This is a genomic window from Sneathiella glossodoripedis JCM 23214, from assembly GCF_000616095.1.
Lineage (GTDB): Bacteria > Pseudomonadota > Alphaproteobacteria > Sneathiellales > Sneathiellaceae > Sneathiella > Sneathiella glossodoripedis.
In genome coordinates this window covers 1-57,671 of the sequence record NZ_BAMS01000008.1, presented here as the reverse complement: position 1 = coordinate 57,671, position 57,671 = coordinate 1, and the positions used below count along the sequence as shown (strand labels likewise).

The following is a 57,671-nucleotide window of genomic DNA, read 5'->3' as shown; positions in this document are numbered from 1 at the left end:
AAAGTGGCTACCCAAAGCAGAAGCTGGAGATCCAAACGCTCAACTGGCTGTTTCTCAAGTGTTAGTGAGCAAAGAGCTAACATCAAGGGACGATGTTGAAGCACTGAAATGGTTGTTGCTTGCTGAAGCAGGAACAAAAAACTCCACAACATACAAACGCATCATCCGATTAAAGGAAAAACTTATTAGCATGCTTGATACTCAGCAGGTTTCAGATGCGAAGGATAGAGTTGAAAACTGGAAAAAACTACGAGAAACGATCCGGTGACCTAGACGCAGCAGAAAAATTGGCACGGTAACTGCATTACGTTTCACGAGTAAAATTCTATCTTAATGTTGGAGGTTGCCGTGCTTCACACACCACACCTAAATCAGTCCGTCCCCAATCGATTTGAACAAAGAGATTCTTTTCGAATTTCAAACCCTGCTCTTCAGGTTGAAATAGATGGCACCTATTTTTTAACTGAAAATTGGTCGCTCAATGGATTGCTGATTAAAGGACTGAAAGAAGATATCGAACTGGACCAGCAAATTCAGGGCACATTTGGACCTGATAAGTCCGCCGAATTATGCAAATTCAGCGGACGCATTGTCCGAATTGACCTGAAAAACAAGCAGTTTGCTATCGAACTGGATGGAACCAGCAAAGAAGTAGCAGCGTTACTGCCTTTTTGGGTTCTTAAATACGGCACCAGATAGAAGTCTTCGCACGATTTAAACGGAGCGGTTTTTATCCATCAACTGCTCCGCATGCTCGGTAATCGTATCAAGTGCATTTTTCCAACTTCCTTTAGCGAGTTGTTGCGCCACTTTGGTTGCGTTTGATTTCAACCTGGATTCATTGATAACTTTCTTTAGCAGTTTCACAAGTGGTTCCAGTTCAATCTGATTTGATACGGGCACAGCACAGCCATGCTCCTTCATCAGCTTGCTGTTAAGCCCGGTTTCGGAATGGGTAGGGAATGTGATTTGAGGCCTTCCAGTCATTAAGCATGCGGTTGAAGTTCCCCCGCCGCCGGAATGGATCACAAGAGAAGCCTTTGGAATAATTTCACTGAAATCCGCAGGCTGCGTCAGCATTTCAATATTCCCCTGATTAAATGCCTTTATCGTATTATTGTGAGCATCCCTTACGAAAGCAGTGGTTTTAACGCCTACTTCCTGTAAAGCTTTCAAGATGATGTTGTCCGGCCCAGCTTCATAAGCCATATACAAGAACACATGGTTTTCAGCTGGCACAGGTGCAAATTCAAGCTGTCTTCGATAGGCCCGATCTGCTGTTCCTTTCGATAACTTGCATAAGGATCCAATTGCGGAACCGTACAGACATACTGCCCTTCAGTGTCAAATATCTGTGGCAAAAATTCCAACGGCATGGCACCAATACCCGATAGGGCTTCGTTAAAGATGTCGAGCAGCTTAGACTGTGGAGCCAAAGGCTTTCCCGTCGCAATAACTGGCGGATATTCCTCTAAATGCGAGGGAGGGAGCGTAAAGCCATTTCCAAAATTAATCATCGGGTACCGGCGCCGAATAGCTGCACTCAAACCCGGACTATGATCTGCGATCACGACATCTGGCTTTACAAGTTCAGTTAAATCAGCCCAAGCCCCAAAAAATCCACTGAGATTTTCCTTAAAACCAAAGCCCTGCCGCGTCATTACATCTGCATAACTTGGCGTAGGCATGCGATTGATATCCTTACCCGGCAAATTCAGCCAAAAAGGAGCCTGTACAAGTTTGTAGTCTGTGCCTTTGAAGGCGCGCTTGGTCTGGATCAAGTTGCGTACAGCAAACACAATTTCATGCCCATTGGCATGTAATCTATCCGCGATACGTTTCATCGGGTAAATATGCCCCAAATTGGCACCAAATTCAGACCCGAACAGAACCCTGCCCATATCCCCTCCTCTCAACGTGAACCCTTTACCAAATGAATACAATCATCAATGATGGTAAAGAACAAGTTACACAAACACAGATCACTTGATGCGAAAGCCTGTTTTGATGACCAATATTTCGGCCTTGATGACCCCAGCACTCATACTCGACCCTGTCCGCATGGAATCAAATATTGCAAAAATGGCTCGAAAATTATCCACCCACAACGTCCAGATAAGACCCCACCTGAAAACCAGTAAGTCGTCTGAGATCGCAAATAAAATCGTTTCACCAAATCCCGATGCCAAAATCACAGTTTCTACGTTGTTGGAGGCCGAGTATTTCTTCAATTCAGGTTATCGCGATATTCTCTATGCCGTGTCGATTACTCCGGAAAAACTGACGCCGGTTTACGATTTAAATCAGGCTGGAGCCAAAGTGACCATATTGCTGGACAGCCCGGAAATGGCAAATACAGTGGCCGAAGAAGGGGGCAGACTAAACACAACCTTTTCTTGCCTGATTGAAATTGACTGTGATGGCAAACGAGCTGGATTAAAAGCATCTGATCCAGAAATTCTGACAATTGCGTCCATGCTTGAAAAGGCAAAGGGGGCAGAATTTGCTGGCGTCATGACACATGCGGGCGGGTCCTACTACTGCCAAACAGTTGAGGAAATTGAAGCATTTGCCGAAAAAGAACGTTTAGCGGTCTGTGACGCAGCGAGCCGTCTTCGCGAAGCTGGCTTTGAATGCAAAACAGTCAGTGTTGGCTCCACACCAACGGCAACATATGCGCACTCTTTCGAAGGGGTTACAGAAGTTCGCGCAGGAGTTTATGTCTTTCACGATATGGTCATGCAATCCCTTGGAGTGTGTGAGCATTCAGACATTGCACTCTCTGTGCTGGCGAGTGTGATCAGCCACAACAAGCCCAATAACCGAATTTTGATTGACGCTGGCAGCCTCGCCCTTTCCGCCGATCCAGGTAAGCCTAACAAAAATGGGCAACATCACTTTGGTCAGGTTTGCACCGCAAAGACATGTGAATTGTTGCCAGACCTCTTTGTAAACAGTTGCAATCAGGAACACGGACTGATCAGCCTGTCAGACACTCAATACAGTTTTGACGACTTTCCCATTGGATCCAAAGTGCGTATCCTACCAAATCATGCCTGTATAACCAGCGCAGCCTATAGCGGATACCATGTAACCGATCCTTCAGGAAAGGTTTTGGATTTTTGGCGTCGCTGCAACGGATGGTCGTCGCAAATCTGATAGTTCTTGACTGATACGAAGCAGACCCCTAGCCTGAGTTTGAAAATATTATTACTCCTGAATATTCCTGTTGGGAGAGATTGACTCATGTCAGCGCCGAAGGAGCAACCGCCCCGGAAACTCTCAGGCAAAAGTACCGACAGGAAGTGACGGCTCTGGAGAGCGAGTTTAATTGACTCCACCGAAGAGGTACCCGGGCAACCCGGTAATCTTTCAGGTTCATGGACAGAGGGGGCACTGAACAATTGCCAGCGCATCGCGCAGTGCATTAGGGAGTGCCAAGATGACAAAAACTGACAAACCGGGTTTAGGTAATGTGAGGCCAGTTGTGGCCAGTATAGTACGCGACCCTGCGCCGGTTCCAACGTCACAGCTTGATGTCAATATCAGTGTTACTGACCTATATACTATAGGGATTGGCCCTTCTTCATCGCACACAGTTGGACCAATGCGCGCCGCCCGACGATTTTGCGATCTGCTTGCTTCCAATGAACTACTGCGCCGCTGCAAGCGGGTTATTGTCGAGTTGTATGGCTCCCTTGCCCTTACGGGTCATGGCCACGCTACCGATATAGCCATTTTGATGGGACTGTCGGGAGAGTCTCCATCCAAAATCGATCCGGATACCATTGACCAAAAAGTAGAAGATATTCGCACGAATAATAGGCTTAACCTGGCAGGAAAACATAGGATCATCTTCTATGAGGACGATCATCTGCTGTTTTTAAAAGATAAAATCCTCGAAGAGCATTCAAATGGAATGCGTTTTTTTGCCTACTCTGAAGACGGAGAATTACTGGCAGAGAAGGACTATTTCTCTGTTGGTGGCGGATATGTGGTTTCACATGATGAAGGTGATCGTGCTGAAAGCAGAGGTCACAATATTCAACTTCCCTATCCATTTACATCGGCCGCAGAACTTCTGAAGATCGGCAAAGAAACCGGCCTTACAATTGCCGAAATAATGCGTGCGAATGAAAGCGCCTGGCGAGACAACCAAGAGACGGATACATTTCTTGATCAAGTCTCGAACGCTATGATTGAGTGCATTCAACGTGGCTGCGAGACGCAAGGAGTGCTTCCCGGTGGTTTAGACGTAAAAAGACGGGCTTCATCGCTATACAAAGAACTTATGGCAAACCCCGAACGGGCATCTCGTGATCCTTTGACTGTATTGGATTGGGTTAATTTATATGCTCTTGCAGTGAATGAAGAGAATGCAGCAGGTGGGCGGGTGGTCACAGCCCCAACAAATGGAGCAGCTGGGGTGATACCTGCTGTATTAAAATACTATCAGCGTTTTTGCCCCGGGGTTACAACCGAGGGGACAAGAAACTTTTTGCTTACGGCGGCTGCCATTGGTTCAATTTATAAAAAGAGGGCGTCAATTTCTGCAGCAGAGGTTGGTTGTCAAGGTGAAGTTGGCGTCGCCTGCTCAATGGCCGCAGGAGCCTTGACCGCTGTTTTGGGAGGCTCAAACGAGCAAGTGGAAAATGCCGCGGAAATCGGAATGGAACATAATTTGGGACTGACCTGCGATCCTATAGGCGGCCTTGTCCAAATCCCCTGCATCGAGCGGAACACCATGGGAGCTATGAAAGCAATCAATGCAGCGCGACTTGCACTTGCCGGAGATGGGACACATGTCGTGTCCCTTGATGAAGTCATTGAAACCATGCGCCAAACGGGAATGGATATGCTCAGCAAATACAAAGAGACATCACAAGGCGGGTTGGCAGTAAATGTTGTGGAATGTTAAGGGTCAGACTTCCTCAGTAAGGATTTTCTGGACGAAATAAGGTAATGCAAACGCAGCCTTGTGAACTTCAGGATTGTAATAGTCCGTAGAAATCCCGGATGACAGATATCTTTCGGCCAAGAGCCCCAGATCCTGACTGCGAAGGGATTTATTATCGGTTGCCCACCCAAAAGCAAGAGAGCCGCCAACGTAACTGGGAATTGCCGCCATGTAGAAAGACACATCCGTAAATAATGAGCCTAACCGATCAAAGCTATTACGTAATTCTTCAGGTTGCACAAACGGGACACCATTTTGTGTCACGATTATCCCCCCTCATTCAAACAGGATTTGCAGTCTGTGTAAAATTCCTGACTATATAACACTTCCCCAGGGCCATACGGATCAGTTGAGTCAATTATAATCACATCCCATTTCTTACCTGTCGCTTTCACAAAACTGCAGCCGTCTGCCACTACAATTTCGAGCCGAGGGTCCTCAAACGCACCTCCGCTGACGGTTGGCATATATTTCGCTGAAAGATCAATAACAGTGCGGTCTATATCTACCAATGTGGCCGAAATGCCTGCATGCTTCAACACCTGCCGGGCGGCACCACCGTCACCACCACCAATAATTAAAACGGATTGAACATTGCCATGCGCGAGGATCGGTACATGAGCAAACATTTCATGATAAATGAATTCGTCTTTTTCAGTGGTTTGGACAGCCCCATCCAATGACATAACCCTGCCAAAGCGGTTATTTTCGAAGATCATCAGATCTTGGTGTTCGGTTTTATCACGGTAGAGTATTTCACCAACTTCCAGTGCCAGATTAACTCCCGCATGTAAGCCTTCATCGAATACTTCAATCATGCGATCACACCTCTTTTGATGTCATTGACCTGTATGGTTTGTGGTTTAAAGGCTTCCTTTAAAATCGGAATACATTTGTGCGGCTCTGCTTTACCACACATAAAAATATCCAGCGCCATGTAATTCTGATCTGGCCAACTGTGAAATGTAATATGACTCTCAGCCAGTACAACAACACCGGAAAGGCCGTTAGGCTCAAAAGCGTGAATATGAAAATGAAGCAGTGTCGCTCCTGCCGCCTGAACACATTGCCTTAATGACTTCTCAATAAGGTCAGCGTCATTCAGATTGCTGGCGTCCCAAAGATCAATAATTAAATGAGTTCCGGCAAAGACCAGCCCATCCCGTTCGACAAAATAATCAGGTTTGGCGGTTTCATTTAGAATTTTTCCACCGTCCATATCCGTAATTTTCGACACTTTGGCCATAATTCATGCCTTCATCTATAGATGGATGTAATTTTGATGGCGCGTTATCGCGAAAATCCGGCGGGAATACAAGGAAAAACTCTCTCACTTCCAACCAAGGCGCACATCAAATATTCCTTTGAACACTTGACCAATTTCACACCTCACCTCACATTAAGGTATCGGGCGCGCAACAAGAAAGTGAGATATATGATCAAAGGCCTCCATCACAACGCTTATCGTTGCAGAAACTCTGAAGAAACGCGGGCATTTTATGAAGACTTTCTTGGGCTACCGCTCGTTCGGGCCTTTGGCATCGAAGAAAGCAAAACCGGCCGTGAGACTGAGGCACTCCATACATTTTATCAGCTTGATGATGGTTCCGCCCTCGCGTTCTTTGAAGTCCCTGATATGCCTTTCGAATTCAAAACCCAGCACGACTATGATTTGCATATCGCCTTGGAAGTCACGATGGATGATTTGCTGGCAATGTTCGAAAAAGGAAAACAGTCCTGCATTGAGACACGAGGGATAGCTGATCACGGATTTATTAAATCCATTTATTTCAGAGATCCGAATGGATACGTTATCGAGCTTACAGCCCCTGTAGAAGAAAGTGATAGCATAAATCCGAAAAAATCGGCACATGACGTATTGAAGAAGTGGTCTGATAAACACGGGTGATTAACACCTTATATCCAGCGGCTTGATCTGATAGATATAGTCATCACCCCTTTGCTGGATAAAAAACTATGTATCTAAAACTGTTTCAAATTATTTCACTATTCATGCTGTTCAGTGGAATTTCATCACTGGCCCATGCGACGCTAAACGATAGATACATTGGTTATTATTATCCAGCTCCAAACCAGACTGAGCTGTATTGCTCACGCGTTCCCAACCTTAAAGATGCTAATAAAAGACGCCGTGTCGGTTTTATCATTGGCATCAAAGAAGGTATGAACAAACAACCTTATGAAAGCCCATATGCAGTATTTGCTAAAGGTAACGAGAGCACGAAATTAATTATTATTTCAAAGCAGGATGGTTATTTGGGAACCGTATATCGAGCTAGAGCATTACTCGCTGATCTGTCGACAAGTGCGCGAACCACGCCCATTTTTGCGCAATCTAACGCGCCGGAAGAGCTCACTTTTCTCGACCTTATAGGCTTGCTCGGTTTTAAGTCGGTAACCCTCAGTGACGGCGATGCATTTGCACATCAGATACTAATTCTACCCAATCAGCACCCAAAATGCCCGGGAAATTCTACAAACTAATCGCAGAACAGAAGCTCAGCTCTGCGCGGTAATATTTCTGTTAAAAGGACAATTAAGTGCAAGACTAAAGTTTCTGCTTATCTGTGCGGGTTCTATCCAATGTTGCGAATGAGCGGGCATCCAGCGCCTCGGCCACCTCTGTCGCCATTTTCAATGTACGGATAATTGTTGGGAGTAATACAGCAATTATATTCCGGTCCATGCCACGAACCTTTTGGGCGTCCCTGACCTCGTGAACAATCTCCCCAAGCACTGGTATAAATCGAATAGCCAAGGTTATTGCGAGGCTGACCTTTTCAATTGCAACCCACTTGGCAAGTGGTCTTAACCCCGCCTCAATTGCCTCCACCATCTCAGACACGCGTGTGGTGACAGTTACCAGCCCAGCGGCCAAGATCAAAATCGAAAACCGAACAACAACAAATACGGCAATCTCAAACCCGACCATGAAATACTGGGCAATAAAAATTAAAAGTAAAAGAAACAGGGCCGGTTTTAATTGTCGATACGCCACCCGCAGCGGGATTTGAGCAATGCAAAAAAATGCTACAAGGAACACGCCACAGAAACCGAGCCCTGCCAAATCCTCAACTGTGAATATTAAGGTGCCAAAAATAATAAGCGCTGCAAGTTTGACACCTGCAGACAAACGATGAACAATCGACCCTGATGGATAATAAAAGTTGGTCATTTTTGACACAAATTGCGATATGCAGATATCACTTCTTTCGGATTTCCATCCGCATATACCTTGCCATTATGGATACAAATAACTCTATCAAAATGTGTTATCTGCTCTAGGTCATGGGTTGCCATAATGACTCTTTGAGATAGTTCATTGATATGCTCCATTAACACACGTTTTTTGCGTAAATCGAGTAAAGTCGTTGGCTCATCCATAACAACATAATTGGGTCGCATAATCAGTACGCCCAGCAATGCAACCATCTGTTTTTCACCACCGCTCAGCTGATGAGTGAGACGATCCCCTAAATACTCCAGATCATATTCAAGCAGAGTCTCTTCAATCTTCTGCTCTATCTCAGTCTTTGAGTAGCCAATATTTTTAAGGCCAAAAGCCAGATCCTCGCGCACATTTGGGTACACTATTTGATTGTCAGGGTTTTGAAAAACAAACCCTACCCTTGCCCGCACTTTTCGTCCATCAGCCTTAGTATCATAATTATCAACAACTACTGTGCCGGATGATGGCAGTTGCAACCCATTCAGCAGTCGCGCAAATGTACTTTTTCCTGAACCATTTTGCCCGATAATTCCAATTCTATTCTCCTCCAAATTCAATGAAATTGAGGACAGAATGCTACGACTGTCGAGCGTAACACTCACGTTGTCTATTGAAATCATTTAAAGGCTTCACCCTATTTCGTGATTATCGGTTAATAAGCGGGTATGATTTTTTCACCTGAATTACGACAAATGCCGAAACAACGGCTTTAATGATGTCACCAGGAACAAATGCCATTGACGCCGTGAACGCTTTGAGAAATGGCATTTGTGCAGCAATTGCGAGCCAAGGAATTCCGATGAGGTACACAATAAAAATTCCGCCTACAATTGTCGCTGCCATGGCCCAAACAAAATTCAGCCTTTCCCAATTCTGCTCAACAATTAATCCTACTATATAGGCCCCAATCACCCAGCTAAAAAGAAAACCAGCACTGACACCCGCAAATACACCCATGCCGCCACGGCCACCCGATAACAACGGCAATCCAACCGCTACCAACACAAGGAACAATACAACTGAAAGTGCACCTCGCTTAGCACCGAGAATACCACCGGCCAACATAACACCCATTGTCTGGGCAGTTATGGGCACACCAATATTGGGAAGCGTTAGAGGGGGCACGGCCCCTAAACCCGCCAGTAAAGCAGCGAAGAGGGCAATATAGACGACGTCTTTCGTATTCATGGAACTTCCCTTACTTTCCGAACCGCTGGATTGCCCCCCCTCAAGACGTTCCGAGCGATCACTTAATCAATATGCTCTGCAGAGAGTTTTAGCCCTCGCTCTCAAGCGATGTCCAGTATTATCTGCCTCGTTATATACACATACTTATGAGATTCATAAGCAGGACCCTACGTGATTAACCAAAACGTAGGGAACCATTGGTTACAGAAAATCCTTGAGCAGTAATTCCTTTTAAGGAGACTAAGACTTTCCCCGTATACTTGTGAGTGTCAAAGCTGGAGTGCTTGCCTCAGGATCGGTCTTAATATGGATGAGAGCTGTTTTTTCACTCTCAACAGCACGCTCATATGCCGCATCAAATTCTGACGTCTCATTTACTGTCTCTGCATGCGCCCCATACGCGCGAGCAATTGCAGCGAAATCAGGATTTCTCAAAGCTGTCCCACTAATTCGATCTGGATAATCCCGTTCCTGATGCATGCGAATAGTTCCGTAAACTCCGTTATCAATTAGCAAAACAATTATTTTCGCCCCTGCCTGCACTGCGGTTCCAAACTCCTGCATGGTCATCTGAAAACAGCCATCACCTGCAAAGCAAATAACTTCCTTTTCAGGACACCTGAGTTTCCCTGCTATTGCTGCAGGCAAGCCATACCCCATCGAGCCAGAAGTCGGTGCGAGCTGACTACCGAACTCCCGAAAACGCCAAAAACGATGCACCCAAATTGCATAATTTCCAGCGCCATTTGCAACAATGGCGTTTGGCGCACCCTCGGAGTGTGCTGACAATCGGCCCCATTTGAGCTTGGCCGGGTGTTTCAGGCAAGTCATCTGACCAGTTCAAATAGTCGATATGCGCATTTTCAAAATCAATGAATTTTTTCGACACCGGTAATTCCAGTGCGGCAGAAACAAAATTTTCAGGTGTTGCAACAATGGGCAAATCCGGAACATAAATACGCCCAAGTTCCTCGGCACCGACATGAACATGCACAAGCCTTTGCTTCGGATTCGGAATGTCGAATAGGCTAAACCCCTGACTGGGGTTTTCCGAGAACCTTGCACCCAGCAAAATCACGAGATCGCTATTCTCGATGCGTTGCTTGAGTTTTGGGTTAATACCAAGTCCGACATCTCCCGCATAATTTTGATGAAGGTGGTCAAACAAGTGCTGTCTGCGAAAAGAACACCCAACCGGTAGCCCCCAATTTTCAGCGAACTGATGGACCGCCTTCATTGCGCTTTCGTTCCAACGGCTCCCGCCAAGTAATAGAAATGGCTTCTCAGCAGATTTTAAAAGATACTCAAATTGCCGCATCGCGTCTTTATCTGGCGCGGGAGCTGCAACCTCTACTCGTGGTCCACAAACCTTGTCACAGGTTTCTCGCAACATATCTTCGGGTAACGCTAGAACGACTGGACCGGGACGGCCGCTCATCGCAACATGATAAGCGTGCGATATCACTTCCGGAATACGATCAACATGGTCGATTTCCTCCACCCATTTGGCGAGGTCGCCGAAGGTCTGCCTATAATCTACTTCCTGAAAAGCCTCACGGCCTCTCATGCGACGGCCGATCTGCCCCACGAACATGATCATGGGAGTGCTGTCTTGTTTTGCAACATGAATACCAGAAGCAGCGTTGGTTGCTCCGGGTCCACGGGTGACCATGCAAATACCCGGCCGGCCTGTCAGTTTTCCATCGGCTTCGGCCATCATGCTGCGCCGCCTTCCTGCCGGGCAACAACGGTTTCAATTGGACTGTCATATAACGCGTCGAGTACCGCTAGGTAACTCTCTCCCGGCACACAAAAAACCCGATCTACGCCTTGTGCTTCTAAACATTCTACGATTAACTGTCCGCCGGTTTTCATTATATTCGTCCTTGTTTTGAGCAATGCTAATCACGCCATTCTGTGGTTTATATCATGCCTTTCGCTTCAGAAAAGTTCGTAATACAGGACAATTCAGAATTATCTGCTTCGAAGTTACCTCGCTACCAACCATTAGTTCATTTTATCAGATTGCACGCTGTCAAAAATTTGTAATATAGCCGCTTTATGTAGTCGATATAATCAGTAGAGGCAGGAGTGATCAAATGACGATCAAAGTAGGAATTAACGGGTTCGGTCGTATGGGCCGCCTTACGTTACGCGCCGCGTGGGATAATCCGGAGCTTTCGATCGTACATGTTAACGACCCCGCAGGTGAAGCATTCACATTCGCGCACTTACTGGAGTTTGATTCCGTCCATGGCCGCTGGCCCAAACAGATCGTAACTGACAAAAATTCTATCTTCATCGATGAGCAGAAAGTCAGTTTCACCCAAAATACAGAAATATCGGAAACTGACTGGAGCAACTGCGATATCGTTATCGAAGCGTCAGGTAAATTTAAAACCAAAGCGGCACTACAGGACTATCTTGACATTGGGGTCAAACGCATAGTTGTTACAGCTCCTGTCAAGGATGAGGGGATCTTAAACATCGTAAGAGGCGTCAACGAACATTTATTCGATCCTGGAAAACATCCAATTGTCACTGCCGCATCCTGCACCACAAATTGTCTGGCACCCGTTGTAAAAGTCATTCATGAGACGCTTGGAATAGAACATGGTCCATAACAACCATTCACGACTTAACCAATACGCAATCCATAATGGACACAGCCCACAAGGACTTGCGAAGAGCCCGCTCTTCTCACATGAGCCTCATACCAACCACCACGGGCTCAGCAACCGCAATCACTCAAATCTTCCCGGAGCTGAAAGGCCGTCTGAATGGGCATGCAATTCGTGTCCCCCTTACAAACGCTTCACTTACCGACTGCGTATTTGAGGTGAAGCAGAAAACAACGGTAAGTGAAGTTAATGCGCTGCTCAAATCAGCGAGCGAAACAAAGCTTGCCGGAATTTTGGGCTACGAGGAAAGACCTCTTGTCTCTGTCGATTATCAAACCGACCCACGCTCCAGTGTTGTAGATGCACTTTCCACCATGGTAGTCAATGAAACGCAGGTCAAAATCTACGCCTGGTATGATAATGAATGGGGTTATTCGAACAGAGTAGCCGAGATCGCCAAACTAACTAGTGAAGCCTTATAAGATCGACATGCCATCTGTCTCGCTAAATAGTGCCGTCGGGCAATATACAATCATAACTGCCAATTACTGGGCCTTTACCCTGACGGATGGCGCCTTGCGTATGTTGATCATCCTGTATTTCCACCAACTTGGATACACAGCCTTGGAACTGGCGCTGTTATTTGTTTTCTACGAAGTTTTTGGCGTGGTTACAAACCTACTCGGTGGTTGGTTAGGCGCCAGGCTCGGGCTTAACAAAACAATGAATTTTGGGCTTCTCCTTCAGATTGGCGCGCTAGCCATGTTGTTGGTTCCAAATGAATTCCTGACTGTAATGTGGGTGATGGCAGCACAAGCGATTTCAGGAATCGCAAAAGATCTCAATAAAATGAGCGCCAAAAGTGCGATTAAATCACTGGTTCCGAACAACACAGACAGTACCCTGTTCAAATGGGTTGCCTTACTCACTGGATCAAAGAATGCGCTAAAAGGTGTCGGTTTTTTTATGGGCGGCATTTTACTCGCAACCATCGATTTTCAAGGAGCCATATTCAGTATGGCTGTAGCGTTAAGTGCGATTTTTCTTATCAGCATTTTGTTACTCCGCGGTGATCTTGGCAAAGCCAGAAACAAACCGAAATTTACAGAGATATTTTCAAAAAGCATTCCGGTAAATATTCTATCCGCAGCTCGCCTTTTTTTGTTTGGAGCGCGTGATATCTGGTTTGTTATTGCACTACCAGTGTATTTTACCAGCCAACTGGGTTGGTCGCACAGTTCAATTGGCAGTTTTTTTGCCATTTGGATCATCGGCTATGGGATCATTCAATCGAGCGCGCCTGCTCTTGTTACGCAGGGGAATGCCACAAAACCTGACGGCCACACAGCCTTTAAACTTGTAGTACCGTTAGCAGCTCTCCCAATATCTCTTGCGGCATTAATATACTATCAGTTGCAGATAGAACTCGTACTCGTCATCGGATTATTACTCTTTGGTGTTATCTTTGCTCTCAATTCCGCGGTGCACAGTTTCTTGATTGTTGATTACGCAAAAGAGGATGGCGTATCCATGGATGTGGGGTTTTATTACATGGCCAACGCGATTGGCCGTTTAACTGGCACGGTCCTTTCAGGCCTTCTGTTTCAAGTTTACGGTCTTGAAGTGTGCCTGATTGGCTCCAGCGTTTTTCTAATTTTAGCGGCGGCAATTTCTTTAAAACTGCCGCGCCTGGAAACGCAAAATTCGTAGCTTTGACTACCCTTGCCTTACCTCCACTCAGGCTCCCAATTCCAATCCAGACCTGCAGGCGCACCACCTGAGACAGGATCATTAAACTCTGCTTCGCGCTTTTCCAAAAAGGATTGAACACCTTCCTTGCCATCCCGCATACTGGAATGAAGCATGGTCCTGCTTTCGGCTTGATGAGCTATCATTGGATGAGAAGCCCCCATCATTCGCCAGAGGAGCTGACGGTTTATGGCAACGGACATGGGGCTCGTATCAGTAATCATTTCAGTGGCTAATTCTTCAGCTCTCTCAATTAACGCCTCGGCGGGTACAATTTCACTTACCAACCCACCGTCCAGCGCTTCATTAGCACCAAAAACCTTGCCGGATATCGACCACTGTAAAGCTTTAGGCAACCCTACCAATCTTGGCAAAAACCAACTCGCACAACTTTCAAGCGAGACCCCTCGTTTGGAAAATACGAAACCAAATCTGGCGCGATCAGATGCGATGCGAACATCCATAGGTAACTGCATGGTTGTGCCGACACCAACCGACGCCCCATTTATCGCACCAACCAACGGCTTTTTCATGCGAAACATACGAAGCGTTAGAATGCCACCAACATCCCTGTTGCGTTCCATTTCAGAAGAGTCCGGGTCAATGGTTTCGTCCAGACCAAAAACGTTTCCATCCGAAGACAAATCCATTCCCGCGCAGAAAGCCTTACCATTTCCAGTAAAAATAATTGCCCGAATGCTATCATCATTATCTGCATTATCCAGCGCTTCAATAAGTTCATGGGCCATCTGAACAGTAAAGGCATTCATTTGATCCGGCCGGTTAAGGCGGATGAGGAGAAGATTATTTTTTTGTTCCAACTGTATATGTTTTTCAGCCATTTTATACTCCATTTACCAATACGATACTGCGCGTCCGTTACTAGGTAAAGGCGCATAAAAAAAGCATGCCCCGTTAAGGGCATGCTCCTGCTTCGAGAAAGTGTCCCGATTAGCTGTACCGATATGGCCGCCCAGCTTTTTCCATAGCCGCGTTGTAATCTTTAAAGATTTGAACGACTTTTGCCTTAGTTTCAGATTCAGCAGCAATTTCATCCCAGAATTTGACTGCGGCTTTTTCAACCTGTGCCCATTCTTCATCAGGAATGGAAGTCAGTTCCATCTTTGTGCCTTGTGTCCGCAGATGAGCTTCACCACCCCAATACCACCATTGACGATAATAGTGAGAGCTGTCCATTGTCAGCTTCAACAACTCTTTAAGATGGTCTGGCAACTCCTGATACCGGTCCATGTTAGCGAAGAATGATCCAGCCCATGCACCTGAAATGTTATTTGTCAGGAAGTAGTTGGTCACGTCTGCCCAACCCACAGTATAGTCTTCGGTAATGCCGGACCACGCAATTCCATCAAGCTCACCCGTCTGTACCGCCACTTCAATATCTTCCCAAGGCAGTGTTACAGGCACGACACCAAACTGGCTTAAGAAACGTCCCGCAGTTGGGAATGTGAATACGCGTTTACCCTTAAGATCTTCTAATGAGCGTATTGGATCTTTCGTTGCAAAATGGCAAGGATCCCAAGCACCCGCGGACAAGTGCTTAACACCAACTTTTGAATATTCCTGATCCCAGATCTCACCAAGTCCGTATTGATTAAACAGAACTGGCACATCCAATGAATATCTACTTGCAAATGGGAAATACCCACCGAAAACTGTTACCTCGGTTGGCGATGCCATTGAATCATCGTCAGATTGAACGGCATCAATTGTTCCCTTCTGCATCGCACGGAACAACTCGCCTGTTGGGACCAACTGATCTGCGAAAAACAGCTGGATTTCCATTTCGTCACCAGCAACCTTGTTAAAACTGTCAATTGCTGGTTTGACAACATGCTCTGCAAGCGCTGGACCTGCATAAGTCTGCATCCGCCAAACAATCTTCTTGTTAGCGTGTACAGCTGGCGCCGCAAAACTTGAGGCACTGACAACACCCGCTGCACCGACCCCCGTTAGAAACTTACGTCTATTAGTCATGACTATCTCTCCTTCTGTTAGACTCTCTACCCTGTTAGAAAAGCTTCATTTTCATGAAACCCCATACATTTTACTTTTTATTTCGAATATACATAATCTGGCAGCCATAGCGCGATTTGCGGAAACAGCATGACAATTGCCAATGCAAATACCATAACAAAAACAAATGGCAGAATTGATCCATAAATATCTTTAAGGCCAATTTCCGGAGGAGCCATTGCTCTCATTAAGAATAGGTTATAACCGAAAGGTGGCGTCATATAGGCTATTTGCGTTGTGATCGTATATAAAACGCCATACCAGATCAGATCGAAACCTAGCGCGGCGACCAAGGGAACGTAAAGCGGTGCGACGATCACAAGCATAGCCGTATCGTCCAAAAAAGTTCCCATAACGATGAAGGACAGCTGCATCAAAATCAGAATTGTCCAAGGCGACAACCCTAACTGTTCGGTAAATAAGCCTTCGATGGCTCTCACAGCGCCCAAACCATCAAAAACAGCACCAAAACCAAGAGCCGCCAAAATGATCCACATGAACATACAGGAAATGCCCAGCGTATTTCGCACTGAATTTTCAAAAACTTCGCGGGTCATTCGCCCTTTAAGAATGGCTGCGACAAATGCGGTAAGAGCACCAATGGCTGAGCTTTCGACAAGACTTGTCCACCCATTCACAAAAGGAACCATCATCGCTGCGAAAATGAAAATCGGCAGCAGACCTGCTTTCAATAACGCCAGTTTTTCAGCTAGCGGAATATTTCTGTCTTCTTTGGGTAAAACTGGTCCCAGCTCAGGTTGAACCCGGCATCGAATAACCACATACAGGATAAACAACGCCGCCATCATTAGACCCGGAAGAACACCGGCCAGCCAAAGCTGTCCTACAGGTTGACGGGCAATCATGGCATAAAGGACCAATACGACTGAAGGCGGCACCAAAATTCCAAGCGAAGACCCTGCCTGTACGACCCCGGTAACCATTCGTTTGTCATATCCGCGACGCAGCAACTCAGGTAATGCTATGGTTGCACCGATTGCCATCCCCGCAACAGACAGACCATTCATGGCGGAAACAAGTACCATCAGCAAGATTGTTCCAATCGCCAAGCCCCCTCTTACCGGCCCCATCCAGACATGGAACATTTTATACAGGTCATCAGCGATTTTGGATTCCGAAAGCACATACCCCATAAAAATAAACATCGGCAGGGTCAAAAGCGGATACCACTTCATCAATTTCATTGCGGCAGAAAACCCAAGGTCTGATCCCCCGGTTCCCCACAATAACAATGCCGCAGCAACCCCAACAAAACCGATCGCACCGAACACCCGTTGCCCCGTCATCAACATGAGCATCATGGTCGAGAACATTAATATGGCAATCAACTCGTAGGACATTACAACTCTACTCCGCGGATACGTGCAATATCCTTAAAAAACTCTGCAATTGATTGCAGGATCATCATTAAAATCCCGAAGCACATAACAACCTTAATCGGCCACATATAAGGCCGCCAAGCGGAATAACTTCTTTCACCATACTCAATGGCATAGGATGTACTGGATATTCCTCCGTATAACAGCACGCCAAGGAAGAAGATCAGAAATAAAACAGTGAAGGCATCCATCCAGGCTTTGGTTTTGTCGGACCAGCCACCATAAAATAGATCCATACGTACATTTGAACCCATTTGTATCGAATATGGTCCACCGAGAATATAATAGGCGACCATAGCAAACTGAGCCATTTCCAACGTCCATAGGGAGGGCAGGAAGAAAGTTTTCGAAATGGAAGACCACAACAGGATACCCGCCATTACGAAAATAAAATACATTATGAAGCGACCAAGACGCCTATTGAAACCATCAACTATCTTTACATACTGCCTTATGAGTTCAGGCATCTTACATTCCCCTCGCCACTCGCACATTTACTGCGGTCAATGCGTCTTTGCTCCACTGCGTTAATTGGCAGGCAACAGTTTCGACCGTCGCAGCATTGTTGATCAAACTATTCTTGATTTCAATCATCACGGAATGCAAATCGCGTTTCGTTCCATATTCCTTTAGCGAGTGCGTGACGCCATCGTGAGAACTGTAAGGTTCATTTAGCCGAACTTCCAGGTCCGTATGGCACACAGCTGCGTTCAAAAACGCATTCGCTAACGTCGTATCCTCGTCATGCAGCAACCCAATATCCACGCTCCGCTTTTTTCCATTATATACAGGCGTGAAACTGTGGATCGTGACAATCGCCTGAATATCAGGCTTCTGATCTAAATAACCCTTCACGAACTCAGTAAACGGATTATAAATCCTGTTTATTCGTTCTTGTCGCTGCTCATAATTTAAATCAGCGTTTCCGGGTATTTCATAGATTTCACTTTTTTCCGGGATCGCATCGCGGGCATGAGGAGGGCGGTTACAGTCATATAACAATCGAGACACACTGGCAGATATAAGCGGTGCATCCAACTTTTGTGCCATTTGGCAGGCAACATCCAACGCACCGGGATCCCAGGCTACATGACTTTCCAATACATCTCGCGTTAACCCCAAATCCGAAAATTCGTCAGGAATGTAATTGGTTGCATGTTCGCAGATTAGCAACACTGGTGCACTCCCACCCGCATTAATTAGTTGCGGCAAGTACGTAGGCTCAGTGGCAGTTTTCTGTTCTGTACTAACTGACATATTACTTCTCTGCATCAAAAACTGTACAAATCATTACAAATGCTTTGCCACTGTCAAGTTTTATTCTGAAATATTTACTTCACCAGCAGCAGTACTGTTGTTATCTTTACAAAAACTGAGGGACGGATGGCCAAAGTACAAAAAACCATAGCCGAGCGCTTGCAAGACATCCAAAATGAACTGACGAGAGCAGAGCGACAACTTGCATCCTCACTTCTTGCCAACTATCCAATGTCGGGGCTCAGCAGCATAACTGCTGTTGCCGAACATGCTGAGGTTTCCACACCGACCGTTATTCGGATGGTGCGAAAGCTGGGATTTGAAGGATACCCGCAGTTTCAGGCGGAACTTCGAAAAGAACTGGAAGCGACAATTACAACCCCGATTACCAGACATGAAAAATGGGCGGGAAATGCACCAGATACACATATCCTCAACGAATTCACTGGTGTCGTCGTCGACAATATTCAGCAGTCTCTTTCGCAAATTGATCCAACCGTTTTTGATCAGGCATGCCAGCTTCTATCCGATCAGAAACGATCCATTTATATTACGGGAGGTCGCATCACCCGCGCACTTGCGGATTATTTCTTTATGCACTTACAGATGATCCGAAAGCATGTTCATAATATGGAAAGCCGTTCATCCTCTTGGCCGCACTATATTTTGGACATGAACGCTGGCGATGTATTGGTAATGTTCGATGTCCGCCGCTATGAAAACAGCTCAATTAAACTTGCCGAGCTTGCAAAAAACCAAAAACTGAAAATTATTCTATTCACGGATCAATGGCGTTCACCAGTTTCCAAGCTCGCAGATCTTACATTATGTTCACGAATTTCTGTTCCGTCAGCATGGGATTCATCTGTTGTTACCCTATTACTTTTGGAAGCGATTGTTGCCAAAACCCAGAAAAGCACTTGGGACTCAACCAAAAACCGGGTTGAGGAACTGGAAAATTTGTTCGATCAGACAAAATTTTTCAGAAAATTTTGAAACCAGTTTCTTTAAAGAAAGCGCAAATCAAATACGAATAATATTGTTTTTTAAGGCATTCAAAAATTTTACCTAAAATTCAATAGACATAGTGTGTTAAGGTCGTGAAAATTTCTACGGAAGCTATATCGTCAAGTTGTGGGGGCAACCAGTTGAGATCGATTGCGAGATCTAAAAATCTAAAGAAATCCTTGCTTGGGGGGATTTCAGTCATAGCCTTTGTTGTTGCTATTGGAAATCTTCAGTTTGCTCACGCAGCCGTAAACGACGCCGACGCATCTACAGACACAAATAATGGTGCCACAGTTACATCCACAGACACCAATGGCCTCTTAAACGATGATGCCATTGATCATATTATTACGATCGACAGTGCTGCAGGTGCTATCACCTTAGGCGTTACGGCGACAACAGATGCTATCACATTTAATTCTCAAGCAGGTGTCCAGACTGCAACTTACAACGTTACGACCTCCGGCACAAATAATAGCGTAACCTTTGCGGGCGATGTGCATGTAAAGGGTAATGAAAACATTGAAATAAACGTTACAAACACTACGACAATCTTTCAAGGTGACGTTCAAGTCTCAACAGGAAGCACAACCATTACTATCGGTAACGGTTCCTCCAACCTCACAACTACATTTGATACAGCAACGGCTGGATCCAATTCAATTGATGCAACAATCAACGCGAATGCAGCTGGCGACATAGTTATGTTGCAAATCTCAAATACTGATGGCACAGCAACGAATGAAATTGTTTTTGAACAAAATGTAGGAGGTGTCACCTCAACCACAACAATTGATAATATCCAGATAGCTACAGGTGCAAACGCAACATTTAATGGCACTGTGCTGGCCGGAACCATTTCCCATCAAAGCACGGGCGAGACAACTTTCAACGATACAGTAACAGGAAATATAAACATTACTGCTGATGGGACCATTACACTTGAGGATACAGCAGCCGTTACAGGTAATATCGATAATACCTCCGGAACCGACGGCGTTGGAACACTTAGCGTTGAAGATCAGGTAACAGGAGCAATCACAGCTGTTAGCGGCAACATTGGTGCAACAAATTCACTTAAAGAAGTGAATGTGAACAGTACCTCCAATGCGGTTACTTTCGGGGGCACCGTAAATGCTGCTACGATTAACTTAACCGGTGCTGCCGATACCGATGAAACAATTTTCCAAGACGATGTAACCGGTGCGATCGTCATAAATACTACAGGACTGGCAACATTTGAAGCCGACAAAAAACTTGTAGGCAGCATAACAACCAACACAGACGGGCAAGGTCTCGTTGAGTTTGAGACGGCGACCACTGACACCACTCTTGTAAGTGGCGCAGTTGGCACCAGCGGAGGAAATGCCCTCAAAGAAGTGATCGTTAATTCCGGCGTTGGTGTAACTTCCACATTCGGTAGCACAGTAGACGCTAATGCAGTGACAATAAACGGTACAGGCGTGGTCGCGTTTACAGATGATGTCACCGCCTCGACCGGCGTCAGTTTTGGCGGCGATGCCTCAGTTACGTTCACTGCCAACAAAAAAGTTATTGGCAATGTTGACGCGACTGCGAACCAAGGAACTCTTATTTTTTCACCAACCACTGAAGCAACGGTACTGGTAAGCGGTGATGTTGGCGGAACCAATGCGTTGAGCGAGGTCAGAACATCCGTTGCGACCGGTATTACAGCGACTTTAGCAGGCGATGTAAATGCTGACACCGTTAGAAATAACGGACTTGGCACATTGGGATTAAGTGGTGATGTCACAGGTGATCTCGAACTTTCGGCAGGCGGTATAATGGCGCTGGCTGCAACCAAGACACTAACCGGCAATATTGACAACACATCCGGATCTGATGGATCCGGAACGTTTACTGCTGGTGCAATCGGTGGAAATTTGACCGTTGTTAGTGGAACTATTGGCGCAACCAACAGCCTTGCTCAGGTAACGGTTGATACAACCGGAGGGGCGGCAACTTTCTCGGGTGCTGTGAACGCAACAAATATTACGGCGACTGGCACAGGAACCACTGTTCTTGGTAATGGTGGTAACATTGAAAATATTACAGCGAGTGGTGATTTTTCATCTGGTGCAAGCGTTTTAAATATTGGCGGCGATGTCACAATTACCGGCGGATCATTGTTGGCGGGTGCTGGTGGATTGGATTTTGACGGCACTGCGGCCCAAACCATTTCTGGTGAAGTTGACGGAACGAACGCACTAACCATTTCAAACGCTCACGCATCAGGAGTTACCTTTGAAGATGCTGCTGGTTCAACCACTGCTCTTGGAGCAATCACCATCGGATCTGGCTCGCTAGGTAACTTTGAAAGCACGGTCAGTGCCGCGTCAATTGATCTTGATGGTGAAATTGAAGTTAATGACACTGTAACGTTATCTGGGAACATTGATATTAATAATGCCACAATAACGCTCGGTACAGATATTGGGAATTCAGATACAGCATTTGTGGTTGCAGACGTAACTTCAAGTGGAACCTCTACTATTCGTGTTTCACGTTCATTTACTAGTGGAACAATAGTTGTGTTTGATAGTGCAGCAGACGCATCAAGCGATCTCGCTAATCTTACTGTTCAAGACACCGCCCTAGTTGACTATTCGTTGAGCGCCAATGGTAATGACATAGAATTGAGTGCTGTTGCAAAATCACTAACCTCTACCGCAGCTGAACTTGGTATTTCTATGCAAGAAGCTAGATCGCTGGTAAATGCAGAGTTAGCAATTGCATCTGGAAATGACGCGCTGCTAACAAATTTCTCTGCAGCATTAAATGCAGGTGGTGCCGCAGCTAAAAAAGCTGCTCAAAGCGCAGGCACACAACCAGATACGTTAGGAGCTTCGACGAATATTACCATAAGTCTTGGAAATCGAGCTATTGGGATCTCATCCGAACGGCTCTCTTCGCAAAGAGACAGTGGGCCTGTTCAAAGTGAAATGGCACGTGGTTTTTCCGCGGGTTCAAATCCAGCCAATAAAAACGCTTGGATCAAGACTTTTGGTAGTTATGGTGAACAGGATGATGAAAGCTCTGTAGATGGATATGACGCGACAACTTATGGCGTCTCATTCGGATACGACAAACGGATTGCCGACGAATATCGCTTAGGAGCCTCATTTACATATTCAGCCACTGACGTAGATGGTAACGGAGCAGGTGAATCCAAAAACGATATTTCCAGCTATCAAGGTACAATTTACGGCGACTTTACCAGTAAAAACTATTACGCAGAAGCAGCGATTGGATTTGCTTATAACTCTCACGAAGCGTCCCGCGTAATTGATTTTCTTGGCACGGATACAACGGCTAGTGCCGATTATGATAGCTATCAATTTACTGCAAGTATGCAAACAGGCTTTCCCATCAAACTGAATAGCGTTGCTTACTTTACACCAACGGCAGGTCTTGCATGGACGTATCTGAGCACAGATAGTTATACTGAGACAGGTGCAGGTGGCTTGAACCAAAGAGTTGATATTGATGACATGCATGTTCTCTTGGGAACATTGGGAGGCAGATTCCATACCCACATTAAAACGGCACGCGGCTTTCTGGTTCCAGAAATCCGCGGCGGTGTAAGCTATGACTTTATTGGTGATAGCGCAGTTGCGACAGCCACCTACACAGGTGGCGGATCAGCCTATAAAGTGGAAAGTCAGGACCCCGATCAATTTGGCGCCAATATCGGATTAGGGCTAACATATGATAGCGGTAGCTGGTTATTGGGTGGTAGTTATGATGCTGACATCAAGAGCAGTTATCTATCACACTCTGCCAAGTTAAAAGCAACTTTGAGATTCTAGAATGCTATCCACCACCAAAACATGCCCTTTGCAGTACTGCGGAGGGCTTCTTTTGGCTACCTGTTTAAGCTTACTACTTACTTCCTGCGCCAGCTTTTCGGTTTCTAAACGGGTTGAAAACGCGAATAGAATTGCAGCAAGTCACGATTTACAACGTCATATATTTATGCCCCCAGACCTTTCCATTGTGTCTTTTCTACGTATCAACAAACCCGATCAAATAGCGACTATATACATAGAAGGTGATGGCTACTCCTGGATCAATAGAACAACGCTCTCCTCCAACCCCACTCCCATTGACCCAATCGGGTTAAAGTTGGCTGCGATCGATAAATCACGGAACATCATATACCTTGCAAGGCCCTGCCAGTATGTTGACATTAAAACCCAGCCAAAATGCACCCCAGATCTCTGGTCCAGTCACCGCTACTCCAACCTCGTCCTCAGCAACTATCATTTGATTCTAAATAAAATTCGGCGCACATACAAAATCAACAAGTTTCACCTTGTCGGCTTCTCAGGAGGAGCTGCAATCACCGCGCTGCTTACAGCAAGCCGTGATGATATAGCTTCCCTTAGAACAGTAGCTGGAAATCTCAATCATACAGAACTTAACAAACGCGAGAATGTCTCGGCATTACATGGATCACTGGATGCAATCAAATATGCACAGCAAACCAGATCAATACCCCAAGCACATTATTACGGAGCGAAAGACACTGTCATTCCGGGCTGGGTTTCCGATACATACGTAAGACAGTTAGGGAAGCGAAATTGCTCTACAAGGATTGAAGTACCTAAAGCAAGTCATCTGGAAGGTTGGATGAAATATTGGAAAACTGAGTGGGAAAACATTCCCTCTTGTGGGTAGTTTTTGATTTTAATCCAACCACGAAAAAGCGCGGGTAAATCCCATCAGATCCACATTTACCACCATTGTTCTCTCAACACCATGAGGGCGGAAGCCAACTTTTAATGTTGTCCCTTTTTTCAGCTGATCTAACAGCTCCCTTGTCATTAAGGAGCGAACTTCACAGCCATCATTGGTACATTTGGCAAACGGGGCTTTCAGCTCTGCCGATTTATCGATCTGCAATGCCATCCCTGCCTGTAAATCGACACCAAGAGGAAGCTGGAAAATGATAAAGGGCTTACGCTCGTCCTTACCAGTGTAGAACACACTGATATTTAAAAGCCGTCCCACCTGTTTCTGTTCACCATCAACTTTTTTATTCAGGAAAATGCGTTGTTCAATATGGCAAGACCGTGGGTCATCGTCTTTTTTACAAACGAGCTTCCAATTGTCATTACTTGCCGCTTCCAGCAATTTAAGCGGGCCAAGAACCAGCGCAATAATCAAAACCAGTAATAATGAAGTTATTTTCATAGGCAACTATAATAGGAGACGGAAGCAAATCCAATTAAAGGTTTGTTAGAGACCGTTTAGAGTTAGGCTGCTCCGTCAATGAGCTGTCGTAGTACCACACCACTTATTTTCCAGTCTCCAGAACTTTGGCGCTCAAATTGATACAGCGCAACCCAAATCTGCCCAGCCTCATCCTGAATGAGTATGGATTGTGTGGGAACCTCATTATGCATCCTGAAACGATCAAACTTGTACCACGCTTGTCTGTATATAGGAGCGTATTGGTGCTTAACCATCAGCATAAAATTTTCAGGTTCCCTAAAGATCAATTGAATATTTTTCGAGGCGAATGAAAACGCTTTTGAAGCATCATTGTCCTGAAAAGCTTTTATCTGGGATGCGATAATGTCTTCGTAAATTGAACTGCTTTGCGCTTTCGCAGTGGCGACAGATGCTCCCCAGCTGATTAACGACGCAAATATCAAATAAAATATGAAACGAAATTTAAGTCTGGCACTCATCGTGACCTCCCAACACCCCTCCCCCCAACAAAGCACCTGCCACAAGTTCTTGGGGGGACGTGCAGGCACCCTCTGCCACCCTTCAATGGAAGACGGGTGGCAGTGGAATAATTAGCGAAGTGAGCGCATGATATTCCTGACCTTTATACGCCATCATTTAAGCTTCAGATCAGTAATTTTTAATCCGACTTTAAGTTGGAGCCGTATGTTAGGATAAGGATATTTAAACGCGGTAATTACGAGAGCTAAACTCAAATGACTAGATCCATTCAAAAATTGGGTAATGAAACAATATGGATTATTGGTGCAAGCTCCGGCATTGGTGAAGAGCTTTCAGCTCAATATGCATTGGCAGGCTACAAAGTAGTCGCAAGTGCCCGAAGAGAAACTCGTCTGAACGAACTGGTCAGTCGCTATAACGAAAATATTGCTCCGCTTGTTCTGGACATAAACGACAATGTATCTGTGCAGCGCGCTGTCGAGCAACTCGTTTCCAAAAACAACCTCCCCCACACAATTGTGATCAACGCGGGCATCTACACACCTCAATCTGTGGACAAATACCTTTTCCAGAATTCATTCGATACAATGAATACAAACTATTTAGGTGTGTGCAGAATACTTGACCAACTCCTTCCTCATTTGCTGAGAAGAAAAAAAGGAAAAATAGTAATTGTTGCGTCTGTGGCCGGCTATCAGGGCCTGCCAAAATCATTATCTTACGGGCCAAGCAAAGCCGCTTTGATAAATTTAGCAGAAGGGTTGCATATGGAGCTTAAAGACAAAGGCATTCATGTGCAGGTGGTTAATCCGGGTTTCGTAAAAACACCTTTGACCCAACAAAATAGGTTTCCGATGCCCTTTCTCCTGGATGTGGAAAAAGCAGCTTCACTCATCCGCAAAGGGATACAGTCCGATCGGTTTGAAATCGCGTTTCCACTTCCATTCGTCTTGATCCTCAAAACAATCAGGTTACTTCCCTATCGCCTGTCGCTTTCTCTCATCAGAAGGATGACAACAAAATGAATGAAACACTCGCAATCGAAACCGCTATTGAAAACTATTCAGCTTTCTATGAGAACCTGTCTCCTGCCAATTTGGATGAGTTGGATACCCTTTGTGCAGAGGACGTATTTTTCAAAGATCCGTTCAATGAACTCAGGTCTCGAAAACTGTTAAAACGCGTTTTTCTGGATATGTTTGAAAAATGCGAAAATTACAGTTTCGATGTTCACTCAATCTATTACAACGCCAATCCAGATAGCTTTATATTAAAATGGACCTTTAAAGCGACCCTCCCCAAATTAGGGGACCTTGACTTCGATGGCCTGTCCGAAGTGTCAATAAATGAAGAAGGAAAAGTAATCTCACACGTTGATTACTGGGATTCTGGAAGTTATTTCTATCCTAAAATTCCAGTTCTCAAGCAGCTCATCAGGTTTGTAAGAAGCAAATTACAGATAAAATAGGCCCTCTATTTTTTACTGAGCTCAAAAATGACAACATCCAACGCTTTTTGGCGAAACCCAGCTTCACAATACTGGAGATAAAATTCCCACATTTTCTTAAAGCGAGCATCAAAGCCTAACGCTAACAATGGCCGCCAGTTTTGCTGAAACGCCATATTCCACTCACTTAACGTTCTTGCGTAATCTTGCCCAAACTCCTTGCGTATTTCTGCTTGAAACCCGTTTTCTTCAGCTGAGTTAATGAACGCGGTTTTTGACGGCAGAAATCCACCCGGGAAGATGTATTTTTGAATAAAATCTGGAAATTTCTGATACCGCTCAAAACGATCTTCTGCAATCGTAATAACCTGTATCGCAGCTTTGCCGCCGGGTTTGAGATTTCGGCTTATCGCCCTGAAGTAACTGCCCCAGTTTTTCATGCCAACCGCTTCAAACATTTCAATGGAAACGATGGCATCATAATTCCCAGAATGCTCCCGATAATCTTCGAGCCTTAAATCCACTCGGGTATGCATATCCTCTTGCGGTAAACGATTACTTGCGTAATCGAGCTGTTCTTTCGACAAGGTCAACGCTGTAATGGATGTGTTTTTTTTCTCAAGAATATGCTCAGCAAATCCTCCCCAGCCGCAACCAATTTCCAGAATTGATGATCCTTCCTTAACATTGGCAACATTTGACACGAATTCGTATTTTCTTGCTTGCGCATCTAATAGCGTCTCATCCGCACTTTCAAAAATAGCAGATGAATACGTCATGCTTCTATCCAACCACGTCTTATAGAATTCGTTGCCAAGGTCATAATGATGAGAGATATTTCGGCGACTGCCTCTTTTTGTATTCGCATTAAGCAGACATTTGAGAAAATCGACGGTTCTTGCAATCCATTTTCCTGCAATAACTTGCTTGAGTGCGCTTTCGTTGAGAAGTGCCAGTTCGATTAGGACTGTTAAATTTTCACAGCTCCAGTAGCCTTTCATATAACTCTCACCAAGACCAACATCACTGTTTTTAAAAATCATACGAAACATTCGCAGATCTTTGACATACAAAATCGTTCGCTTCTCCAGGCAGCGTTCCCCAGCAAAAGTCAGTTTTTCACCATTAGGTAATTGCACAACCAGATGTCCCGCTGACATTTTATTCAACAACCTGAACAAGATGTGCATCCAGACGTCTTTATAACCGGACACTCTAGGGTCTCCTTCTATATAAAAGTCTGTCTCTAGTTCAAATTCTGCTGCGCTCGCGCTACTCATAAATGTCTCCCAAGGTTTCAGTTTGACCCTTTGCTTGCGCTTCAAACTGAACTTTCGTTATTCTTTTCACCAGCGGCACACGTTTCATCCAAAGTTTCAGCGCTTCATAATGAATTCCGACGACAACTAAAAAACTGTTTATCGGAAAAAGAATAAGTTGCTGCAACACGGAGAGCTGAGAAATCGCTTTTCTACGCCCCACAAAAGAAGCATTCAGTACCGGCTGATTATTTTCCAACTGTTGGATTGAAAGTATCGCTTTTTCAGATGGTGAGGCGATTTTGAAGTCGTATCTGCAATCCATCCCAATGAATGGAGAAACATACATCTTCTTACGACAACTCTGTTCTATAACGTTTTTTTTCACATCAGCCGCGTGAGCTTTCAGCACATAATGGATTTTCTCTCCAAAGGTGTTTCTCACCTCATACACAGTGGCAAGTAAGCAGTCTTGTTTGTCATAACAAAAGAATGTCGATATCGGATTAAAGGCGAAGCCAAAGTGTCTTGGAATGCAGAGCAATCGTACCGCATGAATATTTTCGATACCCAACTCATCATCAACCAATTGACAGATATACCCTTTTAAACCGTTTCTGGTTTCATCCCCGAAATCTGCTTCACTGAAAGATAATAGGTTCAAACCACCAATTGTTAGGAAAATGGATTTTTTGTTGACCAGATCGCATTCGTCCAGATCAAGCAATAAATAAAAAATGCTATATTTCAACAAATGCGCTTTGGGTCGAAGCCTTCGGTGGGTAACAATACCCTTGTAAAATGCTGATCTCATATTTTCACGCTACATTAGAATATCGAAGCTTCACAGTATTATCTGGTAAGCAAATTCTTGACCGCTTGAAATCAAACTCCCATGGCCTCTTCAAATCCCCAAGTAATTCGGCCACAGCCAAACCTGATTGAATACCATCTTCGTGAAACCCGTATCCGAAATAACTGCCACAGAACCACATATTTTCCTGCCCCTGCAACTTCCACAGATCTTGTTGCGCGGCAATGGCATCCCGATCGAACAAAGGGTGCTCGTATGGAAAGCTTCTGACGACACTCCCCTCTGCCGGAGGAGATGCTGGATTGAGCGTTACAAAATAATCTTTACTCGCATCAAGCCTGTGCAAACGGTTCATCCAATAAGTCAAGCTTAAAGCTTTTTGCTGATGACCTGTTGTTCCGTCCGCCAAATAATTCCAACTGGCCCACGCCCTCTTCCGCTTTGGCATAAATGAGCTATCAGTGTGCAAGACCGCCAGATTTTTTGAATATCTAAACTTCCCCAATAGCTGGCTTTGCAAGTTTGTTGGATGGGCCAATAACCGCAAAGCCTGGTCGGCATGGGTCGCAAAAACAACTTCATCAAAACGTTCTACGCGTCCGTCACGGCACTCCACTGAGATGCCGTCCTGCCCTCTGACGACAGAACGCACCGCTGCATTAAACAAGATCCGGCCAGAAAAAGCTTGCTCGACTTTCCGAACGTAGCTAAGGCTCCCACCTGTAATTGTCCTCCATTGCGGACGATCCTTTAGTTGAAGTAATCCGTGATTTTCACAAAAGCGAACGAATGCCCTCAAAGGATAGTCCATCATTTCACTAGCAGGAGTTGACCAAATCGCGGCGCCCATTGGAATCAAATGATCTTCAATAAACTCAGCCCCATAATCAGTTTTGGCGAGATATTCTCCCAACGTAAGCTCACTGGTATCAGGGCTCCGCAGAGCGTTTGGTGCCTCTTTGTAAAAACGCAGGATATCTCGAACCATCTGCCAATAACGCGGCTTAAATAAGTTTCGCTTCTGGACGAACATTTTGGACGGGCTTTCACCGCTATATTCAAGTCGGCCATCATCTTTCGAGACACTGAACGACATATCAGTGTCTTGGGTTGACACTTTCAGGTGTTCCAGAAAGGCAATAAAATTCGGATAACTTGCAATGTTGTAGACAATAAAACCAGTGTCGATGAAATGACCATCGACGGAGCAGGTGTTGCTATGCCCTCCAAGTCGGTCATCTTTTTCGAAAATTGTGACGTTATGCTTTTGAGATAAAAGCCACGCAGCCGAAAGGCCGGAAATTCCACTCCCAATCACAGCAATATTTTTCATCCGTGTCCCCGACTGATTTAACTTATTCACTATTACGCTGCACCCCAGACTTTGGATCATCAGTTTTTATATGTGATCCACACTTATATTCTCACCGTATATCTGTATCATGAACTCTGCAGAAGGTAGTTCTAATTGAAAGCGGTCTTGAAAATGGCGTCATCCAATGGTTTTGAAAACCATCACGGCTGTCCGAGTAACTTGAGGAGTGAACTGGACAAGGACCTGTTCGCTGTTGGCTCGTCCGCTGATAAGGAAGCTTTTAAGCGGATTTATTTGGAAATGGGTCCAAAGTTGAAAGCATATCTGGTGAAAACAGGCCAGAGTCAAAGCGAAGCGGATGAAATTTTGCAAGAGACTTTAATTAAAGTCTGGAGAAAAGCTTCTTTATTCAACCCGGCAAAGTCATCAGCGAATACCTGGATATATTCTGTTGCGAAAAACGCCAGAATTGACCGTATTAGAAAAGAAACGCGCCCGAAACCAGACCCAGAAGATCCCAGTTTCGTCCCGGATCCTCCAGAGACAGGAGAGGACTCAGTAAATCGTATACAGGATGAGCGGCTCATCCGGGCAGCAATGCAAGTATTATCAAGTGATCAGGCTCAGATTATTAAGATGTCATTTTTTGAAGATAAATCCCACGCTGAAATTTCAGCTGAACTGGATTTGCCACTCGGTACTGTAAAGTCGCGTATTCGACTGGCATTTGGTAAAATTCGTAACGAAGTGGAGAAGCTGTCATGACAATTCGCCACCACCTAAGTGATGACACCCTACTTGCTTATGCAAACGGAACCCTTGCAAGTACTCTTTCCGTTGTCGCAGCTACTCATCTCGCGATTTGTCCGAAATGCCGAAACCAGTTGGAGTTTATTTTCGCCGCAGGTGCCGCGGAACTAGAGGTCTTAGAGCCAGATTTCGGTTCCGGCTTAGACCTCTCGATTATTGACGAAATTACTCAACTTCCGCAAGAGGCCTCGTCTATAAAGCCGGAAAATCTTACCCTGCAAACAACCGATGAAAAGCAGGTACCAAAGCCACTTAGAAACATTCTTCCATGCGAGCTTGACGACATCCCTTGGAAAAGATTGGTACCTGGCATAAGCCATTATCCTTTGAAAGGTTTTGCCAATCCAGATGGTAAAGGAGCCTTGAGACTACTCAAAATTTCACCGGGTATGGTAATGGTGGAACATAGCCACTCTGGGCAAGAGCTTACGTTAATTTTGCGCGGCTCCTACATAGATGAGGTAGGACGCTTTGCGCAAGGCGACTTGGCAGACCTTGATGACAACCTTCATCATCAACCCGTTGCAGACACAGATCAGGATTGCATTTGCTTGATAGCCACAGATTCTCCGCTGAAATTTAAAGGCTTTTTCAGTCGTTTGCTTCAGCCGTTGATCGGGATATAATAATCGTTTATTTGATCAATTCTTGATGAGCCAGTTTTTCGAGCCCCGTTAAAATGGTCTGTAAAACTGGCCTTATTTTCTTCGCTTTATCTTCCATATATGTCCATGGTTCCTGCTCGAGCATGTAGGTAGCTTGTGACAGTTCCATCTGGATAACATGAATATTTTGCTCGGGCCGAGCATAATGCCGTGTTGTCCAACCTCCCTTAAAGCGTCCGTTCACCACATGTGTAAACCCACTTGCCTGACCACAAACGTCAACGACATGCTCCTCCAATATAGAAGCACATGTCACTCCTTGATTAGTGCCAATGTTAAAATCTGGAAGATTTCCGTCGAACAGATAAGGAATTTGTGATCGTATCGAATGACAATCGTACAGAATTACGCATCCAAACTGATTGTATACTCGTTCAATCTGCGCCTTCACTCCCTCATGATATTTTTGATGGAAATTAACTCTGCGTTCTTCAATTTCTACATTCGTAGGCTCACATCCATCTCTCCAGATTTTTGCCCCCTCAAAATCAGTGGTTGGACACAATTCAGTTGTATTTTGCCCTGGATACAAACTAGCGCCATCTGGCGCTCTATTCGCATCTACAACATATCTGTGGAAGTTTGCCACCACAGATGTAGCGCTCGGTAGCAAGCCGTCATACAGTTTATCGACATGCCAGTCAGTATCTGCCAGTCTTTTCCCCACTTCGTTCAGCCGACCAAAAATCTCAGCAGGGACATGCAATCCTACATGAGGGAAAGCGAGAATAACGGGTGAATTGCCTTCTTTTATGGAAACTGCCTGCATAATTTACTCTCCTCACGCCTCTGCTCTCACCAAAGCGGTATTGCCTCAATCTGGAAACTCAATTATGTATGTACATATTAGACGCATTTTTCAAGAAGCTACTGCCAAATGACCAACTTTTTCACAAAATCTGCACTTCTACCCGAAGGCTGGTCGCAAAATGTCCGTATCCAGGTCTCCGAAACCGGCGTCATAGAAAATGTTACTTCTGATACCAAAGCGGCCAAGTCGGATATAAACCTGGGTAACGTGTCCTTACTGTCTGCCCCTGCCAATCTACATACCATGGCTTTCAAAGAGCACTGGCAGGATTGACCGAATTTCGAAGCGGACAGGGAAACGACAGCTTCTGGACATGGCGAAAATTGATGTATGCCTTTTTGGAACATCTGACGCCAGAGCACATGTATGCGATTAACTGCTTTGTGCAAATGGAAATGATGGAAGCAGGTTACGCCAGTCTTGGTGAGTTTCACTATATTCACCATCAGACCGATGGATCCCATTATTCCAACGTTGCCGAGATGGCCAACACTGTTACTGACGCAGCCTGCCAATCTGGAATAGGCCTGACGCTCCTTCCAGTATTTTATGAACAAGGTGGCGTGGATGGACGTCCGCTGACGGATGGTCAATTAAGGTTTGGAAATACTACGGATACCTATGACAAACTATGGGAACAGGCCCGCAATTATGGTGACTCTGCAATTAGCGACTTCCACCTGGGTATTGCGCCACATTCTTTGCGTGCGACCTCATTAAGCAGCCTCGGTCACTTGGTAAAAAACTACACAAACGTTCCGGTTCACATTCATATAGCCGAGCAGATCGCAGAGATAGAAGAAATTGAAAACGCTTTCGGTGCCAGACCGGTCGAATGGCTCATGGAACAAACCGATGTGGACTCTAGATGGTGCCTCGTCCACGCAACACACCTGAGTGAGTTCGAGGTTGATGCCTTAGCACAAAGCGGGGCCATTGCAGGTTTATGCCCAGTTACTGAAGCCAATCTGGGAGATGGGATTTTTCCCTGTGTCGATTTTCTATCCAAAGGTGGCGCTATTGGGGTTGGTACGGATTCCAATATTTCCGTCAGTTTTGTTCATGAATTAAGAATGCTCGAATATTCACAGCGACTACATCATAGACAACGTGCAATGCTAAGCACCAACAACCAATCGACTGGGCGAACACTCTTTGATGCTGCAATAACAGGGGGTGCCCAAGCCGTGGGGCGAAAAACAGGAAAGATTGCCACAGGCTATTTGGCTGATTTTATTTCTCTGGATAACGCCCACATCGACCTGCTGTCCCTTGAGAATGATTACATTCTTGATAGTTGGATATTTGCGTCAAAGGATGAACTAATAAAAGATGTGATTTCCGCAGGACGCCATATGGTTAAAGACGGACAGCATGTAAAACGGAATGATTTTCGCCAATTGTTCCACAAAACCATCCGCGAACTGAGGAATTTGATTTAATTTCCGACAACAGTTTTTCAAAAAAAGAGGCTGCTTTTGTGTAAATGCAGCCTCTTGAACCGATTATGACCGATATCAGGATTCAGGCAATAAAACTGTGTCAATTACGTGAATAACACCGTTGGATTGCTTCACATCTTTAATTGTGACGTTTGCAATATTTCCCTGACCATCTTTGAGCATGATTTTGTCACCGCTATACATTGCCGTGAATTCACATCCACCGACTGTTTTGACCGGTAGTGCCCCTTTATCCTGATCAATCATCTTTTTAATTGGTTCTGAAAGGGCTTTTGCAGCGATAACGTGACAGGTCAGAATCTTTTGTAAAGTTGCTTTATTTTCCGGCTTCAACAATGTCTCGACTGTACCACTTGGCAATTTGTCAAAAGCAGCATTGGTGGGGGCAAACACGGTAAACGGACCGTCACTCTGCAGAGTATCTACCAATCCGGCCGCCTTTACAGCTGCGACCAACGTCGTATGATCATTGGAATTGAGCGCATTTTCTACAATGGTTTTATCTTCATACATTGGTGCGCCGCCAACTTCAGGATTATCTGATACTGCAGCGCAGGCAGTTGTTAGCAGGGCTGTGGCAGAAATTGCCACAATCAGTGATTTATGCATTTTCATTGAGTGCTCTCCGTTAAGTTTACCCACTCCCATTTGGTGGATTGCACTTCAATACGCTGATATTATCAATATAGATTTGTTATTTAATAATTTATTTACAAATATATTTTGACAATAAACAAGACAAGAGGCCCGCATACTACGCCTCAAGCAAGCCGGTCTTTTTGAGTACGTATCGTTACTTGAAACTGATCACTTTTCAGAAGATATCATGCTTATTCTATTAAAGAGGCGCGGTGCCGATGCCGCGCCTCTTTAATTTGGGGCGTTCTAAATCCGCTTGAAAATAGCAGCCAATCCCTGACCACCGCCAATGCACATAGTTTCCAACCCATAATCAACTTCACGTCTATTCATCTCACGCAGCAAGCTCGCCAAAATACGGCCTCCCGTTGCTCCAACCGGATGCCCTAGAGAAATTCCAGACCCGTTAACATTCAAACGGTCATAATCCGAATTTGACAAATTCCAGTCCTTGGTAACGGCAAGTGCTTGAGCTGCAAACGCTTCATTCAGTTCAATCAGATCAATGTCACTCAATGACAGCTCAGCTCTCGCCAACGCCTTTTCTGTCGCAGGTACAGGGCCAATTCCCATGACTTCCGGCCCGACCCCTGCGACAGCCCAACTTACCATAGTCGCAAAAGCGTTCAGTCCTAGTTCATCGGCAACTTTTCGAGTGGTCACGATACAGGCTGAAGCTCCGTCATTTTGCCCGCTTGCGTTACCGGCTGTCACTGTAGCATCAGGATCTTCTCTTCCACGGATTGGACGTAGTTTTCCCATAGCCTCCATCGAAACATCAGCACGCGGATGTTCATCCTTTGAGTAAACGGTATCCCCCTTACGACCCGAAACCGTCACTGGTATGATTTCTTCATCAAAACGACCGGAGTTTTGAGCCGCTACAGCCCGGCGATGGGACTCTACCGAAAAACGATCTTGCTCTTCACGTGAGATAGCATGGCTTTTACGAAGATTTTCAGCGGTTTCCAACATACCCCCTGGCACCGGGAAATTAATACCACCCGCTGTAACGCGCCCACGGGCTAGTGCGTCATGGAATGTCATAGCCGTTCCCTTCACCCCCCATCTCCCCGCAGTCGAATAAAAGGGGGCGTTGGACATGGATTCCGCGCCGCCTGCAATCACCAACGTTGACCCACCTGTCGCGACCTGCATAACAGCGTTAATTACAGCTTGCAGACCTGACCCGCAACGTCGATCAATCTGATAGCCGCCTGTCGTAATCGGAAGCCCCGCGTCAAGGGCAACGACCCGCCCTACTGCTGGCGCATCCATAGACGGATAACATTGCGCAAAAATCACATCATCAACCTGATCTGCAATACCTTCGCATCTCTCAAGCAGCCCTTTAACAACGGTTTTACCCAGCTCATGCGCCTGCAAATCTTTAAACTGTCCCCCAAATCGCCCGACCGGAGTCCGAACGGGTTCGCAAATCACAACATCTTCCAGCATCTTCTTTTCCTTTTTATTGCCTGTATTGTCGAAACCAAGTTCATACCACCGGATACAGAAAATGAACAGGAAAGACACACTATCTGGCTCTTCAATAGCATTACCCGCTTACTCGTATGATAAAATACAGAGAAACAAAGGATCTTTTGTCCTGCTTTTCACAAGACTACTTCAATGTACGCGAACTCACTAAAACACAGAGTGGTCAAACTATTGACTAAGCAAACCAATCTGCACGAGGTACCCTAACTATATCTTGCGCATCTGTTATCACCTGTTTCCGTTTCATTGGTCGAGTGGACACACCTTCCACCTGGAACCAACGGGCTACTAGACTGTTTGTACCTACTTCAAGAATGAAACAGATGTGGATAGATAATAGCACCAACATAAATCGAACAGCTTATCCAAAGAAACGAATAGTACATTTTTAACGAAACACCGAAAACTCTAGCGTGTATTAATGGGTTCTATTTAGACCTTTAAAGGCACTTCAATGAGCGTAAATAAATAATTAATTTGCGCTTTAAATGAAGCTATTTCCTGATATGTTCAAATTGATTTTATAATTAACAAACAGCGCACGATATAAATGAAAGCCGCCGTATTATTTGAAACAGGTCAACCCTTAAAAGTTGTTGATGACGTTGAATTGCCTGCTCTGCAAAAAGGCCAAGTTGAAGTCGAAATTGCTTATAGCGGCGTCTGCCATAGCCAACTTATGGAAGTCCGTGGTAAACGAGGTGAAGATCGCTTTCTGCCTCATTTGCTTGGGCATGAGGCAACTGCTATCGTGAGAAAATGCGGAGCTGGCGTTACTAAAGTTGCACCCGGTGACAAAGTAATACTTGGTTGGATCAGAGGTGAAGGGTTAGAAGCACCTGGCGCTATCTACAGTTGGAATTCAAAACCCCTCAACTCAGGAGGCGTGACAACCTTCAGTCAAAAGTCAATCGTTTCGGAGAACAGAGTTACCCCACTACCTAAAGGCCTATCGATGAAACTGGGGGTTTTGTATGGATGCGCTATTCCTACCGGAGCAGGGCTTGCAATAAACGAAGTCAACATTAAACCTGGGGATACTGTAATTGTAATCGGAATTGGAGGGATAGGTGCATTATCTCTAATGTATGCAAGTTGTCAGAGTCCTGGCAAATTAATCGCGATTGACACTCTACAGGACAAACTTGACTTTGCCAAAACCATAGGGGCAACACATACGATATTGGCATCAGGCAGTACTCCCTTAGATGAAATTCAATCAATAACAGAAGGGCAGCTTGCTGACATTGCAATAGATGCAGCAGGAAAAAGCAATACGATTGAACTTGCCTTCAATGCAGTAAAAAGAAAAGGTGGTTTATGTGTTTTTGCATCACATCCTGAAATTGGAGAACAGATTTCTCTAGACCCTTTTGAACTTATTAACGGCAAACAAATTAGAGGTAGCTGGGGAGGCGCGACGAAACCGGACTCACATATTCCACTGTTTCATCAAATGTCATTAAAGCATGACTTGCCATTAAACAAAATGGTTTCAAAGGAATATACGCTTGAAAACGTTAATTCGGCCCTTGATGACCTGGAAATGGGAAGGGTAATGCGCCCGATTTTATCTATTAACCCTGAACTAGAAAACAATGACCAATAACTCTCTTCAAGCGCATCTAGACATTGTAAAATCTTTAAGCGAACAACATGGTAAAGAAACCAAAATTGCGCTTGTGTCCGGCAATTTTAACGTAGTTCATCCAGGGCATCTTCGCTTATTAAAATTTGCCGCAGACTGCAGTGACATTCTCGTGGTAGCTGTACTCGCAGATGGCAACCCAGGTGTTCTTATTCCAGCGGAGCTGCGATTAGATAATGTAAAAGATATTAGTTTTGTCTCCCACGCATTTATCGTAGAGCAAGACATACCCACTGTCATTGAAACACTCAAACCAAACCTTGTGGTCAAAGGAAAAGAACACCAAACACTTCATAATATTGAAGCTGAACCACTTGAGAAAATTGGCGGAAAACTACTTTTCAGTTCTGGCGACGCCGTCTTTTCTTCAATAGACCTCATTCGTGAAGAAAGCCGACCATCAATTTCCAAGTTTGACCTTAACTTTTCACATAAATATCTCAATAGACATGGAATTTACAAAGAACGTCTCGTAGAGCTGGTCACACAAATTAGCAAACTTAATGTACTCGTGATTGGAGATTTAATAATTGATGAGTATGTGACCTGTGACGTTCTCGGAGTTTCTCGGGAAGACCCAACTGTTGTTGTTACCCCTGTACACGAACAAAAATTCATTGGCGGTGCTGGTATTGTTGCCAGCCACGCGAGAGGATTGGGTGCGAACACATCATATTTGACCGTGGCTGGAGATGACCAGGAAGCAAAACATGCAATAAAAAAAATCAGTGATTACGGTGTAGATATTTTCCTGGTAACTGATCAAAGTCGCCCTACAACCTTAAAACAACGTTTCAGGTCATCTGGAAAGACACTATTGCGTGTTTCAAAGCTTAAACAGCATGCAATTGATGCAGCCATTCAAGATCAATTGTTTGATCGATTTATTGCGCTGCACGAAAGCTTGGATCTACTGGTTTTTTCAGACTTCAACTATGGTGCTCTGCCGCAAAGTCTTGTAGATCGAATAATCAATGTTTGCAAATCTAAAAATATACCTATGGTTGCGGACAGTCAGTCTTCGTCTCAAATTGGCAACATTGCTCGCTTTCATAACATGCAGCTGATAAAACCAACTGAAATTGAAGCAAGACTTGCTGTTCAAGACCATGATAGTGGACTCGTCGGCATTGCGGACGCACTAGCTAAAAAATCCGAACCAGATCATATTTTGCTAACGCTTGGACCAGAAGGCGTTTTGATCCAGTCTCGGCACCCCGAATTGTCTAAATGGATAACTGATAGATTGCCAGCCTTTTGTAACTCTCCAAGAGACCCGGCGGGAGCAGGAGATGCAATGCTGGTGTCCGCTTCACTCGCGCTCGCCTGTGGTGCTTCAATTTGGGAAGCCGCATATATTGGCTCCATTGCGTCTGGGTGCCAAGTAGCAACTGTTGGCAATACACCGCTCACAGCTGAAGATCTAATACAAGAAATCAACACTATATAAAGGCTTTTCAGTGGAAGCATTACTACTCTCGGCGGGTCTTGGAACCAGACTGCGCCCTTTAACAGACAAATTACCGAAATGCCTGATGCCGATATGGGGACGGCCAATAATTGGCATTTGGCTAGAAATGTTGAGACGCACAACCGTCAAAACAGTCTTCATCAATCTACACCATCTTGCACCTATGGTACGTGAATACATAGAAAGTAGTCCTTACAAAGATATGGTTTATTTTTTAGATGAACCTCTATTGTTGGGAACCGCAGGTACCATTTCTCGCTTTAGATCTGCATTTAATAGCGAGGATCTTCTTGTCGCTCATGCGGATAATTTATCAATCTTCTCTCTGGAAAATTTTCAAAACACCTATTTAAAGCGAGCAAAAGATGTTGACATCACAATGATGACTTTTACGACCGAAACGCCGGAAAGCTGTGGCATCATTGAACGTGACTCTTCTGGCAGAGTTATAAAATTTATCGAAAAACCTAAACAGTTTATAGGCAACCTAGCGAATGGTGCTGTATATATAATGCACTTGCCCACCATATTGGAATTCTTAGACCAGCGCCCTACGGCATCTGATTTAAGTACTGAAGTTCTTCCTCATTTTGTCAATAGAATGAATTGTTTCCATAATAGTGTTTATCATCAAGACATTGGAAATATTTCGGCGTTAGCAAATGCCCAAATTGATATTGAGGCTGTCCTAGAAGCTCGTAGTATTATAAAACGGACTCCCGTTTACTGGACAGCAGATCAAAGTCGACAATCGACACTTGAATCGATCGAATATTTGTTGTCAGTACTGGAAGTGGAACCTTCGCAAAAGTCTAAAATAACTCTGCGCGATTAGCGACTTTTGATATATTGCGCTCAATATGCATCACACCTAAATCAAAAAGGGAATGAAATACTCATGGCAATGAAATTTGCGGTACTCGGAAGCAATTCTTTTTCAGGTGCCAGCTTCTGCGCTCATTTAATTGAAACTGGAATCGATGTAATAGGTATTAGCAGATCAGTTGAACCCCATGATGCATTTCTTCCCTACAAATGGGTACAAAGCCGGGGTAGTTTCAGTTTTCATCAACTTGATCTCAACAATGATCTAGACAAGATTATTGATATAATAAAATCTGAAAAGATTGAGTTTATAGTCAATTTTGCTTCGCAAAGTATGGTTGGAGAAAGCTGGCAAAACCCTGGGGACTGGTTTAGAACAAATACTCTGTCAACAGTGTTACTTCACGATGAATTACGTAAACTGGATTTTCTAAAGCGCTATGTCCATATTTCAACACCAGAAGTTTACGGCAACACATCTGGTTCTGTGAATGAACAGCACGCTTTTAATCCCAGCACTCCTTACGCTGTCTCGCGCGCCGCTGGGGATATGAATCTCATCAGTTTTTACAAAGCCTATAAGTTTCCATTTGTTATGACGCGAGCCGCAAATGTTTATGGGCCTGGCCAACAATTATATCGAATTATCCCACGGACTATTCTTTTTGCCCTTACTGGACAAAAGCTTCAGTTGCATGGCGGAGGCAGTTCTGAACGTTCTTTTATTCACATTAATGACGTTTCTAATGCAACACTTAAGATTGCGCTGGAAGGGGAAGTGGGAGAATGTTATCACATTTCAACTAATTCTTTAATCAGCATCCGAAATTTAGTTGAAAAGATTTGCCAGACCCTGTCAATTAATCCAGAAGATATGATTGAAGTTGTAGGTGAAAGACAAGGCAAAGACCAAACCTATAGTCTAAACGACACAAAGCTTAGAAAAACTCTTTCATGGAATGATGAAATCGACTTGGATACAGGAATTCATCAAACAGTCAATTGGGTGAAAGACAATCTGAAAGAATTGATAAAACAACCACAATCATATATCCACAAACCGTAAGACGTAAAAATCACTGAAGGCTATCCTATGGGAAGAGAAGTAGATCTCTTGGTTAACTATCCAAAGACTAAGAGGGATCCAAAACAACGCGGGGAAGAGAAAACTCCTGAAGATAGAGCTATTGCGCGAAAATTTGGAAAAGAATTTTTTGATGGTGAACGGCGCCATGGATATGGTGGTTTTTCATATATGCCGCGTTTCTGGCAACCCGTAGTACCAACCTTACAGAAACATTTTGACCTCAAAGCTGGTACAAAATTACTAGATGTCGGATCTGCAAAAGGCTTCATGCTTCACGACCTTAATGAACTGATACCGGGAATGGTATTACGTGGTGTCGATATCTCTGAATATGCGATCGAAAACACAATCGAAAGCATGCGTGAAAATGTTTCAGTAGCCAATGCAATGGATTTACCTTTTGACGACAGCAGTTTTGATGTCGTGATATCGATCAATACAATTCATAACCTTGAACGAGATGATTGCGGTAAAGCACTTCAAGAGATAGAAAGAGTGTCGAAAGGGAAGTCCTTCATCACTGTGGATGCATATCGGTCGAGCGAAGAAGCTGAACGTATGAGGGACTGGAACCTAACAGCTAAGACAATTATGCATGTCGATGAATGGAAATCTTTTTTTGACGAAGTTGGCTACACTGGCGACTACTACTGGTTCATCCCATGAACAAACTGCTTGCTCAAAAGTTAAGTCATTCTATGCGTCGAATACGCACTGTAGAAGAGACGATCGCAGAACGTTACTCAGAGCAACAGATGCGTTGCCCAACGCATTTATCAACTGGACAGGAAGCCGTTTCCGCTGCAGTAGGTGAGATACTTCGTAAAACAGACCTAGCTGTAAGCGGCCACCGAGCCCACGCGCATTATCTAGCGAAAGGTGGCAATTTGAACGCAATGATCGCTGAGATATATGGGCGGGTTACCGGCTGCGCACGAGGCAAAGGTGGCTCAATGCATCTCATTGATGAAAGCGTTGGGTTCATGGGATCTACAGCAATTGTCGGAGGGACAGTCCCTGTGGGTGTCGGTCTTGGATATGGCCTTAAGCTAAAAGGCGAACAAAATATTGCAGTTATTTTTCTTGGCGATGCGGTGGTTGAAACCGGCGTTTTTTATGAATCCATAAATTTCGCTCTGCTTAAAAACCTGCCAGTTCTGTTTGTTTGCGAAAACAATCAGTTTTCAGTTTATACCCCTTTAGAGCAGAGGCAATCCACAACTCTTGACATATATGAGCGTGTCGCTGGACTGGGTGTAATGACTGAATATGGAAACGGTAATGATGTAGTGGAGGTCTACAACAAAACCAAAAACATGACCGAGAAAATACGCTCTGGTGGCGGGCCAGCATTTTTACAATTTGATACTTTTCGTTGGCGAGAACATTGTGGCCCTAATTACGATGATGACTTGAATTATCGTGAAACCTCTTTCATTGAAAAATGGCGCTCCGATGAACCCATTGCTCGATTTGAAAAATACGCGATCGATACAGGTCTTCTTAAAGAAACGGAAATACAAACTAATCAAATAGAGATTGAAGCCGAAGTGAACGCCGCTTTCGAATTTGCAGTCAACTCACCCTTCCCACATGCGGACGAAGCGTCCAAGCACGTGTTTGCTGAACAGCATATTAAGGGATAGAGCATGAGTGAAAAAACAACATTCGCCCAAGAAGTACGCGACGCACTTCACCATGCACTTTCGTCTGATCCCAGTGTACTGGTATTTGGCCTAGGTGTTCCAGACCCCAAGGGGGTATTTGGTACCACAACAGATTTACAGACAATACACGGCGAAGACCGCGTATTTGATATGCCTACATCAGAGAATGCGATGACAGGAATTGCAATTGGCGCTGCACTAGGGGGCTTTAAGCCAATTTTAACGCATCAGCGCTTGGACTTCGCATTACTTTCCATGGATCAGTTGGTAAATAACGCTGCAAAGTGGCATTTTATGTTCGGCGGCAAGAGGAATGTACCTGTTACAATTCGGATGATCTTGGGACGGGGCTGGGGACAAGGCCCAACTCATTCACAAAATCTCCAATCATGGTTTGCCCATATTCCTGGACTAAAGGTAGTAATGCCAGCACTGGCCTCCGACGTAAAGAGTTTGTTACTAGCGAGTATCTTTGACCCAAACCCTGTTATCTTCCTTGAGCATCGCTGGTTACATAATATGCAAACAGATGTTTCAACTGTTATGGCGCCCGCTAAGCTTGGTGAAGCAAAACTTCTCAGCCGCGGAGATGCGGTTACAATTGTTTCAATGTCCTACATGACAATTGAGGCGTTACATGCTGTCTCGTGCCTAAAAGAACAAGGCGTAGAGATCGACCTCATTGACCTTCGGACTGTTAGCCCGATTGACTGGACAAAGATTGAGAAGTCAGTTGAAAAAACTGGTCGATTACTTGTTCTGGATACTGGCTTTAAACAAGTGAGTATCGCAGGTGAAATCATTACCCATATCATCGAGACCTCATGGCAGCACCTAAAAAGCCAACCGGTAAGACTAACTGCCCCTAACTATTCAGAATCAACGAGTCCCGCACTCACCCAAAACTATCACGTGCGAGCTGATGACATTGTTACCAAAGTTGGTGAAATAATTGACAAAGAACTCAATTGTCAGCAACTGATTGATCAACGTTCTTCCTTACATGATGTTCCTGGAGATTGGTTTACAGGCCCCTTTTAAGAGAGACGTTCATGCCATCTCAGTCAATTGCAAATCGCAGGATCATAACTTTGCTGAAATTCGCCATCGGAATTACAGCAATCGCACTCCTGGCTCATTTCAACCTTATCGACTTGGCACTCTTTGAAAAAGCCTCCAAACACCCCAGCTTAGTAGCTTTATCATTTGTATTGTTGATTAGTACTGTTTTTATTGGCGCATACCGCTGGAAACTTCTCCTGCGCTCACTTCGCGTTCGACTGAGTTTCATACAGGCGTTTAACTACACATTTATCGGTCAGTTCTTTAACGTGTTTCTACCTGGAGCATATGGAGGAGATTTTATACGTGGTGGGCTAGCGTATCGCCAAGACAAAACCAAGCTTACCCAAATAGCTGTAAGTAGCCTTGTTGATCGATTGACTGGTTTGTTAGGGTTAATCCTGATTTCACTGGTCGTTGTGCTTTTCTTACCAACTCAGTTTCAACAAGGCGTAGCAGTTGTGGCGGGTACTGGAATTGTTATATTTTCACTTTCATTTTTTATTCTTATAAGATTTCAGAATCTATTCCGCCAGATCATTAACTGTTTCCCAAATGCAATCTCTGGCATCCTGATGCGCATATTTAATGCAGTAGTGGTGAATTTAGAGCATTTTGTTGACCATAAAAGATCTCTGATTTTCGCGGTATTTTTATCCATTATTCAATATGTAATAATCCTGCAAGCATTGTTCCTAATAGGTCAAGCGATGGATATCGATAGTCTAACCTGGACTGGTTTCGCCGTATCTGGTGTCGCAGGTCTATTTGCAAATGCTATCCCCGTTTCCCCCGGAGGACTAGGATTAGGTGAGGCAGCATTCGGACAAATCGCCCGTTTTTTTGAAACTCATACTAATGAAATCGCTTATAGCTCAGTCTTTCTTTTCCTGAGATCGCTTACGCTATGTGTAGCCGTCATTGGTTTGGTTCCCTTTATTATTATGCGGGATGAAGTAAAAGTATTAACAGAAAAAAATGAAATGGAAGCTGCGGAGCAGAAAAATTAATGTACTTTCATTTATTCCTACTCTTGGCAATTACTATTGTTCTTGGTGTTATCCTACACATAATTGTTTCGAGGTTTGTGACCACGAAAACTCTACACCTAAACGTATTTATAATTTTTAATTTGCTCTTGTTTGCTTGTATTTTTATCGCAATTGCATTTAAAGGAACGAACTTCAGTTTAGACAACATTGGTATCGCAATAATTTTTACTAATAGTTTCTGTTTGTTGTACTGTTTTATATTAGTAGGTGTAGTGAGCGACTCTCCTACCCTTGCGATTGTAAAAGCCATCCTCATCAGAGAAGAAAAAGGTCTTGATAAAACGGGTATACAGCAATTAATCGATTCACATCCATTTGTAGGATCCAGGATTGATGCATTAGTGGAAACGGGAGACGTTATCAGACAAGACGATACATTCATTCTATCCAAGAGAATTCATGTACTCCTCAAACTTCTGAATTTATATCGTTCTATTATCAAGATAGAAAGAGAGACTGGTTAGCATGTTGCAGTTTCTCCTAACTTGGGCGTTGACCATGGTACTCATAACGAGTGTCGATGTGTTGGTGGCTCGTATCACGCAGAACCGTGTCACTGGTTTCAAAGCGAGCCTTTGTTTGACCCCTCTAATTTCCGCCGGCTTAACTCTTTGGCTATCTGAAGACGCTGACCTCTATTATTTCCTCATTACACTCGGAATAGCGTTGATGTGGTGGTTTATTTACTTAAACATCGCACAGTCTCTCGAATCCTCTTTACGCATTAAAATTCTTTTCGAAATTTTCGAGCGTGGCGGCCGTATGAAAGTTAATGAATTAAAGGAAATATATAATGACACGCGCTTGATAAATATCAGAATTGATAGATTGAAAAAGCATAAAGCCATCCATAGTTTTGATGGAAAATTATTTTTATCCTCTACAAAATTAAAAATTGCTGCCAGCTTTTTTCTGTTTCTAAAACAAGCGATACTACGACAAAGCTCGCAGTTCGATAACTAATACTTTTTACCACGCATCGCCAACTTACAAGACGCGAACAAGCTACCTTCCTTGTAGGAGGTTGGTACATCTTCCAGCTTTTTCACTTGCCTCCAGCCTAGTTTTTGTGAAAACATGTTTACACCTACGCTGGAAAAATACCTAAAGAGATCATTGGCATTCTCAGATGTCCCAACCTCTAGAACCACATCTAAGTTTTCCCAGAAATTTCTCGGGATCGACTTAATAATTGCAACTTCATGGCCTTCAGCATCAATTTTCGCAAAATCAACGTTTTCAAAGACATCCGCAGCGGCGACCACTTTTACAGTGTATCTCGTTAATTCCCCATACGGATTACTTTTAGCCCCAGCAAGATGACTACCAGTGGTGTTTCCTTCCACACGCACAAACTCACTTTCGCCATTTTCGTTGGAAACTGCTGCTTTGACAACCTTTACTGACGACTGAACACCATTGAGTTGAATTCTCTCCTTCAACAAATCACAATGTAAGTTATCAGGCTCATATGCAGTAACAAAAAAACCTGCACGAGCTAATAATATTGAATGCAAACCGAGATTTGCTCCTATATCGACAACATTTTTATATCGATTTCTATTAGCTAAATAGAAACTAAACAAGACCAACTCATCTAGGCCGAATAGATCTAACGAATTAATCGCACCCATTTGATGGAGAGGCATAAACAAATCCCCAAACGGCCCAAAGGACTCCGGTTTAGCTACTTCACTAGAAAAATTTGAACCTGAAAGTTCCTGTAAACATACTGCTTCCATAAACTTATAAAAATCTGTGCTGCGTGCGTGTTGATCTGGAAGAGACTTGAGCACCTCAAACAGGCCGTTATCAATTATATTCATCAGACATATTTCCTAGTTTGGATAGCTCAAATTATTTTTCTGTGGGCAAGAAAGGTTCGACAATCATATTTTCGTTGATAACTTCTGTAGAGAGTGCTGGCAATTGATTTTCCAGCGCAGCACCAAATTTCAAAACAGGAAACAACCTTTGGTCCGGATTTATTTCTACGTTAACGAAAATGGGACCATCGCTCAGATATACTTTTTCCAACTCTGCCGATAAATCAGAGGACCCGTCTATTGTAACAGCGTCCAAACCCATCGCCTTAGCAACGGCAAAAAAGTCTGTAAACGCTAGACCGGAAGGCTCATGAACTCCGACATAATTTGATTCGAGCCAAGTTTCCAAGGTTTGTTTTTGTATGCCATGGCCATGATTATTAAAAAGGAAAACTTTTATATTAAAATTGTGCTTAACAACAGTTGCCAACTCAGCCAAGCAAATCATCAATCCACCATCACCTATGATGCAGGACACTGACTTCTCTGGTGCCGCCGCCGCCGCGCCGATGGCTGCAGGCAAGGCATAGCCCATAGGCGTGTTATTCCAAGCAGAATACAGCCTCTGGCCAGATTTAAACTTGAAACCATTACACGTCCATGTGAGGTTGCCTCCGGTATCCACAAAAATATTTTCGTTTTCGGGAACCACATTCGACAGTGCGTCGACAAAAGCGTATGCGTTGACATAACTTTCAGACGGCTCTGGATCATAATTCTCCGAGCTAAAATTCGAAACCCACTGACTAATTTTTGACTTCCAAGAATTTTCAGGTGCCGTGCCCATCGGTTGTACTAACCTAACCAATTCTGGTACAGCTCTATCCAGGCGACAATTAATTCGATGGGCGATCTCTATTCCCTTACCATCGAATTTGTTCATCTCACCAATACTTGCGTCTATCATTGCAATAGTTGCTTGACGAGCAAATGAGGCAAGAATTCCACCTGTTAAATTTTGCGAAAGGCGAGTCCCTAGACAAAGAATGAAATCCGCATTCTGAATAATATAGTTACCTACTCGTCTTCCATACACTCCAAAACTACCATAATTTAACGAATGGTCATGAGGGAGCAAATCCACACCTGCCCAACTCGTCACAACTGGTATATCTAGCAATTCTACCAGTTCTGCTACTTCCAAGCCTATATCCGGTGTTTTGAGCCCACCACCCAACACGAGAACAGGTCTTTTTGCCTCAGCCAATGCACCCAACATAGCTTCCAATTTGCCGTTGATCTGCACAGGCTCCTCAGTTACGGGCTCAAAACCAATCAAATCATTTGGGTTGATCTCCGCACGCTGAAAATCGTCCGGAATGTCAATCAGAACGGAACCAGGGCGCCCTTCAAACGCCATATGGTATGCTTTTTCAAGGCAATACCGGATATGTTCAGGGCGTTCCAACTGTATTGCATACTTGGTAACTGTCCCAAATATCGAAACAACATCCGTTTCCTGAAATCCAAGCTGACGAATATCACGATCCCCCTTCAGGCGGTGGGACGCAACTTGACCGGTTAGCATTAAGGTTGGTACAGAATCATAGTATGAACAACAAGTTCCTGTCAGAAGGTTAGTTGCTCCGGGGCCACTTGTCGTGATCGCAACCCCCAATTTTCCCGTGGTTCTTGCATATCCATCTGCAGAAATCGCCGCACTTTGTTCATGTTGAGAGCAAATGAAATCAATTCCATCTTCCTTAGAGACAGAGTCTAGAAGATGTACAGCAGCTCCTCCTGACATACCGAAAACATGAGACACACCACGCTCAACTAGAAATCGGATTACATAACTTGAGAGTTTCATTAATTTTCTTTCTCATTACCTTCAGAAAGACTTTTGTGCTGATTCCCATGTCTTCGCAAACGAAACATATCCTGGTCCAATCTAAGTGAGTTCAGTAGGTCAAGCCCACCATTTCTCCAGTCATCATGTACGACAGAAAAATTTCTTCCCGCAGTTTCAGTTCTCAAAACACCAATCAATGATCTCAAAAATGTCAATGATTGGTGTACCTTGCTGCTCGGTTTGCATAAATTCTTTCGTCACACCAAAATTTTCTCCCGCATTCTCACCAGCTTCTATCGTTTGCTGATGAATTTTGCTTGCGACCCACCCAGTTCCAATAGCAACACAATGAAAATCCGGATTTTCATCACTAAATAACTCACAAAATTTCACCAGCATAACCTTGCCAAGTGAATATGCGGAATAGTTTGCAAATGCTCTATTGATAGCGCCACCAACGAGAAAAGCAGCCCTCCCGATTTCCCCCTGTTTCTTATAAGGGCAAATCTGGTGAAACAGTTCTAATTGTTGAAGGGAGTTCACAGAAACAGAATGCACCCAATCACCAATTGATATTTCAGAAAACTTACCAATAGGACTCAACAACCCAACAGCCGAAATAAAGATGTCCCACTCTAACTGATGCTTCTCTAGATAGCCTCCTACTGCGGCGATGTCCGCAGCACTGTTCAAATCACATTCAATTAGGTGAATATAGTCTTTTCCAACGAGGGGTTTTACATGCTCTAAGTTGCGAAAAGTGCCGACAACTTGATATCCTTTATCACTATAAATTTCAGCCAATTGGCGCCCAATATCACTTGAAATTGCAGCGATAAAAACAGTCTTCGCGCGAAACACTAAATCCCCCAGAACCCGCAGTGACTACTAAGCTTTCCGTTAGAAGTCGACAACATCAATATTCAAATTGCGTTTTATAATCACCTGCACTTGTGTTACACAGTTTGCGATTATAAAACAAGGTGGTTCAGCTTAGTTCCACAATGAAACAGAAGATAAATCTTCTTCGGTGAAATAAGGATATACAATGCGAATACTTGTAACTGGCGCTTGCGGATATAAAGGCTCAGTAATTGTCCCTAAACTGCTGGAAAATGGCCACCAAGTATTAGCGCTCGATATTCAATGGTTTGGACAATTTTTACCTGAAAATGAAAACCTTAAAATCATTCAAGGAGATGTCAGAGAATTTGATGCTAATCTGCTAAACGAAATTGACGCTGTTATTCACCTTGCTTCTGTTGCCAATGATCCTTGCGGCGATTTAGACCCTAAATTGACTTGGGAAATCAGCGCATTAGCCACAATGCAACTCGCCGACCTATGTGCTCGAAAAGGTATTAAGAGATTTATTTACGCATCTTCCGGTAGTGTCTATGGAGTAAAGGAAGAGGAGCAGGTAACTGAAGATCTAACGCTATTACCAATTTCCGAATACAATAAAACTAAAATGGTCGCAGAAAGAGTATTGTTGAGTTATGCCGACCAAATGACCGTCCAAATTGTTAGACCTGCTACTGTTTGTGGTATATCTCCAAGAATGCGGCTGGACGTATCGGTCAACATGTTGACAATGCAGGCGTTGAAAAACGGGAAAATCACTGTCTTTGGAGGTGAGCAAGTCCGCCCGAATATCCACATCGATGACATTGCGCGCCTTTATATGTTTCTTTTGGACAATCCCCAAGTAACCGGTGTGTATAATGCTGGCTTTGAAAACCTCAAAATCATAGAGATTGCTAATCGTATAGCCAGTAAAATCCCTTGTGAAATTGAAATTACTCCATCCAATGATCCACGCTCTTATCGGATAAACTCGGACAAAATTTTATCTGCGGGTTTTTCACCGATGAAATCTGTTGATGACGCGATCACAGAAATCATTGCTTCTTACCAACGACGTGATCTAATGGACGAAGATCGATGGTATAACCTACGCTGGATGGAGCGTAACATGCAAAAGGCGGGTGAGCTCGAGGGATCAAGCTAATGTCTGATCAGTCATTCGCTGAATACGCACAAAGGTTATTTGAGACTTCCACCAAAACAGATTTGGCAAATATCGATAGATTATACGATCGTCTGCTTAAGGTTTGGAGAGATGGAGACCAGCTTTTCTTATGTGGAAATGGCGGTAGCGCGGGAAATGCCTCTCATCTTGCCAATGATTTTATCTATGGGATAGATAGAAAAACTGGCAAAGGCTTAAAAGCGCATGCATTAACTGGAAACGTATCGATCGTTACTTGTCTTGCAAATGACGAAGGCTATGATCAAATATTTGCAAAACAACTTGGCGTGTACGCAAACCCCAGTGATGTGTTACTCGTATTATCCGGTAGCGGAAACTCTCCCAACGTAATCAAAGCGCTTGAATATGCTAACAATATTGGTATGGATAGCTTCGCCATATTAGGATTTGGCGGAGGTGCTGCTTTGGAACTTGCCAAACACCCCATCCATTTTAAAGTTAATGACATGCAAATATCTGAAGACCTGCAATTGATGGTGATGCATCACATTATGCAAAAGTTGTGTCACGACACACCCTCCTCCAAATCTAAAAACAAAATTACTCAACACGGATCAGCTTAAAATATGATTACCTTTATCGTCCCTGCTTTCAATGAGGGTGAAGCAATTTTGGACACCATCAAGACAATTGAGGAAGTTACGAAAAATCACAAAGTCACGGATTTCGAAATTATCCCAATTGATGATGGTAGTTCGGATAATTCAAAGGAAATAATTCAAGAGCTTGAAGCAAAACACGATTATATACGGCCCGTCTATCATGAAACAAACATGGGCCTAGGTAGATCCATTATCGATGGCATTCAAAAAGCCTCAAAAGAAAGATTCCTCATTGTTCCGGGCGACAACGATGTTAGCCCAACATCCTTGGGGATTATTTTAAAATACAGACATTCCGCTGAAATGATCATGACTTTGCCAATTAACAAAGAGGCTCGTTCAAAAATGCGTCAGTTAATTTCAGCAATTTATCAAATAATATTTGTGATCGTTTTTGGGACATCGGTGGGTTATCTCAATGGACCAGGAATATGGCCAACAAAGAAAACACAATCACTCAATCTGCGCTCAAATCGTTTTTCCATAATCTCTGAAATGAACATCAAACTTTTGACCTCAGGCACTAAATTTGCAGAAGTTCCCATATATCTTCAAGCGGGGGAACCTACGAGGTCCACCGTGAACTTGCAGAATATGTTGGAAGTCATAAAAATTTTCATGATGCTAGTTGTTGACTTGAAACTAAAGCGAAACCGCCCTGAGAGCGCACCACTCAATCGGATAAAAATAGATTTCGCGAACCCAAGCACATAATTCGGCTAAATGGTAATTGCAATTCGAAAATACATAAAATCCTACGAAAGCTCCACATTATATATGGGCTTAATACAGCCCATATTTCATGGCTTTGATGCTGCAATTCGGCCATATGATGCCTATCGCATCCAGCTAATGCATAATTTGCTACTATTAGCTGCTTTACTCTCTTTTGCGGTCTCTCTGCTAACACCTGATTACAACAACTACACAACCGAACACTCTCAACTATATTCCCTTGCAAACACACAATTTCAACGTCTATTAAACGTTTCCTACATTTTCGCCTTGTTTGCCGCATTTTTCTATATCGGATATTTTGAAAAACGGCCCAAATTATTAAGCATCTCTTCAACTTCTGGAAGCAAACGACTAATTTTAGAAACCATCTCCGCTTTAATAATATTCTATTTCACTGCGGAAGTATTCTTTAAGGTTTTAAAATCTATTTTTGACGATTTTGTTTTTATATTTGCAATTTTTACTCTAGTTACTGCTTTTATTTTTACGAGATCTAAGTCACAAAAAACCATTACAACGATTTTTTGCATCTTTACTATTTGGGCGATATGGTACCTTTACATTAATCCCCTAAATTTCACTTTAATTTTACCAAACTCCACGCTTTGGTCGCTCGATCACCATTGGTCCGGTATTATCGGTCACGGATACATCACCCCTCTAGATCTAAGCCATAAACAAATCTCACCGCCCGAATATGGTTCATTGTTAAATATTGCATTCGGTTGGTTAATGTCTTTATTCAAATATTCCAATATTGGTGAGGCAGTAAAAATAATTCAATTCATCCATATTGCATTTAGCCTTTTGCTATTCGTTATATTTTTTCAACGCCTTGGCCAAAACAATATCAATAAAATCTTATTTTTATATTTACTCACGCTTTTTATATTTGCCCCATTTATCGGCGGATTTGCGTCTTCAATCGTAACCCCCAATCAATCTCCGATTAGATTCATTTTTCTGCCAGTGATCATTATTTTAGCTCCGCTTATTATTCAGAAGAATATTTATTATTCTTGGGGAATTGCAGCCCTGATAAACGCTTTTGCCATGCTTTATAATTTGGAAACTGGCTTGGTCTGTACTTTGGGGCTTGGCTTCGCATTATTCATTCAGCATACGAAATCTAGTCTAGTCAAATCCATGGCAGGGGGATTACTGTCTATAACGTTACTAATTTGTACTCTTTATTTACTCACCTTAAATATTGATACTCTTAAACCATTCGGTTATCCGAATATTAAAGAAACTCCACCAAACGACTCTAGCCTAATTGCACTCTTTGCAAATGGATATGGCGGTCGGCCTATATTCTTACATTTCTCATACTTTGCAATAATGCTGCATGTTTTATATTTATTCTGTGGATATTTGCAGAATATTAAAACTTCGAACAAGCTTGAACCTCTGGAATTTCAATCTGTCGTCATAATTGGACTGGTCGTGGGATTCACACCTTATGTGGCGAACCGGTTCGACCCGTTAAATATGTGGATTCCATTTTTACTCTACATACTGCTAATCGCTGGAAACTTCAGAAATAAGCACCCCAAACAGTTTCTCGGTATTTTGGCCTTGGTTCTATTTTTAGTACTTCCAAACCAGATAGATGATGCCATGGATCATCTGGCAAATCTGAATACAAGATGGTCCGTCCACAAACCCGATTGCTCATTAGAGGTCAGGTTACCCGAAAACTTCTGTCAACATATCGACTTAAAGGCAAATGAGCTAAGAGTCGTGAGTGAGAAAAAACAGGCTTTATGGTTAAGCGCTTTACCTCTAAGTATGATCACTTTAGGGCATGTTTCACCCTCGCTCTCACACTTGGATTCATTTGCCTACAGCAGAACTCCCTCTGCATTCGCCTCGATTGTCAAAGAAATTAAAAGCAAATCACCCAGTGTAATTCTCGTTGACCAAATTGAGGGATTACACAACCCAAAATTACCTGCTCCACTTATTCGCTGGCAGGAGAGAATACTGTTAGAAGCAGATTATCAAATCATGAAATCATCACCTTATTGGCGATATGCATACAAAAAGTCAGCAAATAATTAGTTGGAAAAATCAAGAGACTCCAAGATCGACAATCCTGCTCCGAAAACTTCAGCAATCCCCATCCCACCGTCAACAACCAAAACTTGCCCAGTAATAAACGAAGCCTCTTGTGAACTTAAAAAAGATACGGCTTCACCTATATCCGATGCTGTCGCCACTCTATTGAGAGGCACAACATGACTTATCACCTGCTGATTTGATTTAAAATCGGTAAGCTTTACCCCTTCACTGCGATCTACTAACCCAGGTGCAACCGCATTAACCCGAATGTTGCTCTGTCCAAGCTTTACCGCAAGGTAACGTGTGAGTTGTTCCAGACCGGCTTTGGAAACGTGATAAGGCCAACTCGCTTGATTTTGCGCAATTTTAGTGGCAGTCACTGAAGAGACATTTACAATAGCTGGACATTTTGACCTTTGTAGGTACGGAAGCGCTATTTCGCTCAGGTTGGTTACCGCTTCGATAGTCAATTTACTCTGATCTGCCCAATCGGAATCCGAAAGTTTGCCAATGTAATCCTTATTTCTTGCAAGTGCAGCATTATTAACCAAAATATCAACTGCTCCAAACCTATCAATTACTTGCTGTAGTGCATATTCACAACCAGGTTTATCGGATATGTCAGCCTCTATAACAGTAATGGCCCCATCATCACCAGAGATATCACAGGAAAGTTTAAGCGCTTTATCTCTTTGCCGATCTATAATCGCAACTTTGGCACCATTTTTATGGAGTACTTCAACAATACCGGCACCAATACCTTGCGCCCCTCCCGTGACAACTGCAATATGCCCTTGATGCCGCATGTTAGATCTTTCTAATTTGTTTTGTCCTTGGCCGAATTTCCACCCAATTAATGTTAGCTCGCTTATGGGAAGCAAGAGTGTCAGAAATCACCTTTGCAACGTCATCGGGTTGGATCTGCCATTCCTGTTTTTCTACATCCGCAAAATTAGTAGCTACAGTGCCAGGGGCGATCAATGTAACACCTACACTATACGGCTCCAAATCTAGGAACAAAGCCTCTGTAAAGCCTTGCATAGCAGACTTGGTGGCGCAATATGCCGTTCCCCCGGCAAACGCGTAGCGACCAGCTCTACTACCCAGATTAACGATCTGAGCGTTTTCCGAATTAATTAAATAAGGTATTGCAGCTTTACAGCAATAAAATACGCCCGATACATTTGTTCGTATCATATTTTGCCATTCTGCAATGGTGATATCTTCTATTGAAGCAATCTTGCCCACACCTGCGTTATTGATAAGTACATCAATGCCCCCTAGGAACTCTGCTGCCGAATTTATCATAAGCTGAGCTTGCTCCGGGTCACCAATGTCGCATTGCATACCACTAACTAGTCCAGAGCTACCAACACACTCCTCAAGTTTTGTGAGAGCCCTTTTCAAGTTTCCTAAATTGCGGGCACACAGGAAAATTTTATGTCCATCTCTCAATAACCGTTTGGCCGTTGCATATCCTATTCCAGCTGACCCACCCGTAATAACAATATTATATGCTGTGCTATTCGAACTACGCATTCTTGTGTTTACGCTGCCAAAACCGGTTTTCTAAACAACCTATGGATATGAGGATATCGCATCAACATTTTACCCAACCCATCAAAGCTGCCTCCAAATTCTTCAGAATAAGCAGATAGCAATTTTATTTGCTTCGTATCATAAACCAAATGGTACTTTTGTACCGATTGTGTTTTAAGTTCTCTGGGTAAAATCTTAAATGAATGTTGCTCTGCCCTTGTCATATCAAATGAATATGATTCATTTTCACTCGTTTCCATACTTAAAAGTTTGCGTTTTCTCATCAAGCTGAACTGCTTCAATTCAACCAGATAATCCTTTGTAATCGGATCCAGCTTTCCCAACTTTGCCAACCAGTTTTCCATCAGAGAAAACAATGCGTCATTGATTTGCTGAAATAAGACAAAAAAGGCTGTAGCCTTACCGGTTGACATTTCATTGGTACCGCGCTCGTCCTTAAGCATATTTTCAATATCTTTACCAACAACCTCAGCTAATTCCTCAGCGCTGTCCCAAAGCCGATCAGAGGTACCTGTACGGAAATCATCATACATTTTTGTAATATCTGGAGATAAATTCCTACGCTGTTCAAAGAAAAGCATGATGAAGTCAAACCAAGACAAATTCATCGCCTTACAAAGTCCTTGGATTTCCGCAAAAACTTTACCATTATGCAATATTTCAACAGTTAAATCCATTTCCCGGCAAACTATGTAATCTTCAAACGGCAATGTTGAATTGGAAATTAGAATCTCTTCTGACTCAACCGACACGAACTCTTCACCAGCAACTCGATACCTCCCAAAAGACCTTGGCATGATACGATGCTTTGTTTTCATATTATATTTCAATCGATTGTCGGGTGTATTCAAAACGGTCTGTGGCAGCATAATCAGCTGATACATACGGATGTTGTCAAAATCCATTTCTACTGTGTCACGCAAAGACTGTTTATGTGCAGCAATTGAGTCACCCGGTAAGCCCAAGATTAACTCTGAATAGGTACCTGTATCGTTAGTATTCGCTATTTGACCTGCTTCAGACAGCTTATCCACAGAGATATTAGATCGTGCAACATTCGCTAGCACATCAGGGTCTGTTGACTGCAACGAAGCCGCCATGCTTACAGCCCCATTTAACTTCTTTACAATATCGACTACGCGTTCTTTCTGATTTTTTCCGGTCGAAACATGTACATATTTCGGGTAGTCATATTTTTCCTGACATTCTGCAATTATTCTCGCCTTTTCGTAGTCTTGCTTGAACATCCCAAAATTAGCGTCAGAAATGAACAGGTCACGTGGCCCCTTAACCCGCTGGGAAATGTAATGCATTTCCTTCTCCAACTGACTTTCTCTCTGGCTCACAATATTGTAATATTTGCTTCCTTCAGTACAAAATGCGCAAGAGAATGGGCACCCCCTTGTCGTATGTATCATTGGACCAAGGTTTTCATCAAAAAATTTATCCATCAAACCCATCAAATACGGAGATGGAATATCCTCCAATTTTAACCTCGGTAACGCGTCTCCTTTAATAATCTCTTCGCCCACGCTATAGTGTACGTTCCCTATCTTCATTCGAGTGGATTTCAAGCGCCCAACGTCAAACTCTACCTCACGCAGGCGTTCGAGCAAGGTTAAAAAGGCCTCTTCCCCTTCTTGAACTACATGAAAATCAATATTCGGATTACACTGCCAAAATTGCTCAATTTCCTGCTCAGTGAGGCCATAATTCGGACCACCAAAGACAACAATTGTACCTGGCCAAAGTTTTTTGATGATCTTTGCATATTGTCTGGAAATATCATAGTTCCATGAATAGTTCGCGAAACCAACAACTTGTGGAACATTTTGCTCAAGCGCGTTGCTCAAGTCTTCAGGGTATTTAAATAAATCAACTTCATATAACTCTGGTTTCTTCTCTAGTAAATAAGCCCCGACGAGACCTATGGAAAGAGGGAATACATTTGACGACAAAATTAAGCCATTATGCGTCAAATCTGCTAAGTAGATGCTCTTCTTATCCATCTTATCCAACTAGTTATGTCTTATACAAAGTCACTCTATTATTAGTTCTGATTGTTATACCGTGCTCCTTATGAATTGACAACAACGGCATACTGCTGGCAAATCTGTTAGCGTGTAACCCACGTAATTTAATGAGTACATGGGTTATTAGTTCATTTTAAGATTTAGCGTCCCTTTGCTTGGTGGCGTCTGGGGCGCTTCGCTGTGGCTGGGAACCTTGGGAAGGCTTGAGGGTTTTCCTTGAGGTATCAATTTCACCGACTGAGCAGTCAACAAAAAAGGCCATCCTAGGCGGATGAGCTTTTTTTCA

54 protein-coding genes, 3 pseudogenes and 2 riboswitches (1 of these 59 running past the window's edge) are annotated in these 57,671 nt (G+C 43.8%); of the genes and pseudogenes, 30 read left to right on the top strand and 27 right to left on the bottom strand.

Translation table 11 applies throughout. The features are described from left to right. Window positions 1-268 carry the 3' portion of a tetratricopeptide repeat protein gene (locus tag JCM23214_RS22925; RefSeq protein ID WP_051548253.1) on the top strand. 293 nt of this gene lie to the left of the window's left edge, so only the last 268 of its 561 coding nucleotides appear in the window; its start codon lies beyond the left edge, outside the window; it ends in the stop codon at window positions 266-268. 80 nt (window positions 269-348) lie between these two features. Then, the gene (locus tag JCM23214_RS18150; RefSeq protein WP_148301938.1) at window positions 349-699 is read left to right on the top strand and encodes a PilZ domain-containing protein; all 351 of its coding nucleotides are present in this window, start codon (window positions 349-351) and stop codon (window positions 697-699) included. Between the two features lie 15 nt (window positions 700-714). Here the strand turns inward: JCM23214_RS18150 and JCM23214_RS18145 are convergent, their stop codons facing one another. Further along, entirely contained in the window at window positions 715-1,209 is a 495-nt protein-coding gene (locus JCM23214_RS18145; RefSeq protein ID WP_025900180.1) for a glycosyltransferase, read from the bottom strand. Next, on the bottom strand, window positions 1,173-1,901 hold the full coding sequence (locus JCM23214_RS18140; RefSeq protein ID WP_025900179.1) for a glycosyltransferase family protein: 729 nt from the start codon (window positions 1,899-1,901) through the stop codon (window positions 1,173-1,175). Before JCM23214_RS18140 ends, JCM23214_RS18145 begins: the two co-directional genes overlap by 37 nt. Before the next feature lie 88 nt (window positions 1,902-1,989). Between JCM23214_RS18140 and JCM23214_RS18135 the strand changes: the two genes are divergently transcribed. Both JCM23214_RS18135 and JCM23214_RS18130 read left to right on the top strand, forming a co-directional pair. After that, complete coding sequence (locus JCM23214_RS18135) at window positions 1,990-3,159, top strand: alanine racemase (protein WP_051548252.1); 1,170 nt, start codon at window positions 1,990-1,992, stop codon at window positions 3,157-3,159. A 61-nt stretch (window positions 3,160-3,220) separates the two neighbouring features. Next, window positions 3,221-3,308, top strand: a riboswitch (glycine riboswitch). Beyond that, window positions 3,309-3,398: riboswitch (glycine riboswitch) on the top strand. Window positions 3,399-3,442: 44 nt separating this feature from the next. Continuing rightward, window positions 3,443-4,918 carry an L-serine ammonia-lyase gene (locus tag JCM23214_RS18130; RefSeq protein ID WP_025900177.1) on the top strand — a complete coding sequence of 492 codons (1,476 nt, stop codon included), beginning with the start codon at window positions 3,443-3,445 and terminating at the stop codon, window positions 4,916-4,918. A 3-nt stretch (window positions 4,919-4,921) separates the two neighbouring features. Here JCM23214_RS18130 and speE read toward each other — a convergent pair. Both speE and speD read right to left on the bottom strand, forming a co-directional pair. Next, window positions 4,922-5,775 (bottom strand): annotated as a pseudogene (speE, locus tag JCM23214_RS26895) (polyamine aminopropyltransferase). After that, the gene (gene speD, locus JCM23214_RS21785; protein ID WP_037494003.1) at window positions 5,772-6,203 is read right to left on the bottom strand and encodes an adenosylmethionine decarboxylase; all 432 of its coding nucleotides are present in this window, start codon (window positions 6,201-6,203) and stop codon (window positions 5,772-5,774) included. Before speD ends, speE begins: the two are co-directional and overlap by 4 nt. A 36-nt stretch (window positions 6,204-6,239) precedes the next feature. Here speD and JCM23214_RS18115 point away from each other — a divergent pair, with 36 nt between their 5' ends. Continuing rightward, window positions 6,240-6,866: a VOC family protein gene (locus JCM23214_RS18115; protein WP_199899748.1), complete on the top strand. Its 627-nt coding sequence runs from the start codon at window positions 6,240-6,242 to the stop codon at window positions 6,864-6,866. Window positions 6,867-6,934: 68 nt separating this feature from the next. Further along, a complete protein-coding gene (locus tag JCM23214_RS18110) occupies window positions 6,935-7,462 on the top strand; it encodes a hypothetical protein (protein WP_025900175.1) in 528 nt (175 codons plus the stop codon). A 64-nt stretch (window positions 7,463-7,526) separates the two neighbouring features. Here JCM23214_RS18110 and JCM23214_RS18105 read toward each other — a convergent pair whose 3' ends face one another. The 4 genes and pseudogenes from JCM23214_RS18105 to JCM23214_RS26890 all read right to left on the bottom strand — a co-directional run bounded on the left by JCM23214_RS18105 (window position 7,527) and on the right by JCM23214_RS26890 (window position 11,270). Beyond that, entirely contained in the window at window positions 7,527-8,153 is a 627-nt protein-coding gene (locus JCM23214_RS18105; protein WP_025900174.1) for an energy-coupling factor transporter transmembrane component T family protein, read from the bottom strand. Then, window positions 8,150-8,827: an energy-coupling factor ABC transporter ATP-binding protein gene (locus JCM23214_RS18100; RefSeq protein WP_025900173.1), complete on the bottom strand. Its 678-nt coding sequence runs from the start codon at window positions 8,825-8,827 to the stop codon at window positions 8,150-8,152. Before JCM23214_RS18100 ends, JCM23214_RS18105 begins: the two co-directional genes overlap by 4 nt. A gap of 25 nt (window positions 8,828-8,852) precedes the next feature. Beyond that, window positions 8,853-9,395 carry a biotin transporter BioY gene (locus JCM23214_RS21780; protein ID WP_037494000.1) on the bottom strand — a complete coding sequence of 181 codons (543 nt, stop codon included), beginning with the start codon at window positions 9,393-9,395 and terminating at the stop codon, window positions 8,853-8,855. A gap of 240 nt (window positions 9,396-9,635) precedes the next feature. Continuing rightward, window positions 9,636-11,270, bottom strand: a pseudogene (locus JCM23214_RS26890) (thiamine pyrophosphate-binding protein). A 224-nt stretch (window positions 11,271-11,494) separates the two neighbouring features. Here JCM23214_RS26890 and JCM23214_RS26885 point away from each other — a divergent pair. Both JCM23214_RS26885 and arsJ read left to right on the top strand, forming a co-directional pair. After that, a pseudogene (locus JCM23214_RS26885) lies at window positions 11,495-12,498 on the top strand (ArsJ-associated glyceraldehyde-3-phosphate dehydrogenase). Window positions 12,499-12,505: 7 nt separating this feature from the next. Further along, entirely contained in the window at window positions 12,506-13,726 is a 1,221-nt protein-coding gene (arsJ, locus tag JCM23214_RS18080; RefSeq protein ID WP_025900172.1) for an organoarsenical effux MFS transporter ArsJ, read from the top strand. A gap of 17 nt (window positions 13,727-13,743) precedes the next feature. Here the strand turns inward: arsJ and JCM23214_RS18075 are convergent, their stop codons facing one another. From JCM23214_RS18075 to JCM23214_RS18055, 5 genes are all read right to left on the bottom strand, one after another. Further along, window positions 13,744-14,607, bottom strand: a complete 864-nt coding sequence (locus tag JCM23214_RS18075; RefSeq protein WP_025900171.1) for a crotonase/enoyl-CoA hydratase family protein — start codon at window positions 14,605-14,607, stop codon at window positions 13,744-13,746. A gap of 109 nt (window positions 14,608-14,716) precedes the next feature. Continuing rightward, window positions 14,717-15,760, bottom strand: a complete 1,044-nt coding sequence (locus tag JCM23214_RS18070) for a TRAP transporter substrate-binding protein (RefSeq protein WP_025900170.1) — start codon at window positions 15,758-15,760, stop codon at window positions 14,717-14,719. 77 nt (window positions 15,761-15,837) lie between these two features. Next, complete coding sequence (locus tag JCM23214_RS18065) at window positions 15,838-17,160, bottom strand: TRAP transporter large permease (protein WP_025900169.1); 1,323 nt, start codon at window positions 17,158-17,160, stop codon at window positions 15,838-15,840. Next, window positions 17,160-17,666 (bottom strand): TRAP transporter small permease subunit, encoded by a 507-nt coding sequence (locus tag JCM23214_RS18060; RefSeq protein ID WP_025900168.1) that lies wholly within the window; start codon window positions 17,664-17,666, stop codon window positions 17,160-17,162. The genes JCM23214_RS18065 and JCM23214_RS18060 overlap by 1 nt, the downstream gene beginning before the upstream one ends. A gap of 1 nt (window position 17,667) precedes the next feature. Beyond that, the gene (locus JCM23214_RS18055; RefSeq protein WP_025900167.1) at window positions 17,668-18,456 is read right to left on the bottom strand and encodes an N-formylglutamate amidohydrolase; all 789 of its coding nucleotides are present in this window, start codon (window positions 18,454-18,456) and stop codon (window positions 17,668-17,670) included. 126 nt (window positions 18,457-18,582) lie between these two features. Between JCM23214_RS18055 and JCM23214_RS18050 the strand changes: the two genes are divergently transcribed. The 3 genes from JCM23214_RS18050 to JCM23214_RS21765 all read left to right on the top strand — a co-directional run bounded on the left by JCM23214_RS18050 (window position 18,583) and on the right by JCM23214_RS21765 (window position 24,165). Next, complete coding sequence (locus tag JCM23214_RS18050) at window positions 18,583-19,452, top strand: MurR/RpiR family transcriptional regulator (RefSeq protein ID WP_025900166.1); 870 nt, start codon at window positions 18,583-18,585, stop codon at window positions 19,450-19,452. Window positions 19,453-19,604: 152 nt separating this feature from the next. Then, window positions 19,605-23,294: an autotransporter outer membrane beta-barrel domain-containing protein gene (locus JCM23214_RS18045; protein WP_025900165.1), complete on the top strand. Its 3,690-nt coding sequence runs from the start codon at window positions 19,605-19,607 to the stop codon at window positions 23,292-23,294. A gap of 52 nt (window positions 23,295-23,346) precedes the next feature. Further along, window positions 23,347-24,165 (top strand): alpha/beta fold hydrolase, encoded by an 819-nt coding sequence (locus tag JCM23214_RS21765; RefSeq protein ID WP_148301936.1) that lies wholly within the window; start codon window positions 23,347-23,349, stop codon window positions 24,163-24,165. 9 nt (window positions 24,166-24,174) lie between these two features. Here the strand turns inward: JCM23214_RS21765 and JCM23214_RS22920 are convergent, their stop codons facing one another. Both JCM23214_RS22920 and JCM23214_RS18030 read right to left on the bottom strand, forming a co-directional pair. Further along, on the bottom strand, window positions 24,175-24,681 hold the full coding sequence (locus JCM23214_RS22920; protein ID WP_025900163.1) for an invasion associated locus B family protein: 507 nt from the start codon (window positions 24,679-24,681) through the stop codon (window positions 24,175-24,177). A gap of 62 nt (window positions 24,682-24,743) precedes the next feature. Next, window positions 24,744-25,181, bottom strand: coding sequence for a DUF4864 domain-containing protein (locus JCM23214_RS18030; protein ID WP_025900162.1), 438 nt, complete (start codon window positions 25,179-25,181; stop codon window positions 24,744-24,746). Window positions 25,182-25,436: 255 nt separating this feature from the next. Between JCM23214_RS18030 and JCM23214_RS18025 the strand changes: the two genes are divergently transcribed. Both JCM23214_RS18025 and JCM23214_RS21755 read left to right on the top strand, forming a co-directional pair. Then, window positions 25,437-26,207 (top strand): SDR family NAD(P)-dependent oxidoreductase, encoded by a 771-nt coding sequence (locus tag JCM23214_RS18025; protein ID WP_025900161.1) that lies wholly within the window; start codon window positions 25,437-25,439, stop codon window positions 26,205-26,207. Then, window positions 26,204-26,650, top strand: coding sequence for a nuclear transport factor 2 family protein (locus tag JCM23214_RS21755; protein ID WP_025900160.1), 447 nt, complete (start codon window positions 26,204-26,206; stop codon window positions 26,648-26,650). The genes JCM23214_RS18025 and JCM23214_RS21755 overlap by 4 nt, the downstream gene beginning before the upstream one ends. Before the next feature lie 5 nt (window positions 26,651-26,655). Here JCM23214_RS21755 and JCM23214_RS18015 read toward each other — a convergent pair whose 3' ends face one another. From JCM23214_RS18015 to JCM23214_RS18005, 3 genes are read right to left on the bottom strand one after another with little or no spacing between them, the layout of a single operon-like run. Then, window positions 26,656-27,909, bottom strand: a complete 1,254-nt coding sequence (locus JCM23214_RS18015; RefSeq protein WP_025900159.1) for an SAM-dependent methyltransferase — start codon at window positions 27,907-27,909, stop codon at window positions 26,656-26,658. After that, window positions 27,902-28,702, bottom strand: a complete 801-nt coding sequence (locus JCM23214_RS18010) for a DUF1365 domain-containing protein (RefSeq protein ID WP_025900158.1) — start codon at window positions 28,700-28,702, stop codon at window positions 27,902-27,904. Before JCM23214_RS18010 ends, JCM23214_RS18015 begins: the two co-directional genes overlap by 8 nt. A gap of 4 nt (window positions 28,703-28,706) precedes the next feature. Then, complete coding sequence (locus tag JCM23214_RS18005; RefSeq protein WP_025900157.1) at window positions 28,707-30,035, bottom strand: NAD(P)/FAD-dependent oxidoreductase; 1,329 nt, start codon at window positions 30,033-30,035, stop codon at window positions 28,707-28,709. Window positions 30,036-30,188: 153 nt separating this feature from the next. Between JCM23214_RS18005 and JCM23214_RS18000 the strand changes: the two genes are divergently transcribed. Beyond that, the gene (locus JCM23214_RS18000) at window positions 30,189-30,782 is read left to right on the top strand and encodes a sigma-70 family RNA polymerase sigma factor (protein ID WP_051548256.1); all 594 of its coding nucleotides are present in this window, start codon (window positions 30,189-30,191) and stop codon (window positions 30,780-30,782) included. Further along, complete coding sequence (locus JCM23214_RS17995; protein WP_025900155.1) at window positions 30,779-31,453, top strand: ChrR family anti-sigma-E factor; 675 nt, start codon at window positions 30,779-30,781, stop codon at window positions 31,451-31,453. Before JCM23214_RS18000 ends, JCM23214_RS17995 begins: the two co-directional genes overlap by 4 nt. 7 nt (window positions 31,454-31,460) lie before the next feature. On the opposite strand, the gene hutG is transcribed toward JCM23214_RS17995, so the two are convergent. Then, window positions 31,461-32,261 carry an N-formylglutamate deformylase gene (hutG, locus tag JCM23214_RS17990; protein ID WP_025900154.1) on the bottom strand — a complete coding sequence of 267 codons (801 nt, stop codon included), beginning with the start codon at window positions 32,259-32,261 and terminating at the stop codon, window positions 31,461-31,463. A 108-nt stretch (window positions 32,262-32,369) separates the two neighbouring features. Between hutG and JCM23214_RS25095 the strand changes: the two genes are divergently transcribed. Further along, window positions 32,370-32,576, top strand: coding sequence for a hypothetical protein (locus JCM23214_RS25095; RefSeq protein ID WP_199899742.1), 207 nt, complete (start codon window positions 32,370-32,372; stop codon window positions 32,574-32,576). Then, window positions 32,573-33,745, top strand: a complete 1,173-nt coding sequence (locus JCM23214_RS21750) for a formimidoylglutamate deiminase (RefSeq protein WP_199899741.1) — start codon at window positions 32,573-32,575, stop codon at window positions 33,743-33,745. The genes JCM23214_RS25095 and JCM23214_RS21750 overlap by 4 nt, the downstream gene beginning before the upstream one ends. Window positions 33,746-33,820: 75 nt before the next feature. Here the strand turns inward: JCM23214_RS21750 and JCM23214_RS17980 are convergent, their stop codons facing one another. Then, window positions 33,821-34,375, bottom strand: a complete 555-nt coding sequence (locus tag JCM23214_RS17980; RefSeq protein ID WP_025900153.1) for a fasciclin domain-containing protein — start codon at window positions 34,373-34,375, stop codon at window positions 33,821-33,823. Window positions 34,376-34,651: 276 nt separating this feature from the next. Continuing rightward, window positions 34,652-35,863: an acetyl-CoA C-acetyltransferase gene (locus JCM23214_RS17975; protein ID WP_199899753.1), complete on the bottom strand. Its 1,212-nt coding sequence runs from the start codon at window positions 35,861-35,863 to the stop codon at window positions 34,652-34,654. 592 nt (window positions 35,864-36,455) lie between these two features. Between JCM23214_RS17975 and JCM23214_RS17970 the strand changes: the two genes are divergently transcribed. From JCM23214_RS17970 to JCM23214_RS17925, 9 genes are all read left to right on the top strand, one after another. Beyond that, window positions 36,456-37,514, top strand: a complete 1,059-nt coding sequence (locus JCM23214_RS17970) for a zinc-binding dehydrogenase (protein WP_025900151.1) — start codon at window positions 36,456-36,458, stop codon at window positions 37,512-37,514. Beyond that, window positions 37,504-39,003 carry a PfkB family carbohydrate kinase gene (locus JCM23214_RS17965; RefSeq protein ID WP_025900150.1) on the top strand — a complete coding sequence of 500 codons (1,500 nt, stop codon included), beginning with the start codon at window positions 37,504-37,506 and terminating at the stop codon, window positions 39,001-39,003. Before JCM23214_RS17970 ends, JCM23214_RS17965 begins: the two co-directional genes overlap by 11 nt. Window positions 39,004-39,013: 10 nt before the next feature. Continuing rightward, window positions 39,014-39,859, top strand: a complete 846-nt coding sequence (locus tag JCM23214_RS17960) for a nucleotidyltransferase family protein (RefSeq protein ID WP_025900149.1) — start codon at window positions 39,014-39,016, stop codon at window positions 39,857-39,859. Window positions 39,860-39,922: 63 nt separating this feature from the next. Next, window positions 39,923-40,915, top strand: coding sequence for a GDP-mannose 4,6-dehydratase (locus JCM23214_RS17955; RefSeq protein ID WP_025900148.1), 993 nt, complete (start codon window positions 39,923-39,925; stop codon window positions 40,913-40,915). Window positions 40,916-40,942: 27 nt separating this feature from the next. Further along, a complete protein-coding gene (locus JCM23214_RS17950) occupies window positions 40,943-41,602 on the top strand; it encodes a class I SAM-dependent methyltransferase (RefSeq protein WP_025900147.1) in 660 nt (219 codons plus the stop codon). Further along, window positions 41,599-42,582, top strand: a complete 984-nt coding sequence (locus tag JCM23214_RS17945; RefSeq protein ID WP_025900146.1) for a thiamine pyrophosphate-dependent dehydrogenase E1 component subunit alpha — start codon at window positions 41,599-41,601, stop codon at window positions 42,580-42,582. The genes JCM23214_RS17950 and JCM23214_RS17945 overlap by 4 nt, the downstream gene beginning before the upstream one ends. Window positions 42,583-42,585: 3 nt before the next feature. After that, window positions 42,586-43,644 carry an alpha-ketoacid dehydrogenase subunit beta gene (locus tag JCM23214_RS17940; protein WP_025900145.1) on the top strand — a complete coding sequence of 353 codons (1,059 nt, stop codon included), beginning with the start codon at window positions 42,586-42,588 and terminating at the stop codon, window positions 43,642-43,644. 11 nt (window positions 43,645-43,655) lie between these two features. Further along, a complete protein-coding gene (locus JCM23214_RS17935; protein WP_025900144.1) occupies window positions 43,656-44,675 on the top strand; it encodes a lysylphosphatidylglycerol synthase transmembrane domain-containing protein in 1,020 nt (339 codons plus the stop codon). Between the two features lie 507 nt (window positions 44,676-45,182). Then, entirely contained in the window at window positions 45,183-45,680 is a 498-nt protein-coding gene (locus JCM23214_RS17925; protein ID WP_025900142.1) for a hypothetical protein, read from the top strand. On the opposite strand, the gene JCM23214_RS17920 is transcribed toward JCM23214_RS17925, so the two are convergent. The 3 genes from JCM23214_RS17920 to JCM23214_RS21745 form a co-directional block, all read right to left on the bottom strand. Next, window positions 45,677-46,543 (bottom strand): FkbM family methyltransferase, encoded by an 867-nt coding sequence (locus JCM23214_RS17920; protein ID WP_025900141.1) that lies wholly within the window; start codon window positions 46,541-46,543, stop codon window positions 45,677-45,679. The two genes, JCM23214_RS17925 and JCM23214_RS17920, sit on opposite strands and share 4 nt — an antisense overlap. A gap of 31 nt (window positions 46,544-46,574) precedes the next feature. After that, window positions 46,575-48,353: a thiamine pyrophosphate-binding protein gene (locus tag JCM23214_RS17915; RefSeq protein WP_025900140.1), complete on the bottom strand. Its 1,779-nt coding sequence runs from the start codon at window positions 48,351-48,353 to the stop codon at window positions 46,575-46,577. Between the two features lie 156 nt (window positions 48,354-48,509). Further along, entirely contained in the window at window positions 48,510-49,196 is a 687-nt protein-coding gene (locus JCM23214_RS21745; protein WP_051548250.1) for an SDR family NAD(P)-dependent oxidoreductase, read from the bottom strand. A gap of 187 nt (window positions 49,197-49,383) precedes the next feature. Here JCM23214_RS21745 and JCM23214_RS17905 point away from each other — a divergent pair, with 187 nt between their 5' ends. From JCM23214_RS17905 to JCM23214_RS17890, 4 genes are read left to right on the top strand one after another with little or no spacing between them, the layout of a single operon-like run. Beyond that, entirely contained in the window at window positions 49,384-50,346 is a 963-nt protein-coding gene (locus tag JCM23214_RS17905; RefSeq protein WP_025900139.1) for an NAD-dependent epimerase/dehydratase family protein, read from the top strand. Further along, on the top strand, window positions 50,346-50,951 hold the full coding sequence (locus JCM23214_RS21740) for an SIS domain-containing protein (protein ID WP_025900138.1): 606 nt from the start codon (window positions 50,346-50,348) through the stop codon (window positions 50,949-50,951). Before JCM23214_RS17905 ends, JCM23214_RS21740 begins: the two co-directional genes overlap by 1 nt. A 3-nt stretch (window positions 50,952-50,954) precedes the next feature. Continuing rightward, window positions 50,955-51,704, top strand: a complete 750-nt coding sequence (locus JCM23214_RS17895) for a glycosyltransferase family 2 protein (protein ID WP_025900137.1) — start codon at window positions 50,955-50,957, stop codon at window positions 51,702-51,704. A gap of 9 nt (window positions 51,705-51,713) precedes the next feature. After that, window positions 51,714-53,792 (top strand): hypothetical protein, encoded by a 2,079-nt coding sequence (locus JCM23214_RS17890; RefSeq protein ID WP_148301935.1) that lies wholly within the window; start codon window positions 51,714-51,716, stop codon window positions 53,790-53,792. Here JCM23214_RS17890 and JCM23214_RS17885 read toward each other — a convergent pair. The 3 genes from JCM23214_RS17885 to JCM23214_RS17875 are packed head-to-tail and all read right to left on the bottom strand — an operon-like array spanning window position 53,789 to window position 57,361. Then, entirely contained in the window at window positions 53,789-54,598 is an 810-nt protein-coding gene (locus tag JCM23214_RS17885; RefSeq protein ID WP_051548249.1) for an SDR family NAD(P)-dependent oxidoreductase, read from the bottom strand. The two genes, JCM23214_RS17890 and JCM23214_RS17885, sit on opposite strands and share 4 nt — an antisense overlap. A 1-nt stretch (window position 54,599) precedes the next feature. Continuing rightward, on the bottom strand, window positions 54,600-55,331 hold the full coding sequence (locus JCM23214_RS17880; protein WP_025900134.1) for an SDR family NAD(P)-dependent oxidoreductase: 732 nt from the start codon (window positions 55,329-55,331) through the stop codon (window positions 54,600-54,602). An 8-nt stretch (window positions 55,332-55,339) separates the two neighbouring features. Further along, entirely contained in the window at window positions 55,340-57,361 is a 2,022-nt protein-coding gene (locus JCM23214_RS17875; RefSeq protein ID WP_025900133.1) for a B12-binding domain-containing radical SAM protein, read from the bottom strand. Between the last annotated feature and the right edge of the window lie 310 nt (window positions 57,362-57,671).

Coding starts and splice junctions, on each gene's coding strand:
- JCM23214_RS18135 (WP_051548252.1), top strand. CDS start 1,990: ATGCGAAAGCCTGTTTTGATGACCAATATTTCGGCCTTGATGACCCCA.
- JCM23214_RS22920 (WP_025900163.1), bottom strand. CDS start 24,681: ATGAAAATAACTTCATTATTACTGGTTTTGATTATTGCGCTGGTTCTT.
- JCM23214_RS17940 (WP_025900145.1), top strand. CDS start 42,586: ATGAGTGAAAAAACAACATTCGCCCAAGAAGTACGCGACGCACTTCAC.
- JCM23214_RS18075 (WP_025900171.1), bottom strand. CDS start 14,607: ATGGCTGAAAAACATATACAGTTGGAACAAAAAAATAATCTTCTCCTC.
- JCM23214_RS17915 (WP_025900140.1), bottom strand. CDS start 48,353: ATGAAACTCTCAAGTTATGTAATCCGATTTCTAGTTGAGCGTGGTGTG.
- JCM23214_RS18110 (WP_025900175.1), top strand. CDS start 6,935: ATGTATCTAAAACTGTTTCAAATTATTTCACTATTCATGCTGTTCAGT.
- JCM23214_RS21755 (WP_025900160.1), top strand. CDS start 26,204: ATGAATGAAACACTCGCAATCGAAACCGCTATTGAAAACTATTCAGCT.
- JCM23214_RS21740 (WP_025900138.1), top strand. CDS start 50,346: ATGTCTGATCAGTCATTCGCTGAATACGCACAAAGGTTATTTGAGACT.
- JCM23214_RS18070 (WP_025900170.1), bottom strand. CDS start 15,760: ATGACTAATAGACGTAAGTTTCTAACGGGGGTCGGTGCAGCGGGTGTT.
- JCM23214_RS17945 (WP_025900146.1), top strand. CDS start 41,599: ATGAACAAACTGCTTGCTCAAAAGTTAAGTCATTCTATGCGTCGAATA.
- arsJ (WP_025900172.1), top strand. CDS start 12,506: ATGCCATCTGTCTCGCTAAATAGTGCCGTCGGGCAATATACAATCATA.
- JCM23214_RS18115 (WP_199899748.1), top strand. CDS start 6,240: ATGGCGCGTTATCGCGAAAATCCGGCGGGAATACAAGGAAAAACTCTC.
- JCM23214_RS18100 (WP_025900173.1), bottom strand. CDS start 8,827: ATGATTTCAATAGACAACGTGAGTGTTACGCTCGACAGTCGTAGCATT.
- JCM23214_RS18005 (WP_025900157.1), bottom strand. CDS start 30,035: ATGAAAAATATTGCTGTGATTGGGAGTGGAATTTCCGGCCTTTCGGCT.
- JCM23214_RS18145 (WP_025900180.1), bottom strand. CDS start 1,209: ATGGCTTATGAAGCTGGGCCGGACAACATCATCTTGAAAGCTTTACAG.
- JCM23214_RS17970 (WP_025900151.1), top strand. CDS start 36,456: ATGAAAGCCGCCGTATTATTTGAAACAGGTCAACCCTTAAAAGTTGTT.
- JCM23214_RS18030 (WP_025900162.1), bottom strand. CDS start 25,181: ATGAGTGCCAGACTTAAATTTCGTTTCATATTTTATTTGATATTTGCG.
- hutG (WP_025900154.1), bottom strand. CDS start 32,261: ATGCAGGCAGTTTCCATAAAAGAAGGCAATTCACCCGTTATTCTCGCT.
- JCM23214_RS18055 (WP_025900167.1), bottom strand. CDS start 18,456: ATGTCAGTTAGTACAGAACAGAAAACTGCCACTGAGCCTACGTACTTG.
- JCM23214_RS17895 (WP_025900137.1), top strand. CDS start 50,955: ATGATTACCTTTATCGTCCCTGCTTTCAATGAGGGTGAAGCAATTTTG.
- JCM23214_RS17975 (WP_199899753.1), bottom strand. CDS start 35,863: ATGCTGGAAGATGTTGTGATTTGCGAACCCGTTCGGACTCCGGTCGGG.
- JCM23214_RS17995 (WP_025900155.1), top strand. CDS start 30,779: ATGACAATTCGCCACCACCTAAGTGATGACACCCTACTTGCTTATGCA.
- JCM23214_RS18065 (WP_025900169.1), bottom strand. CDS start 17,160: ATGTCCTACGAGTTGATTGCCATATTAATGTTCTCGACCATGATGCTC.
- JCM23214_RS18105 (WP_025900174.1), bottom strand. CDS start 8,153: ATGACCAACTTTTATTATCCATCAGGGTCGATTGTTCATCGTTTGTCT.
- JCM23214_RS17980 (WP_025900153.1), bottom strand. CDS start 34,375: ATGCATAAATCACTGATTGTGGCAATTTCTGCCACAGCCCTGCTAACA.
- JCM23214_RS18010 (WP_025900158.1), bottom strand. CDS start 28,702: ATGAGATCAGCATTTTACAAGGGTATTGTTACCCACCGAAGGCTTCGA.
- JCM23214_RS17875 (WP_025900133.1), bottom strand. CDS start 57,361: ATGGATAAGAAGAGCATCTACTTAGCAGATTTGACGCATAATGGCTTA.
- JCM23214_RS18060 (WP_025900168.1), bottom strand. CDS start 17,666: ATGCCTGAACTCATAAGGCAGTATGTAAAGATAGTTGATGGTTTCAAT.
- JCM23214_RS18015 (WP_025900159.1), bottom strand. CDS start 27,909: ATGAGTAGCGCGAGCGCAGCAGAATTTGAACTAGAGACAGACTTTTAT.
- JCM23214_RS17905 (WP_025900139.1), top strand. CDS start 49,384: ATGCGAATACTTGTAACTGGCGCTTGCGGATATAAAGGCTCAGTAATT.
- JCM23214_RS17890 (WP_148301935.1), top strand. CDS start 51,714: ATGGTAATTGCAATTCGAAAATACATAAAATCCTACGAAAGCTCCACA.
- JCM23214_RS18050 (WP_025900166.1), top strand. CDS start 18,583: ATGGCCAAAGTACAAAAAACCATAGCCGAGCGCTTGCAAGACATCCAA.
- JCM23214_RS17925 (WP_025900142.1), top strand. CDS start 45,183: ATGTTGCAGTTTCTCCTAACTTGGGCGTTGACCATGGTACTCATAACG.
- JCM23214_RS17965 (WP_025900150.1), top strand. CDS start 37,504: ATGACCAATAACTCTCTTCAAGCGCATCTAGACATTGTAAAATCTTTA.
- JCM23214_RS18140 (WP_025900179.1), bottom strand. CDS start 1,901: ATGGGCAGGGTTCTGTTCGGGTCTGAATTTGGTGCCAATTTGGGGCAT.
- JCM23214_RS17950 (WP_025900147.1), top strand. CDS start 40,943: ATGGGAAGAGAAGTAGATCTCTTGGTTAACTATCCAAAGACTAAGAGG.
- JCM23214_RS17935 (WP_025900144.1), top strand. CDS start 43,656: ATGCCATCTCAGTCAATTGCAAATCGCAGGATCATAACTTTGCTGAAA.
- JCM23214_RS17920 (WP_025900141.1), bottom strand. CDS start 46,543: ATGAATATAATTGATAACGGCCTGTTTGAGGTGCTCAAGTCTCTTCCA.
- JCM23214_RS18025 (WP_025900161.1), top strand. CDS start 25,437: ATGACTAGATCCATTCAAAAATTGGGTAATGAAACAATATGGATTATT.
- JCM23214_RS18130 (WP_025900177.1), top strand. CDS start 3,443: ATGACAAAAACTGACAAACCGGGTTTAGGTAATGTGAGGCCAGTTGTG.
- JCM23214_RS17955 (WP_025900148.1), top strand. CDS start 39,923: ATGGCAATGAAATTTGCGGTACTCGGAAGCAATTCTTTTTCAGGTGCC.
- speD (WP_037494003.1), bottom strand. CDS start 6,203: ATGGCCAAAGTGTCGAAAATTACGGATATGGACGGTGGAAAAATTCTA.
- JCM23214_RS21780 (WP_037494000.1), bottom strand. CDS start 9,395: ATGAATACGAAAGACGTCGTCTATATTGCCCTCTTCGCTGCTTTACTG.
- JCM23214_RS17880 (WP_025900134.1), bottom strand. CDS start 55,331: ATGCGTAGTTCGAATAGCACAGCATATAATATTGTTATTACGGGTGGG.
- JCM23214_RS25095 (WP_199899742.1), top strand. CDS start 32,370: ATGACCAACTTTTTCACAAAATCTGCACTTCTACCCGAAGGCTGGTCG.
- JCM23214_RS18000 (WP_051548256.1), top strand. CDS start 30,189: ATGGCGTCATCCAATGGTTTTGAAAACCATCACGGCTGTCCGAGTAAC.
- JCM23214_RS17885 (WP_051548249.1), bottom strand. CDS start 54,598: ATGCGGCATCAAGGGCATATTGCAGTTGTCACGGGAGGGGCGCAAGGT.